This is a genomic window from Enterobacter vonholyi, from assembly GCF_008364555.1.
GTDB lineage: Bacteria > Pseudomonadota > Gammaproteobacteria > Enterobacterales > Enterobacteriaceae > Enterobacter > Enterobacter vonholyi.
The window spans coordinates 1-55,742 of sequence record NZ_VTUC01000006.1; the positions used below are offsets into that span (position 1 = coordinate 1).

The window sequence follows — 55,742 nt, forward strand, 5'->3', positions numbered from 1 at the left end:
AAATGTTTTATAACAGTAAGCGTCGGCATGGTTCGAGCGAGCAGATGCCACCGGCTGAATATGAAAACCTATATTATCAACGGCTCAGAAGTGTCTAGATTATCCGTGGCGATTCAGACAACAAAAAACCCGCTAATAGCGGGCTTTTACAAACAAAAATTGTTAACTAGAAAAATGTGCTACGAGAAGTGTAGCCAGCACCCCGGCAATGCCAACGGAAAGTGGAATAACTACAGTTCCCCACTTCCATCGGGCTTTCTCTTCAATGTCTTTAAAACGATCGTCTATCTTTTTAATGATCGCTTCTTGTGTTATCTGAAGGGCGTCTTTCAATTCGCCTTTTGCCGAAAGAAGGTTCTCTTTTGTAACGAACGATTCTGAGCGGGTAGACAGTTTTACAAGTTCCAATCTTGTTTCTGTCAAAGCACTTTCTAAGCGCTCAACTCTTTTAACTATATCTTCCATACGTCCTCCTCCGCCTCCTCCAGTACCATTAGGGTTAGCTTCATCCTTAGATGGTGCTTCTAAAGGGGTCTCGCGCTCAACAATTTTTAGCCTATTCATCTTCGCACTCATCCATAGGATCTGACTCAGATGAAAACTCTGCCTTTTCTTTTTGTTCCTTCCAGAGATTTATAACTGAAGCCCGGAATAGGTCTAAATGACCGCAAGTTCTGCAGTGAAGTGGGTAGTAAGCTTTTTTGTAGTCAACTTCTCCACTCATATCGGTCAAAAAAGTGTAGGTAACGAGCAGTCTTCTTGCTGCTTCTCTAGCTAACTTCTGTTCATCTTTAGTGAGTTCAGACATGTTGGCTGGAAGCTTACTTCTGTCCACAGTTGATGTAGTGGGTGTAGAGAATTTGCTGTTGCCGCATATGGAGCATCTTATCGGCGGATTTTGTTCGGAAAGATATTCATAAAATTCAGTTGGAGCGAGTTTCCTTAAGGTTTCATGAATTTCTTTATGTTCCTTAGCTTTCCGGGCAATCTCTTCTTCTGCTTGCACCTCTTCAAGGTACATTTTAAGCAAGAATTCTTTCAATTCATCGTCTGAAGGTTTTTTTGTATTCATTTCGCATATCCCTCTATAAGCGTGGCTCATTTTCGCATCAAAACAGGCAACAAGAAAGAAAAGTGATATTAGAGATATAAAAATCGTTGATTTACATGGACTAAATATAGATATCAATTAAAAAATCGACATAAATCAACTTGTTGTGGCGATAAGAGCATGCAGAAGGCGCTTTAGTTGAAATTGAACGCCGCGACAGGTCAACCGATGTATCGAGGTACACATCCCCACTTTTAAGGACATCTCTACAACAGATGGTGAGTATAGGTTATTTCTGCTGTTCAACTATTGCGGTAGGTTATGAAAGCTGATGGCGATTGAGGGCAAAATGTGGGCAGTAGCAGAGAAAAAAACAATAAAAACTATAAGTTAAATTAATAAAAAAGGCGACCGAAGTCGCCTTTTTGGATCAAGCACTCATCTCAACTTATTTGGAGATGTGAGCGATCAGGTCCAGTACTTTGTTAGAGTAGCCAGTTTCGTTGTCGTACCAGGAAACCAGTTTAACGAAGTTGTCGTTCAGTGCGATACCTGCTTTAGCATCGAACACGGAAGTGCATACTTCGCCGTTGAAGTCGGTAGAAACAACGTCGTCTTCGGTGTAGCCCAGAACGCCTTTCATTGCGCCTTCGGAAGCAGCTTTGATTGCTTTCTTAATTTCTTCATAAGAAGCAGCTTTTTCCAGACGAACGGTCAGGTCAACAACAGATACGTTTGGAGTTGGAACGCGGAACGCCATACCAGTCAGTTTGCCATTCAGTTCTGGCAGTACTTTACCTACAGCTTTAGCAGCACCGGTAGAGGATGGGATGATGTTCTGAGCCGCGCCACGGCCGCCGCGCCAGTCTTTGTGAGACGGGCCATCAACGGTTTTCTGAGTAGCGGTGGTCGCGTGAACGGTAGTCATCAGACCTTCGATGATGCCGAAGTTGTCGTTGATAACTTTAGCCAGCGGTGCCAGGCAGTTGGTGGTGCAGGATGCGTTAGAGACGATATCCTGGCCAGCGTAAGTTTCGAAGTTTGCACCACGAACGAACATTGGGGTGTTGTCTTTGGAAGGACCAGTCAGAACAACTTTCTTCGCACCAGCGGTGATGTGTTTACGCGCAGTTTCGTCGGTCAGGAAGATACCGGTTGCTTCAGCAACAACGTCAACACCGATTTCGTTCCATTTCAGGTTAGCTGGGTCTTTTTCAGCAGTAACGCGGATGGTTTTGCCATTAACAACCAGGTGGCCGTCTTTCACTTCAACGGTGCCGTCGAAACGACCGTGAGTTGAGTCGTACTTCAGCATGTACGCCATGTATTCAGCGTCCAGGAGATCGTTGATACCAACGATTTCGATGTCAGAACGTTTCTGAGCAGCACGGAAAACAATACGGCCGATACGGCCAAAACCGTTGATACCTACTTTGATAGTCATATATTCCACCAGCTATTTGTTAGTGAATAAAAGGTTGCCTGTAAAATTACAAAAACCTTACGCAGCGTCAAGCGGAATCGTGTCAATCATTGCGACAAATCAATCCTGTGACTAACGTTTGTGCGACTGACTCGCCTCACTTTCCCTTTGAGCTTGCACCCATATGGGGGCTGCGCCGGGATTTTAAAGTCCTCGCAGGATAAAAATGTGAACGTGATCACAATTGCCTGACCGCTTATTCGCGACACATAAGTTTAGATCAAAAGTGCACGCAAGGGTGTTAATGTTTTGTTAGAATCCGGGTTGAAAGATGTCTGTTTCTACAGCGAGATGTAAGCATATGTCGAACCAACGTAACCCTGACGATTTGAAAAAAAACCTCACAGAAATGCAGTTTTACGTGACGCAGAATCACGGAACGGAACCGCCGTTCACCGGGCGTTTACTGCACAACAAGCGGGACGGCGTCTACCACTGCCTGGTCTGTAATGCCCCGCTGTTTAATTCACAAACGAAATTTGATTCTGGCTGCGGCTGGCCGAGTTTCTATGAGCCGGTGAGCGATGAGGCAATCCGCTATCTGACCGACTCGTCGCACGGCATGGTGCGTACGGAAATTCGCTGCGGCAACTGCGATGCGCACCTTGGGCACGTTTTCCCGGATGGACCTCAGCCTACCGGCGAACGTTTCTGCGTAAATTCAGCCTCAATGAGCTTCACCGATGATGAAAACGGTGACCAGATTAAGGGTTGAAAAAACGATTCAGCAAATTATTCCTTTGAAAGGGCGCGAGTGTGAATATTGATGACATGATTAGCGGCATGACGCAGGAGATTTATCAGCGTCTGGTGACCGCCGTGGAGCTGGGAAAATGGCCCGACGGCGTTGCGCTGACGCCGGAGCAAAAAGAGAACAGTTTGCAGCTGGTGATGCTGTGGCAGGCGCGCAACAACACCGACGCACAGCACATGACGATCGACACCAAAGGCCAGATGGTGATGAAGAGCAAGCGCGAGCTGAAAGAGGACTTCGGTATCACGCCGAAGCCGATTGCGACGATTAAAATGCAATAACGGTGCGGGTTGATGCCCTCTCCCACAGGGAGAGGGCGTAAAAGACTATGCCTGCGTTTCCAGCCAGTCTTCGAGCGTATACAGGGTTGCGCCTTCCGCAGCCATATCCATAAACGCCTGAGCGCTGTCCTGTGGTTGAATGTTCACCCCGCGGCAGCCGTCGGTGATGACGCTGATGGTGTAGCCAAGCTGAAGCGCATCCAGCACGGTGAACTTCACGCAGTAGTCCGTCGCCAGGCCCAGTACGATCAGCTCCGTGATTTCGTGGTGACGCAACCAGGCGTCCAGCGCCGTTTTCTGGCGATGCCCGTTATCAAAAAACGCGCTATAGCTGTCGATAGCAGGGTTTTCACCTTTATGGAACACTGCGTCGACGGCTTTCTGGTTCAGGAGCGGATGTAACTCCGCGCCTTCCGTCTGCTGTACGCAGTGATCCGGCCAGAAAGTTTGCGCCAGCCCGTCGAGTTCACCCTGGGTGAAGGGCTCTACGTTGTGCTGGCTGGCAAAGCTGCCGTGATTCGCAGGGTGCCAGTCCTGGCTTGCGACAACCGCTTCACCACGGGCTTTGCACCAGTCAATCAGCGTGTTTGCCACGTCAACGGTGCTGTCACCTTCGGCGACGGCCAGCGCACCGCCCGCGCAGAAATCATTTTGCAAATCGACCAGTAGCAGGGCGCGTTGCTTCATGAGCACTCCTTATTCGTCCGGGGTCAGTTCGCCGCGCAGGTTTTGCATCATCGCGCTGCGAATGGACTGAATGTCCAGATCCTGACTCAGTAAATAGTGAAGTTTAGTCAGCGTTGCCTCAACGGTCATATCGAAGCCGCTGATCACACCAGCATGCGCCAGCGCGTTGCCGGTGGCATAGCCGCCCATATTCACTTTACCGGACATACACTGGGTCAGGTTCACGACCACAATTCCGCGCTCGCTGGCTTCCTGAAGCTCTTTCAGAAATTCGCCATTCTGCGGCGCATTGCCCACGCCGTAGGAGCGCAGGATTAGCGCCTTCACCGGCTGGCGCAGGAAGTTACGCACCACGTCCGCAGAGATACCCGGATAGATGGTGACCACGCCAATCGGTTGCGGAGTAATCGGATGCACAATCAGCTCGCCCGCTGTGTTCGGCGCAGGAGGGGTTCCCAGACGACGGATATGAATACCGGCCTCAAGCAGCGGCTGCAGGTTTGGGGAGGCGAAGGCGTCAAAGCCGTCGGCATGGGCTTTGGTGGTGCGGTTACCGCGATACAGACGGTTGTTAAAGAACAGCGACACTTCGTTAATCGGGTAATTCGCCGCCACGTACAGGGAGTTCAGCAGGTTGATCTGCCCGTCCGAGCGCAGCTCCGCCAGCGGAATTTGCGACCCGGTAACGATAACCGGCTTGCTCAGGTTCTCCAGCATGAAGGAGAGCGCCGAGGCGGTAAACGCCATGGTGTCGGTGCCGTGCAGGATCACGAAGCCGTCGTACTGGTCGTAATGGGCTTTAATGTCATCCGCGATATGCTGCCAGTCTTCCGGCGTCATGTCGGAGGAGTCCATCAGCGGCTCGTATTCATGGATCGTAAAGTCAGGCATTTCCGGACGGTGGAATTCTGGCATCAGCGCAAGCTGACGCTGCAGGTGCCCGGAGACGGGGATATAGCCGTTTTCGGAGCGCTGCATACCGATGGTACCGCCAGTGTAGGCTACATAAATCGATTTCTTCTGCATGGTAGTGAGTTCTTGTTCTTCAAAAGAAAAAAATCCCCTCTTCGCGAGAAGAGGGGACGGTTTTAACGGACGTTCGCGCAGGTCAGGCAAAACGCGTAACGACTCTGTGGATCGTTAAAGGCCGCAAGCTTATCGCTTTCCGCCTTCATCGCTTTTGCCGCCGTGGCGACAGGCGCAGGCAGGTAAGCCTGCAGCGCCTCCGGCAGCATGGCACGTAGCGAGCCGGACATGCTGTCCATGACCATATCGAAGAACGACGGTTCGTCCTGGTAATACTCGATATGCCACTGCTTAAGCTTCGCCAGTTCGGCGGCTTTCTTCACCGCGTCATCGAAGTCACCCAGGCTGTCCACCAGCCCGTTGCTCTTCGCATCCTGGCCGGTCCATACGTGGCCCTGTGCAATCTGGTCGATCTGCTCAGGCGTCTTTTTACGCGAGTCCGCGACCAGGGTGATAAAGCGTTTATAGCCGTTCTCAATGCTGAGCTGCATCATCTCAGAAACTTCCGGCGGCAGGGATTTGGTCACCGACACATCCGCCAGCGGAGAGGTTGCTACACCATCGGTATGCACGCCCAGAGAATCCAGGCTGTTTTCCACGGTGTTGATCACCCCGAAGATGCCAATCGAGCCGGTCAGCGTGCTTGGGTTAGCCACAATGTAGTTGGCTGGCGTGGAGATCCAGTAACCTCCGGAGGCGGCCATTCCGCCCATTGAGACGACGACCGGCTTGCCTGCGGCGCGGGCCGCGGCAAGTGCAGCGCGGATCACCTCAGAGGCGCTGACGCTGCCGCCAGGGCTGTTGACCCGCAGGACAATTGCCTTCACTTTCGGATCGAGGCGAGCATCGCGGATTTGCGACGCGGTAGTATCGCCGCCCACGTTCCCCGGGGTCTCCTGACCGTCCATGATCGCACCGTTGGCAAAGACCACCGCGACGCTGTCACCGTTCTCATCCGGTTTTTTCGTCGAGTAATCATACATGCTGATGGCGCTGTAATTTTTGTCCTCTTTGCTCCAGCCAAACTGTTTGCTCAGGGATTTTTCAATCTCGGCGCTGGTGCCCAGGGCATCAACCAGTTTGTTATCGAGCGCATATTTTGCGGTATCACCGTCAACCTTACGCAGGCCTTCGAGCACGCCCTGCGCGCCAGGGAACACCTGCTCAGGCGTAATCTGACGGTTAGCGGCAACGGTGCCGAGATAGTTCTGCCACAGCTCGCCAATCCAGCGGCTGTCCGCTTCGCGGGCGGCAGGGGACATATCGTCGCGGATAAACGGCTCCACTGCGGATTTATACGTGCCGACGCGGAAGACGTGGGTGGTGACCTTCAGCTTGTCGAGCAGCGATTTATAGTACAGGCCATTGGTGGCAAAGCCGTGCAGATCGACCGTGCCCTGCGGGGAGAGCCAGATCTTATTGGCAAAGCTCGCCAGATAATATTGCCCCTGGCTGTAGCTGTCGCCCACGGCAATCACCGGCTTGCCGCTGTCGCGGAACTCGCGCAGCGCTTTACCGATGTACTGCATAGACGGCTGATCGCCACCGGCAAAATCTTTCAGATCCAGCACGATGCCTGTGATGTTGCGGTCATCTTTGGCCTGACGGATGGTATCGACGATATCGAACAGGGAATTTTCCTGCAGGCGGTCTGATGTCGCGCCAAACAGCTGGCGGCTGATTACGCCCAGACGGCTGCTGGCGGAAGGTTTATCAACAATAACGCCGGTGATATCGAGTAACAGCGCCCCGCGGGTCGAATGCTGCGCCTGATTCGCGTTGCTGATGTGCATCCAGATTCCCGCGCAAACCAGAACCAGAAAAATGAAGAAGATGTTCATCACCAGGTTGCGGACGAAGTTGAGCAGTCGCCACGTCCATTTAAAGAAACCGGCAATGATTCGCCAAAGGGTTCGCATGTATTCTCCCTAACCAGAAAATGACTGTTTCCGTCGCCACTGGACGGTAATGTTGGGTTATCGTAATGACCCAACCGCCACTTGTCAGCAGGAATCGCCTGCCAGGCTGTAACAAAATCTGCCGTCGTGTTAATTTTGTGAGTAAATTTCAAGAAAGGAGTTAACCAATGGACGCACTCGAACTGCTTGTTAACCGCCGTAGCGCTTCCCGTCTGGCCGAACCTGCCCCGGCAGGCGAGCAGCTGGAGAACATTCTGCGTGCCGGCATGCGTGCCCCCGATCATGGCACACTGCAGCCGTGGCACTTCTTTGTAATTGAAGGCGAAGGCCGCGATCGTTTCAGTCAGCTGCTGGAGCAGGGCGCGGTTGCCGCCGGGCAGGATGAGAAGGGCATCGACAAGGCGCGCAATGCCCCGTTCCGTGCACCGATGATTATTGCTGTCGTGGCGAAATGCCAGGCCGACCATAAGGTGCCGGTCTGGGAGCAGGAAATGTCCGCGGGCTGTGCGGTAATGGCGATGCAAATGGCCGCCGTCGCGCAGGGCTTCAACGGCATCTGGCGCACCGGGCCGCTGACGGAGAGCGTAGCCGTACGGGAAGGATTCTCCTGTGGTGAGCATGACAAAATTGTCGGCTTCCTCTATCTCGGTACTCCGCAGCTTAAAGCCTCCAGCACCACCAGCGTGCCGGACACCACGCCTTTCGTCAGCCGTTTCTGATAACGCGCGCTAAACTGTCTGGATTCTGAGCATCTGCCGCAGAATTCAGACAGTCATACTTACCTCTTTATGGAATGAGCGCTACCATAGCGCGATTGAGATGACAGGAGACGTCCATGAGCGAGCAAACCATTCGTTTAACGCAGTACAGCCACGGAGCCGGTTGCGGTTGTAAAATTTCCCCGAAAGTGCTGGAGACCATCCTGCACAGCGAACAGGCGAAGTTTGTCGACCCGAACCTGCTTGTCGGCAACGAAACGCGTGACGATGCAGCGGTTTATGACTTAGGTAACGGCACCAGCATTATCAGTACCACCGACTTCTTTATGCCGATTGTCGACAACCCGTTCGACTTCGGACGCATTGCGGCCACCAACGCCATCAGCGATATCTTCGCAATGGGCGGCAAGCCGATTATGGCGATCGCCATTCTGGGCTGGCCGATCAACACCATCCCGCCGGAAGTGGCCCGTGAAGTGATTGATGGCGGCCGTTTTGCCTGCCAGCAGGCGGGAATTGCGCTGGCCGGCGGTCACTCTATTGATGCGCCGGAGCCAATCTTCGGCCTGGCCGTTACCGGCGTGGTGCCGACCGAACGCGTGAAGCGCAACAGCACCGCGCAGGCGGGCTGCAAGCTGTTCCTCACCAAGCCTCTGGGCATTGGCGTGCTGACCACCGCCGAGAAAAAGTCCCTGCTGAAACCGGAGCACAAAGGGCTGGCAACCGAAGTCATGTGCCAGATGAACCTCGCCGGTGCGGCGTTCGCCAATATCGACGGCGTGAAGGCGATGACCGACGTGACCGGTTTTGGCCTGCTGGGGCACCTCTCCGAAGTGTGTCAGGGCGCGGGCGTGCAGGCGCAGGTCTGGTATCAGGACGTGCCGAAGCTGCCGGGCGTGGAAGAGTATATTGCTCAGGGCGCGGTTCCGGGCGGTACCCAGCGTAACTTCGCCAGCTACGGTCACCTGATGGGCGAAATGCCTGAGGAGTGGCGCAACCTGCTGTGCGATCCGCAAACCTCCGGCGGCCTGCTGCTGGCGGTGACGCCGGAATCCGAAGCCGAGGTTCAGGCTACGGCCGCCGAGTTTGGTATTACCCTGACGGCAATCGGCGAGCTGGTGACCGCGCGCGGTGGCCGACCGATGATTGAGATCCGTTAATTCGATGCGGTTGTTTATTGCCGAAAAGCCGAGCCTGGCCCGTGCCATCGCCGACGTGCTGCCTAAGCCGCATCGCAAAGGCGACGGCTTTATCGAATGCGGTAACGGGCAGGTGGTTACATGGTGTATTGGTCACCTGCTTGAGCAGGCGCAGCCGGATGTCTATGACAGCCGCTACGCCCGCTGGAATTTGAACGATCTGCCCATCGTGCCTGAAAAATGGCGCCTGCAGCCCCGACCTTCGGTGACCAAACAGCTCAACGTGATCAAGCGCTTCCTGCATGAAGCCGATGAAATCGTGCACGCGGGTGACCCGGACAGGGAAGGACAGCTGCTGGTGGATGAGGTGCTGGACTATCTGGAGCTCGCGCCGGAAAAGCGTCAGCAGGTGCAGCGCTGCCTGATCAACGACCTCAACCCGCAGGCGGTGGAGCGTGCGATCTCGCGCCTGCGCGCCAACAGCGAATTTATCCCGCTGTGCGTCTCGGCATTAGCCCGCGCGCGCGCCGACTGGCTGTACGGCATCAATATGACCCGCGCCTACACCATTCTTGGGCGCAACGCGGGCTATCAGGGCGTGCTCTCCGTGGGGCGCGTGCAGACGCCGGTGCTGGGGCTGGTCGTGCGTCGCGATGAAGAGATTGAAAACTTCGTCGCCAAAGATTTCTTTGAGGTGAAAGCGCATATCGTCACGCCTGAAGACGAGCGTTTTACCGCCGTCTGGCAGCCGAGCGATGCCTGCGAATCGTATCAGGATGAAGAGGGGCGTCTGCTGCACCGTCCGCTGGCGGATCATGTGGTTAACCGCATTACCGGACAGCCCGCTATCGTCACCAGCTATAACGATAAACGGGAATCAGAACCCGCGCCGCTGCCGTTCTCGCTGTCGGCCCTGCAGATTGAGGCCGCGAAGCGCTTTGGCCTCAGCGCGCAGAACGTGCTGGACATCTGCCAGAAGCTCTATGAAACCCACAAGCTGATCACCTATCCGCGTTCGGACAGCCGCTACCTGCCTGAAGAGCATTTTGCCGGTCGTCATTCGGTGATGAACGCCATTAGCGTGCACGCGCCGGATCTGCTGCCGCAGCCGGCGGTTAATCCGGATACCCATAATCGCTGCTGGGACGATAAAAAAGTCGATGCCCACCACGCGATTATCCCGACGGCGCGCGCCAGCAGCGTCAACCTGACGGATAACGAAGCGAAGGTCTACAACCTGATCGCTCGTCAGTACCTGATGCAGTTCTGCCCGGACGCGGTGTTCCGCAAATGCGTGATCGAGCTGGAAATCGCAAAAGGGAAGTTTATCGCCAAAGCCCGTTTCCTCGCGGAAGCAGGCTGGCGCACGCTGCTCGGCAACAAAGAGCGTGACGAGGAGAACGACGGTACGCCGCTGCCAGTGGTGGCTAAAGACGACGAGCTGCTGTGCGAGAAAGGGGAAGTGGTGGAACGCCAGACCCAGCCGCCGCGCCATTTCACCGATGCGACGCTGCTGTCGGCGATGACCGGGATCGCCCGGTTCGTGCAGGATAAAGATCTGAAGAAGATCCTGCGCGCCACCGACGGTCTGGGTACGGAAGCGACGCGAGCGGGGATCATCGAGCTGCTCTTTAAGCGCGGTTTTCTTGAGAAGAAGGGGCGCTATATCCATTCGACCGAGCCGGGACGCGCGCTGATTCATTCCCTGCCGGAGCTGGCCGCCAGGCCGGACATGACCGCGCACTGGGAATCGGTGCTGACGCAGATCAGCGAGAAGCAGTGTCGCTATCAGGACTTTATGCAGCCGCTGGTCGGGACGCTTTACCAGCTGATCGATCAGGCGCGCAGCACGCCGGTGAAAACGTTCAGAGGGATGGTTGCACCCGGTGGTGGCGCGAAGAAACCGTTTAAAAAGAAAAAGAGCGCGGCCTGATACACCCGGTTTACCCCCTCTCTCTGTGGGAGAGGGCCGGGGTGAGGGCACCCGGCCGCACGCTATAAACCTTAAATCACACCCTGCCCAATCATCGCATCCGCCACCTTCACGAATCCGGCGATATTCGCCCCGCGCACGTAGTTGGTTTGCAATGCCTCGCCGCCGTACTCCACGCAGGCATGGTGAATATCCAGCATGATGTGATGCAGGCGGGCATCCACTTTTTCCGCCTTCCAGCCGAGACGCGCGGCGTTTTGCGCCATCTCCAGGCCGGACGTCGCCACGCCGCCCGCGTTGGCAGCCTTGCCCGGTGCAAACAGTACGCCCGCTTCCAGGAACAGATCCGTCGCTTCGATAGTGGTCGGCATATTCGCCCCTTCGGCTATCGCCTTCACGCCATTGCTAATCAGCGTACGCGCGGCGTCCACGTCCAGCTCATTCTGAGTGGCGCACGGCAAAGCGATATCCACCGGCACGCCCCACGGCTGTTTGCCTTCAAGATAGGTCAAGCCAAACTCCCGGGCATAATCTGCAAGACGGCCATCGCGGCTGGCTTTTATTTCACACAGGCGTGCCAGCTTCTCCTTCGTAAAGCCCGCTTCATCCACCACCGTTCCGCTGGAGTCAGAGGCGGTTACCACGCGAGCGCCAAACTGCATCGCTTTCTCAATCGCGTACTGCGCCACGTTACCGGAGCCGGACACCGCGACGCGCATGCCTTCAAAGCCTAAACCGTGGCGCTTGAGCATGGCCTCGGTGAAGTAAACCAGGCCGTACCCGGTCGCTTCCGGGCGGATCAGGCTCCCACCAAACGACAGCCCCTTACCGGTAAAGACGCAGGCGCTGTTGTTGGCGAGCTTTTTCATCATCCCGGCCATAAAGCCCACTTCACGTCCGCCGACGCCGATATCACCGGCAGGCACGTCGGTGTCAGGACCAAGATGGCGATAGAGTTCGGTCATCAGCGCCTGGCAGAAACGCATGATTTCACCTTCGCTTTTGCCTTTCGGGTCGAAATCGCTGCCGCCTTTCCCGCCGCCCATGGGCAGCGTGGTGAGGGCGTTTTTAAAGGTCTGCTCGAAGCCGAGGAATTTCAGAATCGACAGGTTCACGGACGGATGGAAACGCATGCCGCCCTTAAACGGGCCGATGGCCGAGTTGAACTGTACGCGCCACGCGCGGTTAACCTGCACCTGATTGCGATCGTCAACCCACGTCACGCGGAACTGGATCACGCGCTCTGGCTCGACCAGGCGTTCGAGCAAAGACATCTGGCGATAGCGCGGGTTTTGTTCAAGGAAGGGCCACAGGGTGGTCATCACCTCACGCACGGCCTGCGCGAACTCGCTTTGGTGCGGGTCGCGCTGCTGAACGTGGGCAAGGAAACTTTCCAGAGAGCGTGTCTGATCCATAGATATAAGAACCTCTTATAATAATGTTTGTATATGACTTATGCGATTTGTGTTGTTTTTTTGACTATAACACCCGTACTGCTTTGTCTGGCAAGCAGAAATTTAGGACGAAAGGGAAATTAATGAGCGCGCGGGCGTCATAACCAAAAGCGATGACGAGATAAATTAAAGGTTCCGCGCGGGTTTACCGTTATAGTCATTATCAAGGGAACAACAGGAAGATGTGTCTATGAAACGTTATCTATTAACCGCGTTATGTCTGATCTTCACCGCTGGCGCGCAGGCTGACCGCATTCGTCCGGACGTGGAAGTGAATGTGCCGCCGGAAGTGTTTAGCTCCAGCGGCCAGAATCAAACGGTGCAGCCCTGTAATCAGTGTTGCATCTATCAGAATCAGAACTACTCGGAAGGCGCCGTGGTGAAAGCGGACGGCATTCTGCTGCAGTGCCAGCGCGACGAGCGCGCCATCAGCACGAACCCGCTGGTCTGGCGTCGCGTAAAACAATAAACGCTTCCAGCAGGGGAATATCCGCGGGGGCTAAGGCGTAGCCGAACGCCTCTTCCGGCGTACACCACGCCAGCGCGCTGTGGTAGTGCGCCGTGAGCGCACCGCTAAACGCAGGAACGTGCCAGGCGTGCAGGTTGATTAACCGCTGCGAGACCTCGCGCTGGTGGCTTGCCACGTATTGCGCGGGCAGCGCTTCAATACCCAACTCTTCACGCAGCTCGCGGATAAGCGCCTCGGGCTGGGTTTCACCCGCCTCGACTTTGCCGCCTGCAAATTCCCACATGCCCGGCTGGTCGGCGTGGGCAGGGCGCTGTGCCAGTAAAATTTTGTCGTCTTTTTCGATGATGGCGGCAACGACATCGAGTGTTTTCAGCATGGTCGTCAATAATTGATGGCGAAAAAAGACATATTATCGTGCCCTTTCTCAGAGTCCAGCTATCAGGAGAATCAGGTGAAAGAGACTACCGCCTGGGTTGCCCCTATCGAATCCCTTCCCGCCAGCCTTAAACCGATTGCCGTCATGCAGAAAAGGCATTTTGGCGCGGTGCTGAATCCCACGCGCTGGTGGGGGCGCATGCCGCGTCTGTTCTGGCTGGTGGCGCTGTTCGTCGGTTTTCTGGAGCGTCGTCGCGCGCGCCTGACGCCCGTTCTTCGTTCGCTGCTCATGACGCGGGTATCCCAGCTCTGCCACTGCGCTTTCTGTATTGATGCCAACAGCCTGCGGCTGGCCGAGCGCAGCGGGGCGCTGGATAAGGTGCAGGCCGTGAGCGACTGGCAGGGTTCCGCCTTGTTCACGGAGCAGGAGCGCGCGGCGCTGGCCTACGCCGAGGCGGTGACCGCCACGCCGCCCCGGGCGGATGAGGCCATCAGAGCGGCGCTGAAGCGCCACTTTACGGATGACGCCATCACCGAGATGACGGCGCTCATTGCCTTTCAGAATCTCTCCGCCCGCTTTAACGCCGCGCTGGACATCCCGGCGCAGGGGCTGTGCGCCACATTTAACGAGACGCCTCATGCTTGATCGCCATCTTCACCCTCGGATAAAACCCGCTCTGAATTTTATGGTCTCCGTGCTGGACCGACCGGGCATTACGCCCGACGGATTGACTCTGACAGGGTTTGCCATCGGCGTGCTGGCGCTGCCGTTTCTGGCCCTCGGCTGGTATCCGGCGGCGCTGGTCGCCATCGTGCTTAACCGCCTGCTGGACGGGCTGGACGGGGCGCTGGCGCGCCGCAGAGGGCTGAGCGATGCGGGGGGATTTCTCGATATCGCGCTCGATTTTCTGTTCTACGCCCTGGTGCCGTTTGGCTTTGCGCTGGCTGCTCCGGCAGAGAATGCGCTGGCGGCCGCATGGCTGCTGTTTGCGTTTATCGGGACCGGCAGCAGTTTTCTGGCGTTTGCGGCGCTGGCCGCAAAGCACGACATCGACAACCCCGGCTATGCGCATAAGTCGTTTTATTACATCGGTGGGTTAACGGAAGGAACGGAGACCATCGCGCTGTTCGTGCTGTGCTGCCTCTTCCCGGCGCACTTTACGCTGTTCGCGTGGGTATTCGGCGCGCTGTGCTGGCTGACCACCACAACGCGCGTCTGGAGCGGCTATGTGACGCTGAAGTCACTCAACCCTTAGAGAGCGCTCTCTGGCCCACGCTCTCCGCTGGTGACCGGGGTCTGCGGGTGACTGCTCCATTCGTACCAGCCGCCGTCATAGACGGCGACATTCTTCCAGCCCATCGCCCGGGCGTACATAAAGGTTTCGGACGCCCGCCAGCCGGTGCCGCAGTAAAACGCGACGTGCTGTTCCGGCAGAATATTCCAGCGCTTCCACTGGGCGGCGATATCGTCCGCGCTGCGCATGGTGCCATCCGGGTTATGGAAATCCTCCATGTGGGTCGCATCGCTGCCCGCGTGGCCCCAGCGGGCACCGGCAATTTCACCTTTTGGTTTGATGTAGCTGTAGCCGCTGGTTTCGCCGATGAACTCCGGCCACGAGCGAATGCTGACCAGGGAGGCATCCTGACGGTGCAGCATGCCGCGCGCCTGTTCCATATCCACCATCAGCTGCGGCTGACCGGGGATCGGCGCGCCAAAATCGGGGGCGGGCGTCACTTTATCGGGCGTGCCGCGCTCAACCGGCAGGCCTGCATCTGACCACGCCTTCCAGCCGCCGTCGAGAATACGCACATCCTTCACGCCCGCATACAGCATAATCTGCGCCACCCGCGCGGCGGCGTAGACGTCGCGGCCATACAAAATGACGGTGGTATCGTGACGGATCCCGTGCTTCGCCAGCATCGCTTTGAGCTTGTCGTCGGAGACTTTATTCCACAGCGGCTCGCTTTCCACCTCGTTGGTGTCGATATAGCCCGCGCCGGGAATGTGGTTCAGCAGGTAAAACTTCGGTGCGCCCCAGGCGGCCTCAATCACTTTCCAGTCACCTGACGGCGCAGCGGTGATGGGTTTACCCTGCTGGAGGCGATGGATCCACTCCGGGTAAACCAGCTGTTCAAAGTGCGGCAGGCGCTGAAGGCGCTCGGGCGTCTGCAGAGCGTCGCTGAGCAGCGAAACGTGGCGATATCCTGCTTTCTCCAGACGGGCTTTCACCGCCTGGTTATCCCTATCGTCACCGTACAGGGCGATGGCCGTCGCAGGGGTCAACTGATGCTGTTTTGCCCAAAGCGCAAGCTGCTCGTCACTCATTGCGCTAAGCCAGGCGGCAGCAAGGTTGAGTGCGGCGGGTTCATGCCCGGAGGGGCCGCTGAGCGTCTGCGGCCAGCCGTTATAAAACGCGCTGGCGCGGGTGTCGACAGGCGTGCCGTGCTGCGCCTGAAGCTGAGACAGCGTGATGGCGTTGGGCATATCAGCCGCCAGAGAGGAAAAAGAAGCGAGGCCGCAGAGCAGAGCCAGCGCGGTCAGTTGAGAAACACGTTTCATCGAATAACCTGACGTCAATAAAAGAGGGGGGCATTGTCGTCTCTCCCGAAACGTAAAACATTGCGTTAGCACATTATTGCCAGCGAGAAATCTCAATCAGCTTGCCGCCGGGCGGAATATCGTCCTCATCGTGCGTGACCAGCACCACCGGGATATTGCGCGAGCGGACGGCGTCAAACACCCATGCCCGAAATGAGGCCCGCAACGCTTTATCGAGGCGGCTGAACGGTTCATCCAGCAGCAGCGCCTGCGGCTCCGCGAGCAGGGCCCGCAGCAGGCTGACCCGGGCTCGCTCCCCGCCGGAGAGGGTGGCTGGATCGCTGGCGTAATGGCCGCTTAGCCCGGCGGAATCCAGCGCCTGCGCGACCGCCTCCCGCCGCGCGCGTCCGGCGATGCGCTCGGGCAGCGCCAGCAGCAAATTCTGCCCGACGCTGAACTGTTCGAACAGCAGCGCGTCCTGAAAGAGAATACCCAGCCCGCGGGACTCCACGGGAAGACCGTCGCAGCGACGCGCGTCGAGCCACAGTTCGCCCCGCGCCTGGAAATCGTCTGACAGCGCGCCGACCATCCAGGCAAAAAGGGTCGATTTGCCGCTGCCGGACGGCCCCATCAGGGTGACGATCTCCCCGCGGGGCACGCAAAAACTGACCTCGCGGAAAAGCGGTTCGATGGTGAGATTGTTAACCTTCAGCATTAACGTAATCCTTGTCGGTAGCGGCCCACGAGCCGGGATAGCAGGGCAGCAAGACCAAACACCGTGCCCGTGACCAGCAGTAGTCCCAGCGCCCGGTTAGCGAGGATCGGGATGCTGCCCCCGCTGCTGAGCGCGACGGTTTCGGTCGTCAGCGTGGCGAAACGCCCCGCGCCCAGCCACAGCGTCGGCATGTATTGCGCCATGCTGACGGAAAAGCCGGTGGTAAAGGCCAGCAGCGCAGGGCGCACCAGCAGGGGACATTTCAGCAGCAAGAATATTTTTCCCCGTCGCCAGCCGAGCGTTCTGGCGGTGAGGATGAGCCGGGGATCGATCCGCCGCCAGGCGGGCTGCAGCACCAGCAGCGTCCACGGCAATACCCACAGGAGGTGGCTCCAGAGCACGGCGGCGTAGTGCCCGTCGATGCCCAGGTGCAACGCAATCGCATACTGGCCGGTGACGAGCGGGAGGGCCGGAAGGGCGAGCGGTAACCATACCCACAGCGTGCCGCGCTGCGGACCCCATTCCAGCCAGAGCAAGCCGACGACCAGGGCAATCAGGGCTGAAAGCAGACCGAAGGAAAGGCTGCTTCCCACCGGGCCAACGTAATTCCTTTGCGCCAGCATCAACAGCACCACGGCGCACATCACGCCGCACGCGGGGAGGAACCCGCTCAGTGCTCGCTCAGGCAGGAGGCGCTGAGACCGGGGACGCGTCCCCGCGAGTTCCGGAATTGTGCGACGCCATGCTTTCCAGAGGCCGTACCCGAGGGCGGCAAGCGCGGACAGCAGCAGAAGGAGAAGCAGGCACAGCAGCGTCCCTTTTGCCTGCTGATGCGCGTCGCCCTGGCTCAGCCACTGCCAGGCCAGCACGGCCAGGGTAGGCGGGTTGCCGGGCCCGAGAACGATCGCCACATCCACGACCGAGAGCGACCACGCCAGCACCGCCAGCATTACTGCCCCGAGGACAGGTGCGATAGCCGGAATGATCAGCCAGCTGAGCGTCTGAAAACGCCCGTAGCCAAAGGTTTGCAGGACGATCTTCTGCTGCGCGAGCCGCTTTTCCGGCAGCACGGCATAAATCGCCCACAGCACAAACGCGCTCTCTTTGACCGCGAGCGTCAGGCCCAGTCCGGCGCCGTATCGGTCAAACGGCGGCGAACAGACAGTGCAGATCTGATAAAACAGACCGCCCTCGGCAAACAGCAGTAGCGCGCCGGTGGCGAACGCCACATGGGGGATCGCCAGCAGCCACGGCAGACGGGTAATGAGACGGCGCCAGCGCTTACCGGGCCATAAAAGGCTGACGAGGAAAAGGGCAATCAGCAACGCCCCGAGCGTGGCGATGAGCGTTGAGACCAGCGTAGCGACGGCCGCCTGCGGGAGCTGCGGATCGTTCAGCAGCTGCTGCCAGTTTGTCACCGAAAACGCCGGTGCCAGCAGCATGGCGCCGGCGGGCAGGAGCGGTAGATAAATTACCGCCATCGCCAGCCAGACAAGCCCGCTTAGCGGGTGCCGTAACGACGCAGCCATTCCTGCTCCAGCGCGTTCACCCAGGCGGACTGCGGCTCTGCAAGCACCTTCGGCAGCCCCTGAGGCGTATGGGCCAGCAGCTGTTTGGCTTCACCTTCGGGCAGCGTTTTTGCATCCAGCACGCTCGGATCGCCCCAGATGGCCGGGTCGGCCTTGCGGATCTGCGCCTGCGGTGACAGCAGGAAATTAGCGACCATTTTCGCCCCCGCGCTCGCGCTGGCGTTGGCCGGAATCGCCACAAAATGGACGTTGCCGAGCATCCCGCCCTGAAAACCAAAGCTATAGCTGTCGGCGGGCAGTTCGCCGCTCGCCACTTTCTGCTGCGCATGGGCCGGGTTAAAGGTCAGCGACAGATTCAGGCTGCCGCTGGCAAGCAGGGCATCCATCCGAGCAGGAGAAGGGGGAAAATCTTTCCCTTCGCGCCACAGCAGCGGGTGGAGCGTGTCCAGATAATCCCAGAGCGGGGCCGTGACCTCGGCAAAGGTGCTATCGGGGGCCTTTTGCAGCGCCTCCGGGTGAGCGGTTAGCGTCATCAGCAGCTGCTCAAGAAATGCCGTGCCGGTAAAATCGGGCGGGCGAGGATAGCTGATCTTGCCGGGATGCTGCTGCGCGTACGCCAGCAGCGCCTGAGGATCCACAGGCGGCGTCGGCATGCTGGCTTTGCGGGCGATAAAGGTCAGCTGCGCGCCGCCCCACGGCGATTCCGCGCCGTCTGTGGGGATAGCAAAATCCTCCGTAACCGGTTTGCGGGTATCAACATAGCGCCAGTTGGGCAACGTCTGCGCCCATCCGGTCTCCAGCAGGTTTGCCTCTTTCAGCGTGCGGAAGTTCTCGCCGTTAACCCACAGCAGGTCAACCGAGCCGTTGGTCTTACGCCCCGAGGCGGCTTCGGTCTGAATACGTTTTACCGCGTCGGCAGCATCCGCCAGCGGGACGATTTTTAGGGTAATGGCATAGTGCGTTTGCATCTCGCCGCTGACCCATTCCAGATAGCGGTTGACCGCCGGATCGCCGCCCCAGGCGTTAAACCAGACGGTCTGGCCTTTAGCCTGTTGCTGAATGGCCTGCCAGCCGTCGGCGGCAAATAGGGGGGCTGCCAGCAGCAGACCGGTCAGAAACGTGCAAAAACGCACACGGCGCATAATGCCTCACTTTTTAGCAGACGGGAGAAAACGGGAAAACAGCCGGCGGGTGACCAGCGGTAATAACCCCAGTAGTGTAAAGGCGAATACCATGCCAGGCGACAAAATATCGCGCAGCGAGGTCACTTTCCCCAGCTCGCGCCCGGCGTTCAGAAAGATAATCGTGGCGGGCAGCATGGCTGTCTGGCTGACCCACCAGTAGCGGCAGACGCCAATGCGTGTCAGCCCCATCAGCAAATTCACCAGGAAAAACGGGAACAGCGGCATCAGGCGCAGGGCAAAAAGATAGCCCGCTCCGTCGCGCGCCATGCCAGCGTTTACCGTTTTCATCTGCTGAGCAAACCGCTGCTGAACCCAGTCGCGCAGCAGATAACGGCTTGCGAGCATCGCAAGCGTCGCCCCGAGGGTGGAGGCAAACGAGACCAGCACGGTGCCTTCCCACAGGCTAAACAACGCCCCGCCCAGCAGGGTAAGGATCGCCGCGCCGGGAATCGAGAGGGCGGAGACCGCGACATAGATCGCAAAAAAGGTCAGCGCGCTGCGCAGCGGCGCGTGGTCAACATGGGAGAGGAGTGCCTGCTGGTGGGTTTTAATCCCTTCCAGGGAGAGGGTTCCCGGGGAAAGCATGACAAACGTCAGAATAAATGCGCCCAGAAGGGCGCACAGGAAGAGTGTTTTTCGAATGTTCACGCGTCATTACAGCTTGAATTCAGCCCACACCGGCGCGTGGTCAGACGGTTTTTCCATGCTGCGGATGTCGTAGTCGATCCCGGTTTCGATGCAGCGCTCGGCCAGCGGTGTACTGGCGAGCAGAAGATCGATACGCAGGCCGCGGTTGTCGTCAAAGCCTTTAGAGCGGTAGTCAAACCAGGAGAAGCGATCCTGCGTTTCCGGGTTGGCATTGCGGAAGGTATCCACCAGGCCCCAGCCCAGCAGGCGCTCCATCCACTCACGCTCTTCCGGCAGGAAGGAGCATTTGCCGGTGCGCAGCCAGCGTTTGCGGTTCTCTTCGCCGATACCGATATCCAGATCCGTCGGGCTAATATTCATATCGCCCATGATCAGCACCGGATTCTCTTTTTTGAGTTCGGTGGTCAGGTAGTCCTGCAGATCCTGATAAAACTTGGCTTTTGCCGGGAATTTTGTTTCATGGTCACGGCTCTCACCCTGCGGGAAATAGCCGTTAATGACCGTGATATTTCCGAGCGCGGAAGGCACTTCCGCCATGATAATGCGACGCTGTGCTTCTTCACCGTCGCCCGGGAAGCCGCGACGCACGGAAACCGGCGGCGCTTTGGTCAGCAGCGCGACGCCATAGTGACCTTTCTGGCCGTGATAAAAGACGTTGTAGCCGAGTTTCGCCACCTCTTCGAGGGGGAACATGTCGTCGTGAACCTTTGTCTCCTGCAGGCCGATCACATCTGGCTGATGTTGCTCAACGATAGCTTCAAGCTGATGAGGGCGGGCACGCAGGCCGTTGATATTAAAAGAGACAAATTTCATAGTCGCTGCCAGTGCAAGGTGAATAGTGCAAGGATGGTAGCAGAATTTGCGTCAACTGTTACCGGCTTCGACCAATAACTGCAACAGATATTGCCGGTGGTGCAATATTTGCACCATTTTGACGCGCCTCGCCCTCAAACAGGGCGTAAATGACCGATAAATTTCGCGAGCGATCACAATTCCAGAATTATATTTGGCCTGTGCATACTCTTTCTGATTTTCATGCGGCAAAGCGCCGCTTGTCGTAAAAATATTCACTTTTTATGCACTAAAGATGAATAACTACATGTTGTAACTTATTGATATTGTGTTACCTCAACCCGTTTATGCAATTTTATCGCTGGCTGGCACGAAGGCTGCAATCTACATTCACAGTGCAAACACTCAATTATTTAACATTCAAATAACCTTTTATTTACCGGATGAGGTCGCTATGTCTCTGTCAATTACGCGTGAAAATTTCGATGAATGGATGATGCCGGTTTACGCTCCGGCGGCTTTTATTCCGGTTCGTGGGGAAGGCTCGCGCCTGTGGGATCAGCAGGGTAAAGAGTATATCGACTTTGCCGGTGGGATTGCGGTGAACGCGCTGGGTCATGCGCACCCGGCGCTGCGTCAGGCGCTCAATGATCAGGCGGCGAAGTTCTGGCATACCGGCAACGGCTTTACCAACGAGCCCGCGCTGCGCCTGGCCAAAAAACTGATCGACGCGACGTTTGCCGAAAAAGTCTTTTTCTGTAACTCGGGGGCGGAAGCCAACGAAGCGGCGCTGAAGCTGGCGCGCAAATATGCGCACGATAAATTTGGAACCCACAAGAGCGGTATCGTGGCGTTTAAAAATGCCTTCCACGGGCGCACGCTCTTTACCGTCAGCGCGGGCGGTCAGCCTTCCTACTCGCAGGATTTCGCCCCGCTGCCGCCGGATATCCGTCACGGTATTTATAACGATCTGCAGTCCGCCAGCGAGCTGATTAACGACACCACCTGCGCGGTGATCGTCGAGCCGATGCAGGGTGAGGGCGGCGTGCTTCCGGCGAAAAAGGAATTCCTGCAGGGGCTGCGCGAGCTGTGCGATCGTCATAACGCGGTGCTGATTTTCGACGAAGTGCAGACCGGCGTGGGCCGCACCGGCGAGCTGTATGCCTATATGCACTACGGCGTCACGCCGGACGTGCTTTCGACCGCCAAAGCGCTGGGCGGCGGCTTCCCGATTGGCGCGACGCTGACCACCGATAAATTCGCCAGCGTGATGACCGTCGGCACCCACGGCACCACCTACGGCGGCAACCCGCTGGCCACCGCCGTCGCCGGACAGGTGCTCGACATCATTAACACCCCTGAGGTGCTGAAGGGCGTTAAGCAGCGCCACGACTGGTTTGTTGAGCGCCTGAATGCCATCAACGGCACAACGGGGCTGTTTAAAGAGATCCGCGGCCTGGGGCTGTTAATCGGCTGCGAGCTCACAGCTGAGTTTGCCGGGAAAGCTAAACTTATTTCACAGGAAGCGGCAAAAGTGGGCGTGATGGTGCTGATTGCCGGTGCCAACGTAGTGCGTTTTGCTCCCGCGCTGATCGTCAGCGAGGAAGAGGTGCAAACCGGTCTGGACCGCTTTGCGCTGGCGTGTGAAAAGGTGAAATCCGGGGTGTCATCATGATGGTCATCCGTCCCGTTGAGCGCGGCGACCTCGCCGGGCTCATGCAGCTTGCCGGTAAGACGGGAGGCGGGCTGACCTCGCTTCCTGCCGATGAAAATACGCTGTCGGCGCGCATTGAGCGTGCCCTTCAAACCTGGCAGGGGACGTTGCCAAAAAGCGAACAGGGGTATGTGTTCGTGCTGGAAGACACCGACACGGGGACCGTGGCCGGGATCTGCGCCATTGAGGTGGCCGTCGGGCTTAACGACCCGTGGTACAACTACCGCGTCGGCACCATGGTTCACGCCTCGAAAGAGCTTAACGTCTATAACGCGCTGCCCACGCTGTTTCTCTGCAATGACCACACGGGCGCCAGCGAGCTTTGCACGCTGTTCCTCGATCCGGCGTGGCGAAAAGAGGGCAACGGTTATCTGCTCTCCAAGTCGCGCTTTATGTTTATGGCCGCCTTCCGCGATCGCTTTAACGAAAAAGTGGTTGCGGAGATGCGCGGCGTAATCGACGACACCGGCTACTCGCCGTTCTGGGAGAGCCTGGGCGAGCGCTTCTTCTCGATGGAGTTCAGCCGGGCGGACTATCTCTGCGGCACCGGCCAGAAAGCCTTTATTGCCGAACTGATGCCGAAGCATCCTATCTATACCCATTTCCTCAGCCCGGAAGCACAGGCGGTGATCGGCGAAGTGCACCCGCAAACCGCACCCGCCCGCGCGGTGCTGGAGAAAGAAGGCTTCCGCTACCGCAACTATGTCGACATTTTTGACGGTGGGCCTACGCTTGAGTGCGATATCGACCGCGTGCGCGCGATCCGTAAAAGCCGTCTGGTTGAGGTCTCTGAAGGCCAGCCCGCGCCGGGTGACTGGCCGGCATGCCTGGTGGCGAACGAAAATTATGCCAACTTCCGTGCGATGCTGGTGCGGACCAACCCGAAATGTGAACGTCTGGTGCTGACGGCTGCAGAACTGGATGCCCTGAAATGTAACGCCGGCGATAAGGTTCGCCTGGTGCGTCTCTGCCCTGAGGAGAAAACAGCATGACATTATGGATTAACGGTGACTGGGTCACGGGCGAAGGCGAACAGCGCGTAAAGACCAATCCGGTAGGAAAAGAGGTGCTCTGGAAGGGGAACGACGCCAGCGCCGCGCAGGTGGAACAAGCCTGCCATGCCGCCCGCCGCGCGTTTCCGGCGTGGGCAAAACAGCCTTTCGCCGTGCGCCAGGAAATTGTTGAAAAGTTTGCCGGGCTGCTGGAGGCAAACAAGGCCGAACTGACGCGCATCATCGCGTCTGAAACCAGTAAACCGCGCTGGGAAGCGACAACCGAAGTGACGGCGATGATCAACAAAATCGCCATTTCGGTGAAGGCGTACCACACCCGCACCGGCGAACAGCACACCGAGATGCCGGACGGCGCGGCCACGCTGCGCCACCGTCCGCACGGCGTGCTGGCGGTGTTTGGCCCGTACAACTTCCCGGGGCATCTGCCGAATGGGCACATTGTGCCCGCGCTGCTGGCGGGCAATACCGTCATCTTCAAACCGAGCGAGCTCACGCCACTAACCGGCGAAGCGGTGGTTAAGCTGTGGGAACAGGCAGGCCTGCCGCCGGGCGTGCTGAACCTGGTGCAGGGCGGACGGGAAACCGGTCAGGCGCTGAGCGCGCTGAGCGATATCGACGGCCTGCTGTTTACCGGCAGCGCCGGGACGGGCTATCAGCTGCACCGCCAGCTGGCGGGGCAGCCGGAGAAAATCCTGGCGCTGGAGATGGGCGGCAACAACCCGCTGATTGTGGAAGACCCTGACGATATCGACGCCGCGGTGCACCTGACGATTCAGTCCGCCTTTATAACCGCAGGACAGCGCTGCACCTGTGCCCGCCGTCTGCTGGTGAAAAGAGGCGCGCAGGGTGATGCTTTCCTGAAACGTCTGGTAGAGGTAAGCGCGCGCCTGGTCCCAGCCGCGTGGGATGCCGATCCGCAGCCGTTTATCGGCGGGCTGATTTCCGAACAGGCCGCGCTGAACGTGCTTAAGGCCTGGCAGGACCACGTCGCGCGCGGCGCGAAAACCCTGCTGGAGCCGAAGCCGGTTCAGCCGGGAACCTCGCTGCTGACGCCGGGCATCGTAGAGATGAGCGGCGCGAGCAACGTTCCGGATGAAGAGGTCTTTGGTCCGCTGCTGTGCGTCTGGCGTTACGACGATTTTGATGCGGCGATTGCGATGGCCAATGACACCCGCTACGGCCTGTCGAGCGGGCTGATTTCGCCGCATCGCGAGAAGTTTGATCGGCTGCTACTGGAAGCGCGCGCCGGGATCGTGAACTGGAATAAACCGCTGACCGGGGCCGCGAGCACCGCGCCGTTCGGCGGCGTGGGCGCGTCGGGTAACCATCGCGCCAGCGCGTGGTATGCCGCCGATTATTGTGCATGGCCGATGGCGAGCCTGGAAACCCCGGCGCTGACGCTGCCGGAGACGCTTAATCCGGGGCTGGACTTTACCGGAGGGGATCGCCATGAAAGCGCGTGAAGTCAACTTTGACGGGCTGGTGGGGCTGACGCACCACTACGCCGGTCTCTCTTTTGGTAATGAAGCCTCGACGAAGCACCGCTTTCAGGTTTCCAACCCGAAGCTGGCGGCAAAACAGGGGCTGCTGAAGATGAAAGCGCTGGCGGATGCCGGTTTCCCGCAGGCGGTGATCCCGCCGCAGGAGCGTCCGAACGTGGCGGTGCTGCGTCAGCTCGGCTTTAGCGGCACCGATGAGCAGGTGGTTGAAAAAGCGGGTACGCAGACGCCGCACCTGCTCTCGGCGGCAAGCTCGGCCTCTTCGATGTGGGTCGCCAACGCGGCAACCGTCGCGCCTTCAGCCGATACGCTGGATGGCAAAGTCCACCTGACGGTGGCGAACCTGAATAACAAGTTTCACCGCGCCACCGAAGCGGAAACTACCGAGCGCGTGCTGCGCGCCATTTTCAACCAGGACGCCCATTTTGCGGTGCATCAGGCCCTGCCGCAGGTGGCGATGTTTGGCGACGAAGGTGCGGCCAACCATAACCGCCTGGGGGGCGATTATGGTGACCCGGGCCTTCAGCTGTTTATCTACGGGCGAGAAGAGGGGGGCCACGCCGCGCCAACTCGTTACCCTGCTCGTCAGACGCTGGCGGCCAGCCAGGCGGTTGCCCGCCTGAACCAGGTGAATCCTTCCCAGGTGGTTTTTGCCCAGCAGAACCCGCATGTGATCGACCAGGGCGTGTTCCATAACGACGTGATTGCCGTTTCTAACCGCCAGGTGCTGTTCTGCCACGAGCAGGCGTTTGCCCATCAGGAGAAACTGCTCGCCACGCTGCATGAGCGCGTGCGTGGCTTCACGCCAATCCAGGTGCCAACGGAGGCGGTGAGCGTGCAGGATGCGGTAGAAACGTATCTGTTCAATAGCCAGCTGCTCAGCCGCGATGACGGCAGCATGATGCTGGTCCTGCCGCAGGAGTCCCGGGATCATCAGGGCGTATGGCGCTACCTGACCGAGCTGGTGAAGGCCGATAACCCCATTTCCGAACTGCGCGTGTTTGACCTGCGCGAAAGCATGGCCAACGGCGGTGGTCCCGCCTGTTTACGTCTGCGCGTGGTCTTGACCCAGGACGAAATGCAGGCGGTGAATCCGGCGGTCATGATGAACGATATGCTCTTTACGCGGCTGAATGACTGGGTCGATCGCTACTATCGCGATCGGTTAACGCAGGCGGATCTGGTTGACCCGCAGCTTCTGCGTGAAGGACGCGAGGCGCTGGACGCGTTATCGGCAATCCTGCAGCTGGGATCGGTTTACCCGTTCCAGCGCTGAAGGAGTGGATATGGAAAATTTACTGGCGCTGACCCTGGCCGATGAGACACCGGAACAGAAAGAGGGGGAGGGCCCCTCATTTCGCTGGCGGTGGCTGGGCCGCGGGGTGCTTGAGCTGACGCCGACAGCAAAAAGCGATCTCTCGCTGCTGCTTTCAACGGGTATCCACGGGAATGAAACGGCGCCCGTTGAGATTGTCGATCTGCTGCTGCGCGCGCTGTATCGCAATGAAATTGCCCTGACGTGCCGCGTGCTGGTGGTGCTCGGCAATCCCGCTGCGCTGGCGCAAAATAAACGGTATCTGGTGAGCGACATTAACCGCATGTTCGGCGGGCGCTGGTCGCAGTTTCCGCAGAGTGACGAAACGGCGCGGGCACAGTGGCTGGAGAACATCGTGACCACGTTTTTTGCCGCTGCGGGACCCGTGCGCTGGCATCTGGATCTGCATACGGCAATTCGCGCGTCCTACCACGTTCGCTTCGGCGTTCTGCCGCAGCGCAATCAGCCGTGGGAGGAAGATTTCCTGAGCTGGCTGGGAGACGCCGGGCTGGAGGCGCTGGTGTTTCACCAGTCGCCGGGCGGAACCTTTACGCACTTCACCTGTGAGCACTTTGGGGCGTTGTCCTGTACGCTGGAGCTGGGGAAAGCGCTGCCGTTTGGGCAAAACGATCTCACCCGCTTTGCGCCAACGCATCTCGCCCTTCGGGCGCTGCTGGGCGGAACGAGTCCCGAGCATACGCATCTGCCCGTCGAGCGGTATCGGGTCGTACAGCAGATCACGCGGCGCAGCGACGCCTTCCTGCTCCATATGGCCGCGCATACTCTAAACTTCACGCCGTTTCGCAAAGGGGCGCTGCTGGCCGAGGATGGCGAGGAGCGTTACGAGGTGCAGAAAACCACCGAGTATGTTTTATTCCCTAACCCGAGCGTGGCGTTTGGCCTGCGTGCCGGACTGATGCTGGAAAAAATATCCTGAACCTTTCCCCTCTCTTCATCCGGGAGGGGAAGTAAAATACCTTTTCTTAACAATTAAAGCGCCTGTGCGTGTTTTGCAGAATATTCCTGGTGAATTGCTTTATTATTCATCTTCACTCCGTTATACTTCTTCTAAATCGCTTTTAAATCATCGTATTAAATATTTTTCGTTGCAACTCTCCACGCTTTATCCTTATTTCCTCCACATTTGGCGAAAATTTGTTTTTTACACTTTCATTGTTTTACCGTTGCTCTGACTAATTGACGATAAACCCCGTAAAGTTAATCTCGTCAACACGGCATAGCGCCGAAGAATAACTGAAAGAAAGGAAATAAATTATGCGTAAGTTTACTGCACTGTTTGTTGCTTCTACCCTGGCTCTGGGCGCTACCAGCATGGCGTTCGCCGCAGATACTGCGACCACTGCACCTGCCGCGCCTGCTGAAGGCAAAATGATGATGCATCATAAAGGTCCGGGTATGCACAACGAGATGATGATGTTCAAGGATCTCAACCTGACGGATGCGCAGAAGCAGCAGATCCGCGATATCAGAAAAGGCGAACGCGACCAGATGAAACGTCCACCGCTTGAAGAGCGTCGCGCGATGCATGACATCATCGCCAGCGACAGCTTCGATAAGGCGAAAGCCGAAGCGCAGATCGACAAAATGGCCGAGCAGCACAAAGCCCGCATGCTGGCTCACATGGAAACCCAGAACAAGATCTACAACATTCTGACCCCGGAACAGAAAAAACAATTTAATGCGAATTTTGAGAAGCGTCTGACAGAACGTCCGGCGATGGAAGGTAAAATGCCAGCACCAACCGAATAATCGGTTCACTCTCTTAAGACCGCCGGGATCCTGTCCACAAAAGCGCAATCGCTGTGGACAGGACCGGCGGTTTTTCTTTCCTGCCCTCTTGTCTGCCGCCGCCAGCGCGGTATGCTCCTGTAGTCGCATCAGAGAATGTTTGTAGAGTCATGGCGTTAGAATTTTTATTAACGTTCCGCTAAGGCCTGCCCGCTCTGCTGCCGATACTGTTTCTGTGAATACCCAACGATAACAAACAAGACAGCAACGATAGCAATATCCTTGCCCTGGCACGGGTTGTGCCATTCAGGAGTGGTGATGGAGTTCTTTGATATCCGTAAGATGCCGGTCAGCCTCTGGCGAAATGGTGCGGGTGAAACGCGTGAAATTTGTTGTTTCCCTCCCGCGACGCGGGATTTTCAATGGCGTGCCAGTATCGCGACTATTGCCAGCAACGGCGAATTTTCCTCGTTTCCCGGCGTCGACCGGGTGATCACGTTACTGGAAGGAGGGGAGGTGACGCTGGATGCCGGTCAGGCATTCTTCCATACCCTCAAGCACCATCAGCCCTACAGCTTTGCCGGCGATCTGCCGGTGAAAGCGCTGCTGTCCGATGGGCGGATGGCGATGGACTTCAACATCATGACCCGGCGCGACTGCTGCCGGGCGAAGGTGCGCGTGGCTGACCGTACCTTTACCACCTTTGGCTCACGCGGGGGCGTGGTATTTGTGTTAACCGGGGCGTGGCAGCTGGGTGATAAATTGCTGACGGCCGATCAGGGCGCCAGCTGGGAGGAGGGTACCCATACGCTGCGTCTGCTGGAGGCTCAGGGCACCTTATTGTTCAGCGAAATCACGTGGCTGCCAGGTCATTGAGCACAATGATCTCAAATTTACCGGCTAATACCGGCTTACAGAGAATTTTATAGCCATCGTGGTCAAATCCGGCGGGCGTGCGCAGCAGGGTTGCCGCGTCGTTGATGTCGTCGACAGCGCCCAGCCAGAGCCAGTTGTTGACGATGTGATACTGGGTCATCGCCTCACCCACTTCTTTTAGCGCAACGGCGCTTTCCCAGGGCCAGCAGTTCACGCTGATGGCCGCCAGACCGGAGAGGAGCCGGGCGTGGTGCGCCTCAATGCTCTCTTTCCCACAGCAGGCACCGGCGCAGCGCTTCAGCGCGGATCGGAAACAGGCGCGTCCGCGGGTGGTTGCCTCCAGACCTAAAAGGCTGTAGCAAAGCTGCAGCTCGTCCGCCAGCGTCTGCAGCGCCTGGAGCGCGGCTCGTTTATTGGCGAACAGCCCATAGAGATTGGGGGCATGTGAGAAATCGACGTCGCGCGCGTAGACGACCTGCGGCTTGCCATCGTTGATCTGCAGGGAGCAGAGCTGACGGTTGCGGCGCAGGCGCTTGTTGAACAGCGGCTGCTGCTCTTTAATCAAACGCGCTTCCAGCAACAGCGCGCCCATTTCTCCGGCCGTCTGGAACCAGGTAATGCGTCGCGACTGGCGCAGCATGGCGGCCTCGTCCGGGGTACGCAGATGGGATAACACCCGACTGCGAATGTTAACGCTCTTGCCGATGTAGAGCGGCAGCGTGTCGCTTTCACCGTGAAAGATGTACACGCCCGGTTGTTTAGGCAATGCTTCAAGCCAGGGGCGAAGGTGCTCGGGATATTCGTAGATAGCCGCCGCTTCAAACTCAAGACGCGGGGCGGATTGACGCCTGCTCACATACTGCTCCATATACTGTTCAGGTATACAGTGTAGCAGGAGTGTGGTGGTTAAAAAAGAGCCGGGTGGCGGCGACGCCTTACCCGGCCAGGACGCGCGGCCTGATGCCCTCACCCCAACCCTCTCCCACGGGAGAGGGCGCAAACACAAAAAACGGTAACCCGGGTTACCGTTTTGCGTTTATTTCCAGAAGTCGTCAAACACCGTAATGGGCGTGTGGCGCTTGTGCTCGGTTTTCAGATACCAGCCTTCGATGATTTTCGCGGTACGTTCATCCAGCTTTTTGCCTTCCAGATAATCATCAATGTTGTCATAGGTGACGCCAAGTGCTGCTTCATCCGGCAGGGAAGGGCGATCGTCCTCCAGATCGGCTGTCGGCGCTTTCTTATACAAATGCTCAGGACAGCCCAGCGCGGCAAGCAGCTGCTTACCCTGACGCTTGTTGAGACGGAAGATAGGGTTAATGTCGGTGCCGCCGTCGCCGTATTTGGTGAAGAAACCGGTGATCGCTTCTGCCGCATGGTCGGTGCCGACCACGACGCCTTTGGTCATCCCTGCGATGCTGTACTGTGCTTTCATACGTTCGCGGGCTTTCTCGTTGCCGCGAACAAAATCGCTCAGCTCAATGCCCGCTTCGCGAAGCGCCTGCTCGCTTGCCAGCACCGAGCCCTTAATATTCACGGTGAGCACGCGGTCAGGCTGAATGAAGGCAATGGCATCCTGGCAATCCTGCTCGTCCGCCTGTACGCCGTAAGGAAGGCGCACAGCGATAAACTGCAGCGTCTCATCGCCCGTCTCTTCGCGAAGCTCTGAAATTGCCATCTGGCAGAGTTTACCGGTCAGGGTAGAATCCTGGCCGCCGCTGATGCCCAGCACCAGGGATTTCAGGAAAGCGTTCTTTTTTAAGTACGATTTTAAAAAATCCACGCTGCGGCGGATCTCTTCATGTGCATCTACCGTAGGCTTCGCGCCCAGTGCCTGAATAATCTCTTGTTGCAGAGCCATCACGCCCTCCATATGCAGTACATAAACAGAATGTGTTAACTGTTAAAACTAACCCTTTGGACGAGAAACGACAAGGATCACAGTTTCGAGTGCGCTAATTTGCGCCGATTTAGCAGCTTATCGTTGTTTTATTAGAATTTTCCGAAATTCGTCTGGCGTAACTCACAAAGTTGAACAATAGTACTTTTTATCCCATGCTTAGATAACACGCTGATAAACAAGAGGACGGAATATGAACAAGAACGTAGCAGGAATTCTTAGCGCAGCGGCGGTACTGACTATGCTGGCAGGGTGTACGGCTTACGATCGCACTAAGGATCAGTTTACGCAGCCCGTAGTAAAAGACGTTAAAAAAGGGATGACCCGTTCGCAGGTGGCTGCGATTGCCGGTAAACCTTCTTCTGAAGTGACCATGATTCATGCGAAAGGGACCTGCCAGACCTATATCCTGGGTCAACGTGATGGTAAGGCAGAAACCTACTTTGTCGCCCTGGATGATACCGGCCATGTGATTAACTCCGGCTATCAGACCTGTGCTGAATACGATACCGATCCGCAGGCACCTAAGGCGCAGTAACCCTGCTTGCCTGAGGATGTAAAAAACCGGCCCTGGGGGCCGGTTTTTTTATGCATCAGAAAATCTTATTTCTTTGCGCGAATTATTTGCCCGAAATGTGAAGGGAGTCAACAAGCCAGGTCAATGAGAGACAATTTGAGTCTATCCAGAATTATCCCCTGTCTGTACCATTGCGTATACTCACTCCAACGATAAACAACAGTACGCAAGCTACCTGTCTGCTGGGACAGCGAGTCGAGTGATAGCGCGATGGCAGGTAGTCATACAAGAGGGAAATCACGATGGAAAAGAAACATATCTACCTGTTCTGCTCAGCGGGCATGTCAACCTCGCTTCTGGTTTCAAAAATGCGTGCGCAGGCTGAAAAGTATGAAGTCCCTGTGGTGATTGAAGCGTTCCCCGAGACGCTGGCGGGCGAAAAAGGTCAGACAGCCGATGTCGTTTTACTGGGACCGCAAATCGCCTATATGTTGCCCGAAATTCAACGACTGTTACCGAATAAACCGGTCGAAGTGATCGACTCGGGGCTGTACGGCAAAATTGATGGTTTAGGTGTTCTTAAAGCTGCTGTGGCAGCCATTAAAAAAGCTGCTAATTAATTTTTATTTTTCCCGTCAAAGAGTTATTTCACACACAATACGCCGTAACATGCGTTACGGCATTTAAGGGTATTTTCCTATGAGTAAAGTCATCGCTTCACTTGAAAAGGTACTCCTTCCTTTTGCTGTTAAAATAGGAAAGCAGCCTCACGTTAATGCCATCAAAAACGGCTTTATTAAATTAATGCCGTTGACGCTGGCCGGGGCCATGTTCGTTTTAATTAACAACGTTTTTCTGAGCTTTGGTGAAGGTTCCTTCTTTTATTCATTAGGAATTCGGTTAGACGCTTCTACTATTGAAACCCTTAATGGTTTTAAAGCCATCGGCGGCAACGTCTATAACGGTACGTTGGGGATTATGTCGCTGATGGCGCCTTTCTTTATTGGGATGGCACTGGCAGAAGAGCGTAAGGTGGATCCGCTGGCCGCCGGGTTATTATCCGTCGCCGCCTTTATGACCGTAACGCCATACAGCGTGGGTGAAGCCTATGCCGTTGGCGCCAACTGGCTGGGCGGGGCCAACATCATCTCCGGTATTGTTATCGGCCTGGTGGTGGCAGAGATGTTCACCTTTATTATCCGCCGCAACTGGGTTATCCGCCTGCCGGATAGCGTACCGGCTTCTGTTTCTCGTTCATTTTCCGCGTTGATTCCGGGCTTCATTATTCTCTCCATCATGGGGATTATCGCCTGGGCGCTCTCCCACTGGGGCACAAACTTCCACCAGATCATCATGGACTCTATCTCTACGCCGCTGGCGTCGATGGGTGGCGTGGTCGGTTGGGCGTATGTGATTTTCACCTCTCTGCTGTGGTTCTTTGGCGTGCATGGTTCACTGGCACTGGCCGCGCTGGACAGCGGAATTATGACCCCATGGGCACTGGAAAACGTTGCGCTTTACCAACAGTACGGCTCCGTTGACGCGGCGCTGGCAGCGGGTAAAACCTTCCATGTGTGGGCGAAGCCGATGCTTGACTCCTATATCTTCCTGGGCGGTACCGGGGCGACCTTGGGTCTGATCATCGCGGTCTTTATTGTCTCTCGCCGTGCTGACTACCGTCAGGTCGCGAAGCTGGCGCTGCCATCAGGCATCTTCCAGATTAACGAACCGATTCTGTTCGGTCTGCCAATCATCATGAACCCGGTAATGTTCATTCCGTTCATCCTGATTCAGCCGCTGCTGGCCGCTATCACCCTGACGGCGTATTACATGGGCATCATTCCACCGGTCACCAACATTGCGCCGTGGACCATGCCGGCGGGTCTGGGCGCCTTCTTCAACACCAACGGCAGCGTCGCGGCCTTCCTGCTGGCGATATTCAACCTCGGGGTTGCCACCCTGCTGTACATGCCGTTCGTGGCGATTGCGAACAAAGCCGCCACCATCATTGATGAAGAAGAGAGCGAAGAGGATATTGCCCTCTCACTGAAATTCTAAGATTGACCGGCGCGGGGAAACCCGCGCCAGCCACAAGGAGCTTAAACATGTTAGATTTGGATAGTATTGTCGCAGACGAAGCCGTTGAGAACGATCTCGAAGAAGTGGTGATGGGGCTTATCATCAACTCCGGGCAGGCCCGCAGCCTGGCCTATGGCGCACTGAAGCAGGCCAAGCAGGGGGATTTCGCCGCGGCAAAAACCATGATGGAACAGTCCCGCACGGCGCTTAACGAAGCGCATCTGGTGCAAACAAAGCTGATTGAAAGCGATCAGGGCGAAGGAAAGATGAAGGTCAGCCTGGTGCTGGTTCACGCGCAGGATCACCTGATGACCTCGATGCTGGCGCGTGAGCTGGTGTCGGAGCTCATTGAGCTTCACGAAAAGATGCAGTAAGTCAGACTGAGTAGCAGGAGGTCAGCACGATGGAAATCAAAACCGCGCTTGAACAGCAGCTGTTTAACGGCAAAAATTTTCACGTGGTTATCTACAACAAAACGGAGAGCGCCAGCGGTCTGCACCAGCATGACTACTACGAGTTCACGATTGTTCTGACCGGTCGCTACTACCAGGAGATCAACGGTAAGCGTGTCCTGCTTGAACGAGGGGATTTTGTCTTCCTGCCGATGGGGTCTTATCACCAGAGCTTTTACGAATTTGGTGCCACCCGTATTCTGAACGTGGGCGTCAGCAGACGATTCTTCGAGAAGCACTATCTGCCGCTGGTACCGTTCTGCTTTGTGGCCTCTCAGGTCTATCGGGTCAAAAACGAGTTCATGACCTGGATTGAAACGGTTATCGCCTCGCTTAACTTCCGCGACAATGAATTTGATGAGTTTATTGAAACGGTGACCTTCTACGTGATGAACCGGCTGCGCCACCATCGGGAAGAGCAGCAGGTAACGGATGATATTCCACAGTGGCTGCGCAGCACCGTTGAGCTGATGCACGATAAAGGCCAGTTCAGCGAAAATGCGCTGGAAAATATGGTCTCCCTGTCGGGGAAATCCCAGGAATATCTGACCCGCGCGACGCAGCGCTATTATCGTAAAACGCCCGTGCAAATTATTAATGAAATCCGCATTAATTTTGCTAAAAAACAGCTGGAAATTACCAACTATTCTGTCACCGATATTGCATACGAGTCAGGATACAGCAGCCCCAGCCTGTTTATTAAAACCTTTAAGAAATTGACGTCATTCACACCGAACAGTTACCGGAAAAATTTAACGGTAATTAATTAACTGTCGGCGGATTACCCGCCACGAATATTGCTTTAATGGCTTGCCCAAATAGCGGGAAGAGCACGCTATACCTTGCAGGCGATTAACCTGATACGCTAAGGGAGATATTATGCAGAAGAAATTAAAAGTCGTAACCATTGGTGGCGGCAGCAGCTATACCCCGGAATTACTGGAAGGCTTTCTGAAACGTTATCATGAATTACCGGTCAGCGAATTATGGCTGGTGGACGTTGAGGAAGGTCAGGAAAAACTGAATATTATTTTCGACCTGTGCAAGCGCATGGTGGAAAAAGCCGGCGTGCCTCTGGCCGTGCATAAAACCCTGGACCGTCGTCTGGCGCTGAAAGATGCGGATTTCGTGACTACCCAGCTGCGCGTCGGCCAGCTGAAAGCGCGTGAGCTGGACGAACGTATTCCCCTGAGCCACGGCTATCTCGGGCAGGAGACCAACGGCGCGGGCGGCCTTTTTAAAGGCCTGCGTACCATCCCGGTCATTTTCGACATCGTCAATGACGTGCAGGAGATCTGCCCGAACGCGTGGGTGATTAACTTCACCAACCCGGCCGGGATGGTGACCGAGGCGGTCTATCGGCATACGAACTTCAAACGTTTTATCGGCGTCTGTAATATTCCGATCGGCATGAAGATGTTCATCCGCGACGTGCTGGAGCTGACCGACAGCGACGACCTCTCCATCGATTTGTTCGGCCTGAACCACATGGTGTTCATTAAAGACGTTATCGTGAACGGTAAATCACGGTTTGCCGAACTGCTGGACGGCGTGGCTTCCGGTCGCCTGACGGCGGCATCGGTGAAAAACATCTTTGACCTGCCGTTTAGCGAAGGGTTGATCCGCTCGCTGAATCTGCTGCCTTGCTCGTATTTGCTTTACTACTTCAAGCAGAAAGAGATGCTGGCCATCGAAATGGGCGAGTACTATAAGGGCGGCGCGCGTGCGCAGATCGTTCAGAAGGTCGAGAAGCAGCTGTTCGATTTGTATAAAGATCCGAACCTGAACGTCAAACCGAAAGAGCTGGAGCAGCGCGGCGGGGCCTACTACTCCGATGCGGCGTGCGAAGTGATCAACGCCATCTACAACGACAAGCAGGCGGAGCACTATGTGAATGTGCCGCATCATGGACATATCGACAATATTCCGGCTGACTGGGCGGTTGAGATGACCTGCATCCTGGGGCGCGAGGGTGCTAAACCGCATCCCCGTATCACCCGCTTCGATGACAAGGTCATGGGCCTGATTCATACCATCAAAGGCTTTGAAGTGGCGGCAAGCAATGCGGCGCTAAGCGGCGAACTCAATGACGTGCTGCTGGCGTTGAACCTTAGCCCGCTGGTGCATTCCGACCGCGACGCGGAGCAGCTGGCCAGCGAGATGATCCTGGCGCATGAGAAATGGTTGCCAAACTTTGCCGCTACGATCGAGAAGCTGAAGTTCAAACAGCAAAAGAGGACGCACAATGGAAAACCTGCTGATCGTTAATGCTGATGATTTTGGCCTCTCGAAAGGCCAGAACTACGGCATTATTGAAGCCTGTCGCCGGGGTGTGGTGACCTCTACCACGGCGCTGGTTAATGGTGAGGCGGTTGAACACGCGGCGCAGCTGAGCCGCGAGGTGCCTGAGCTGGGCGTCGGCATGCATTTTGTACTGACGCTCGGGATGCCGCTTTCTCCAATGCCGGGCCTGACGCGCGACGGCCAGCTGGGCAAATGGATTTGGGAACTGGCGGAGCAGGGTGCTCTGCCGCTCGAAGAGATTGCCCGCGAGCTGGAGAGTCAGTTCAACCGCTTTGTTGATGTGTTTGGTAGGGCGCCGACGCACATCGATAGCCATCACCACGTGCATATGATCCCGGCGATTTTCCCGATTGTCGCTGATTTCGCAAAGCGCAACGGCGTCGCGATGCGCGTGGATCGGGAGGTGCGCGGATTGCCGGACTGCGCTGTCACCACCACTGAGGGATTCAGCAGCGCATTTTACGGAGAAGAGATCAGCGACGCGCTGTTCCTGACGGTGCTGGATGATTCCGCCGCGCGAGGGGAACGGTCGCTGGAGGTCATGGCGCATCCTGCCTTTGTCGATAACACCGTGCATAAAAGCGCCTACTGCTGGCCGCGCTTGGCGGAGCTGGATGTCCTGACGTCGCCGTTGTTGAAATACGCGATTGCCGAGCGAGGGTATCGTTTGGGGACGTTCGGGGATCTTTGAAATAAAGCCCGGTGGCGGCTTTGCCTTACCGGGCCTACAAAACCAATCGAATGTAGGCCGGGTAAGCGCAAGCGCCACCCGGCTTTTTTACGCCGGTATCTGGTCAATCTTGCTGCTTCGCGACCAGACTCGGTGCGCGGCGAGCAAATCAAACAGCTTCGTCATAAAGGCATCGTCAACGTTATCTCCCTCGACAATGCCGTCCTCACCCTGATCGGCTACCTTCAGCTGCGCCTTAAACTGTCGCGCGTCGCCGGACAGCGCGATCGGCTTCAGGTGCTTATAGGCTTCCAGCAGATAATAGACGGCGTCGCCATTGGTCAGCAGGCTGGCAATATCCCCGCCCGGCACAATTACCGCATCGACGGTCAGCGATGGCGCACCGGCAAAGGTCGCCGCGACCGGCAGCACAGAACCATCGTCGGCCGTCACTTCACCCATGCGGGAATAGAGCAGTTTGGCATGCACGCCCTGGGTTTTAAGCGCCTGCATAATTCCCAGCACGTCGCTGGCGCGGGTTTTGTCGTTCAGCAGAACGGCGACCACGCGGCCTTTAATCGAGCCGCCCGGCACCGCATACAGGCTCAGAGACGGATCTTTCTTCACCCCGTTAACCTCTTTCGGCGGGGCAAGATTGCGCTGCTCGTCGGTCAGCGTAATGCCCAGGTTATCCGCAACGCTCTGGGCTAGCTGAATATCAATATGCGCCAGCTGATCGACTACCCGCTCGCGGATGTAGGTGCGCACCACTTTGCTCAGCTCAAAGCTGAAGCCGCCGATGATGTGCTGTTGCTCAATCGGCGTCTGGCTGTTCCAGAACAGGCGAGGGTGGGCGTAATATTCGCCGAACGAGGGGCTACGCTCGCGAATTTTGTTGCCATCGATACGCTCCTGGTAGGATTCGAAGCCACCGCGTTTCGGCCCGGGAGGGGTTTCACGCGGCCAGTTATCGTTGATGGAGTTCGGCTCATAGTTAGCCGGATTGGTATCAATATCCTGACGGTGCATACCGTCGCGCTGGAAGTTGTGGTACGGGCATGTTGGGCGGTTAATCGGAATTTCGTGGAAGTTCGGCCCGCCAAGACGGCTGATCTGCGTATCGGTGTACGAGAACAAACGACCCTGCAAAAGCGGATCGTTGGTGAAGTCCAGTCCCGGCACGATATGCCCCGGGTGGAACGCGGCCTGCTCGTTTTCGGCAAAGAAGTTATCCGGGTTGCGGTTGAGCACCATTTTACCTACCAGCTGCACCGGTACCAGCTCTTCAGGGATCAGCTTCGTCGGGTCCAGAAGATCGAAATCGAACTTAAATTCGTCCTCTTCCGGAATGAGCTGCAGACCCAGCTCGTACTCCGGGAAGTCGCCCGCTTCAATGGACTCCCACAGCTCGCGGCGATGGAAGTCTGGATCGCGCCCGGTCAGCTTCTGCGCCTCGTCCCATACCAGCGAGGCTTTACCCGCCACCGGCTTCCAGTGGAAACGGACAAACGTGGCTTTCCCCTCGGCGTTGATCATCCGGAAGGTGTGGATGCCAAACCCTTCCATAGTGCGGTAGCTGCGGGGGATGCCTCGGTCTGACATCGCCCACATCACGTTGTGTAAGGTTTCAGGCTGCAGGGAGACATAGTCCCAGAAGGTGTCGTGCGCGCTTTGTCCCTGCGGTATGGCCCAGTGGGGCTCCGGTTTTACCGCATGGACAAAGTCAGGAAATTTATGCGCATCCTGAATGAAGAACACCGGGGTGTTGTTGCCGACCAGATCGAAAATCCCCTCTTCGGTATAAAACTTGGTGGCAAAGCCGCGGATATCCCGGACGGTATCTGCCGACCCCGCACCGCCCTGCACGGTGGAGAAACGCACAAACACCGGGGTGATTTTATCCGGGTCGGAGAGGAAATCCGCTTTAGTGATCGCTTTCAGACTCTTATAGGGCTGGAAGTAGCCGTGCGCAGCGGAACCGCGCGCGTGGACAATACGTTCCGGTATCCGCTCGTGGTCGAAGTGGGTAATTTTTTCCCGCAGGATAAAGTCTTCCAGCAGGGTAGGCCCGCGCGCGCCTGCGCGAAGGGAGTTCTGATCGTCAGCAATGCGTACGCCCTGATTGGTGGTGAGCGCAAAACCTTCGCCGCCTTTACGGTGTGGCTCAAGAGATTTCAGCTTCTCGTTTCCCGTATCCGGCGATTTCATGCTTCCCGGTGCGGTAGGCTGTTCTCCCGGCGCGGAAGGGCCAGGCGAGGGGCGGTGAGAGCCGTCAGCAGGGGCGAGAGAGTCCATACCCGGTTGAGATTCTTCAGTGCCATGAATCGGTGATTGATGTGTTTTATCTTTGTTCGACATTGCACGCTTCTCCTTTATCCATTGCTAAAAACCCTATTAAGGATAGAACAATGTCGCGACATGGTTCGCTAACTAAGAGTTTTCACATGACGTGATTAACGAAAGGAGCCCTCTCACCCACTCGGAGCGCGACGGAAGGCAGCAGGATCGGCTATCATAGAGTTTTCCTGCTTCAAGAATTTGCTTTAGTGAACCAGTCGCTTATGAAACCTCTTCGTCAACAAAACCGCCAGGTTATTAGCTATGTGCCCCGCGTTGAGCCCGCGCCGCCTGACCATGCCCTGAAAGTGGAGGGTTTTCGCGATGTCTGGCTGCTGCGGGGGAAATACGTGGCCTTTGTGCTGATCGGCGAACATTTCCGTCGCTCACCCACCTTTACGGTGCCAGAGTCAGCGCAGCGGTGGGCGATGCAGATCCGCCAGGATGAAGAGGTTGAGGAATAGCAGCCATAAAAAAAACCGCCATCAGGCGGTTTTTTTATTTCAGACGGCGATTAACGGTGCGCCAGCTCGGCGTCGTCTTCACTTTCCAGAATCGCCTTGTCTGTCTGCTTCAGCCACTGGCTGGTCAGCGTGCCGGCGGTCATGGAGCCGCTCACGTTCAGCGCGGTACGACCCATGTCGATCAACGGTTCAACGGAGATCAGCAGGGCGACCAGCGTCACGGGCAGACCCAGCGCAGGCAGCACAATCAGCGCGGCGAAGGTTGCGCCACCGCCAACACCCGCAACGCCTGCGGAGCTTACGGTAACAATCCCGACCAGCGTGGCGATCCAGACCGGATCAAGTGGGTTGATGCCGACTGTAGGAGCAACCATCACCGCCAGCATCGCCGGGTAAAGACCCGCACATCCGTTCTGACCAATGGTAGCACCAAAGGAGGCAGAGAAGCTGGCGATGGATTCAGGCACGCCCAGACGACGGGTCTGCGCTTCCACGTTCAGCGGGATAGACGCGGCGCTGGAGCGGCTGGTGAAGGCAAAGGTCAGTACCGGCCAGACTTTACGGAAGTACTTCAGCGGGCTGACGCCGTTCACGCCCAGCAGGATGCCGTGCACCACGAACATAATGCCCAGGCCCAGATAAGAGGCGACAACGAAGCTGCCCAGCTTAATGATGTCCTGCAGGTTAGAGCCGGCAACCACTTTGGTCATCAGCGCCAGCACGCCGTAGGGGGTGAGCTGCATGACCAGACGAACCAGCTTCATCACCCAGCTTTGCAGGGTGTCAATCGCGGTCAGCACGCGTTCGCCTTTTGGCGCGTCGTCTTTCAGCAGCTTCAGCGCCGCTACGCCCAGGAACGCGGCGAAAATAACCACGCTGATGATCGAGGTTGGGCTCGCACCGGTCAGGTCTGCAAACGGGTTCTTCGGAATGAAGGAGAGCACCATCTGCGGCACGGTCAGGTCAGCCACTTTTCCAACGTAGTTGGTCTGAATCGCGGTCAGACGCGCCGTTTCAGCGGTACCCTGAACCAGACCTTCTGCGGTCAGGCCAAACAGGTTAGTGACCAGCACACCCACCAGCGCGGCAATCAGCGTGGTGAACAGCAGCGTGCCGATGGTCAGGAAACTGATTTTTCCCAACTGGGTCGCGTTATGCAGGCGGGCAACGGCGCTCAGAATAGAGGCGAACACCAGCGGCATAACGATCATCTGCAGCAGCTGGACATAGCCGTTACCGACGATGTTGAACCACTGAATGGAATCTTTAAGAACTGGATTATCGGAGCCATAAATTGCCTGTAATGCCAGACCAAATACGACACCCATGGCCAGACCAACCAGCACCTTTTTCGCCAGGCTCCACTGTTTGTGGCGCGCCTGCGCGAGAAGCAATAGCAATACAACGAACACAACGACGTTCGCGATGAGTGGAAAATTCATCCCCGTTCTCCTGATTTATTATCGGGTCGGTTTATACCGATCCTGTTGGCGGAAGGTTAGCAGAAGTGTGATGTAGCGCTTATATCCAAATGGAATGGGTTATGACAAATGGGATAATTTTGTTGGTTTACTGTTCAATCTGGTGATGAATAAAGCGATTGAACTGAAATTGCAGCGAATTAATCATCTGGGATGACCAGCGGACTGCACTGTTTTCGGGCAACGTTTGCGGCATCCAGACGGCGTAAGCAAACAGCGCCATGCACAATACCCGCTCAAGCTGGTTACCTTTTTGCGGCGCCAGGATGGGAAAACGGAAACGCCAGCGGCAGGGCCAAAGTAGCGGCACGCCCGCAGGCGTGAGCATATCGGCAAGGATATGGCTTAAATAGCCCAGCACCATCCCCTGAATGGCATCAGCGGGGACTATCCAGCTTTCGGGCACTTTTAAATAGAAAAGCGTCAGCAGGCCAAACACGGCCAGCAGGCTGTGCGTAAACCCCCGGTGGCCGAACGCGCGGGCGATGGGTTTAGATACCCACTTCAGGCGCTGTCCGAGGAAGGACTTGGGGTGGTCGATGTCGGGCAGCAGACAGGTCAATACGGCGGAAGGAACAATATGCCACCAGTCCCCCTGTGCCAGCACGGGGGTGAGCTCAGCGTTTTTGGCAAATACCGCGCACGCGATTGAAAAAAGCAGGTGGCCTTCCGCCGTCATGATAAAACCCACAAAACTGTCAATTCATACAGTATAGGGTTTTTATACAGTAGGCGGAAGAGGTGACGGTGTAACTGTTTGTCACAAACCGGAGGAGGGCGTTAACCGCCCTGCAGATGATGCGCCGTGAGTTCTGCCAGTGAATTTAGCTTCACATCGGCGAGGGCAAACCGGGGATCGTGGCGGCCTTCTTCCGCAGGCACCACAATGGAGCGCATCCGCGCGGCTTTAGAGGCGACCATGCCGTTAACGGAGTCTTCCAGCGCAACGCAGTTGAGGGGATCCAGGCCGAGCTTAGCGGCGCAGTCCAGATAGACCTGCGGGTGCGGCTTGCTGTAAGGCAATTTTTCAGCGGACGCCAGCGCGTCGAAACTGTCGCGCAGTTCAAACATCGTGAGCACTTTTTCCAGCATATGCAGCGGTGAAGCCGAGGCCAGTCCGACCTTCAGCCCCTGGGCTTTACACAGCGCGACGGCCTCACGTACGCCGGGCAGCAGTGGTCTGTTCTCTTCCACCAGCGAAATGGCGCGGCTGATAATGCGCGCGGTCACTTCATCACGACTTGGACCCACCCACGGCTGTTGGGCAAACCACAGGTCAACCACCATATCGATGCGCAGGCCAAGCGTATCGGGTAGTTCATTACGGCGGCTGATATCCACGCCCAGGCTGGCCATAACGTCCAGTTCGGCGCGATCCCACAGCGGTTCGGAATCGATCAGTAATCCATCCATGTCAAAAATTGCGGCAAGAATTTGGCGCGGTGTCGACATCACAACGTCTCCTTATCCAGGGTGTACGACAGACGATAAGTGCTAAGCACAATCTGCAATTTAGCATATTGCTTTTAAAGAGCGGGCGAAATTGATGACCAGCAGGTAGACTTAGGCACAAATAACGCGTCTTTATGAAGAGGAACTGATGACGTATCAACAAGCTGGACGCATTGCGGTCTTAAAACGTATTGCAGGCTGGGTGATTTTTATTCCTGCCGTCATTTCTACGCTGATTTCTGTACTTAAATTTATGTACGACCACAGCGAAAAACAGCCGGGTATCAATGCGGTAATGCTTGATTTTGCGCATGTTATGATTGAGATGATGCGTTTCAATACGCCATTTTTGAATGTCTTCTGGTTTAACTCACCCACCCCGGATTTTCATCAACAGCTGAATATCGGCTTTTGGGTGATATACGCCCTGATCTTTGTCGCGCTGGCACTGCAGGCCTCTGGGGCGCGAATGAGCCGTCAGACGCGCTTTTTACGCGAAGGCGTTGAGGATCAGTTGATTCTGGAGCAGGCCAAAGGCCCGGAAGGCATGAGTCGGGAGCAGATTGAATCCCGCATTGTTGTGCCGCGTCACACCATTTTCCTGCAAATTTTCCCGCTCTATATTCTTCCCGTGATTATCATTGTGGCGGGATATTTCTTCTTCTCACTGCTCGGTTTTCTGTAAGCGATAAGGGTGGCGGCAAGGCCACCCTTTCTCTTCTCAGGCGGCAAGCATACGCTCAAGTGCCCGCTGCGCGTTAACAAGGTGTTCTCCGCCAAAAAGAATGGCTCGGTTCATCAGGGTATAAAGCTGATACACCGACTGGCGGTCGAGGAAACCGGGCGGCAGGGGGGAAACAGACTGGTATCCGTCGTATATCTGCGGCGGCTGCTCCGGATGAAGCGGCAGCATGGCAAGATCGCACTCTCTGTCACCCCAGTAGCAGGCCGGGTCGAAGATGTAGGGGCCGTTTGGACCCAGCGCGCAGTTATCGGACCATAAGTCGCCGTGAAGCAGAGACGCCTGAGGCTGGTGGGATGCCAGACGCTGCTGAACATGCTCGACGATGGCGTCTATATTGCCAAATTCCAGCCCTTTCTCGGCGGCAAGTTCAAGCTGCCAGCCAATGCGCTGCTCGGCAAAAAAAGTCGACCAGCGACGCTGCCAGGCATTGGGCTGTGGCGTGGTGGAGAGGTCGTTGTCAAAATCGAGCCCAAACTGCGGCTGGTCGCTCCACTGATGGAGGCGCGCTAGCTGCTGGCCAAGAATGAATGCATTATGCGCATCCAGAGGACGGGCGGGGAGATACTCCATCACCAGGAAACTGTAATCGCGGTCGCTACCTACGGCCAGAACCTGTGGGACCGTCACCGTTTTACTGCGCGACAACAGCTCCAGCTGATCGGCTTCGGCGGTAAATATCGGAAGCAGCTCTCGTTCATCGCATTTAACGAAAAGATCGCGCCCTGCGTAGCGTACATGCCACGCGGCGTGGATCTCACCGCCTGGCAGTTCGTTACGCAGTTCAATTTCACCTTCACCCAGTTGCTCACGTAAAAGATGACTGATAGCCTGCCACATGTTCACTCTCCCATGTTGTCTGCCAGATCATAAAGTTAGCGCATAATTGCGGTAAAAAAATACGAACAAACGCACACCTGAGCGGTTTAAATTCATGCAGCGCACTTATTGTTCTTTTTTTCGCCAGTTTTCCCAGGTATCCACGTTAATTTCGCCAGGCTTGTCGGTCACGATCTCCACCAGACTGGCGGCCAGCGCTTGAACCTCTTCCTGGCTCAGGGCGCCGATCAGACCAAATGTCAGGGTGCCTAAATCATGAATATTGCCTTCGTCATCCGTCAGCGTGAGGAGAAAATTAGCCCGGGTAAACGCATTGTTGAGCTCATTCAGCTCGGTCAGCGATGCCTCATGAAGGTTGATGGTCACGACGTAGCGTGTGATGTCACCACTGCTCATAATTCACCTCATTGTTATCATGGAAGTTTTCTTAGCATAGTCGATAGTTTGCGTTTGGCGACTCGGTGATGACATTCCCCTCCGTAAAGACGAAGGGGAACAGGCGTTAATTTCGGGACAGGTAATCGACTATTTTTTGCGTATCGGCAAGTGAACAGAGACGTGTGCCCTGGTTGATGGTGGCGGCGCTACCCGCCGCTACGCCGTAGCGTGTCATTTCGAGCAGAGACGCGCCCTGCGCCAGTTTGAGCGTCATCGCGCCCACCATGCTGTCACCCGCGCCAACCGTGCTCTGACTCTTCATCGGCGGCGGAACAACCTGAACGGATGACGATTCATCAACTGCAAGCGCCCCCTGAGGGCCAAGGGAAACCACCACGCGCCGCGCTTTGCCGCTGCGCACCAGCTCCTGCGCGGCGGTGCGAACATCGTCAGGCTGCGTCAGTTCGCGGTTGACCAGCGCGCTTAACTCTTTCTGGTTGGGTTTGACCAGTTCAAGATTGCCCGGCACCAGTGCCGCCTGCAGGGCCTCGCCGCTGCTGTCAACGATGCAGCGGATACCGCGTTGCTGTGCAGCCTGAATCAGCGCCGTCAATTTTTCCGTGCTGACGCCAGGCGGCAGGCTGCCGCTTACCACCAGCAGCGCGCCGCTTTCTATCGTCAGCACTTTCTCTTCAAGCTGACGAAACTCGTCATCGGTAAGTTTCGCGCCCGGCATGACAAAACGGTACTGTTCGCCGCTGGATCCCACGTGGACATGCAGGTTTTGCCGCGTCCAGTCTTTCGCCTCGACGGTGTCTACGGCCACCTGTTCATCGGCCAGCAGAGAGACCAGGTGTTCACCGGTAGCACCACCTGCGGGAAAAATGGCCGTGGCTTTGCCGCCGAGATGGGTAATGGCGCGTGCCACGTTGATCCCGCCGCCGCCAGGCTCAAAGACCGGGGCGCTACAGCGCAATTTACCTTCCGGGTAAATCTGCGGCGTCAGGGTGGCGGAATCAAGGGAAGGGGAGAGCGTCAGGGTGTAGATAGAAACCATCATTACCTCCTTTTAGCATGGGTTCCTTTTAGTCTGGCACCATTTGTCAGGAAGGCAATGTAAATAACAGTATGATTTTAAATATGAATACTGAATAAAAGTCAGGCCGGAGATATATAAAATAAAACGCTTTTTGAGATCGTTCTTATTCAAAAAATGAAATAAGAAAACATTGCTATGTTATTTGCGGCTTTTTATAATTTGTTACCTTTCTCTGGACGCCTTGTCATTGATCCTCAAGAAAGATTCCGGGACCGTGTGGTCTCTTTTTTTGTTGTACGGACTCCTTAATAAAATGAAGCTTTTAAAGACAGTGCCCGCTGCACTGATGCTGGCGGGTGGCGTGTTTGCGGCTATGAACGCGACCGCCGATGATTCCGTTTTTACTGTCATGGACGATCCATCCACCGCGAAAAAACCGTTTGAAGGTAACCTGAATGCTGGGTACCTGGCACAATCCGGTAACACGAAAAGCTCTTCTCTGACGGCGGACAGTACGCTCACATGGTACGGTAATACTACCGCCTGGTCTCTGTGGGGTAATGCCAGCAACACTTCCGCTAACGACGAACGCTCTTCCGAGAAATATGCGGTAGGCGGACGTAGCCGTTACAACATGACCGACTATGACTATCTGTTTGGTCAGGGGAGCTGGTTAACTGACCGTTACAACGGTTATCGCCAGCGCGATGTCTTCACCGCCGGTTATGGTCGTCAGTTCCTGAACGGACCGGTACACAGCTTCCGTTTTGAATTCGGTCCGGGTGTGCGTTATGACGAATACACCAATGGCGATACCAAAACTCAACCGCTCGGTTACGCTTCCGGTACCTATGCCTGGCAGATGACTGACAACACCAAATTTACCCAGGGTGTTTCTGTATTTGGTGCCGACGATACGACGTTGAACTCTGAGACGGCGCTTAACGTGGCTATCAACGAACACTTTGGTCTGAAACTCGCCTACAACGTGACCTGGAACTCTTCACCACCAGAATCTGCGCCGGATCATACCGACCGCAGAACCACGGTTTCACTGGGTTATAGAATGTAATAAAAGCGGGCCGATGATGATGTCGGCCCGTTTATTGTCTGTGACTTTTTGATGTCCCTTCTGATGACCTGCATTCGCCCCTAGCCCCAAATCATTGCCGCCCAACGGAGTAGCAGCATTGCGCCGCAGATGGCAATCAGCACCAGCACCATTTTCCAGTGTTTTACGGCAAATCGTTTTGTTGGCATAACCTAATCCTTGTTCGTTAATATCCACAGTCTACCAAACAGGGCCGAAATATGCCCCTTTTCAGGATCGATTGGGTTATGCCAGCGTAGGGTTTGGTTCAGAACCAGTGGAATCGTTCGGCGAGAATCAACAATAAACCTGTGGCGGAAAGGATGTTCAATATCACAACCGTTCTACTGGATACGTTCATGGTATGCACCTTTGGGTTTAAGGACCTGTTCAAGAGTAGCCCAGCATCATCGAAATGCGAGCGCAGGGGAGAAGCAACCTGCAAATTCGTGCGAAAGTGCCAGCCCATCAATCTGGCCGCAGAGGGTGCAATCTCCTTTCCGTTAGTGTTAACATTACGTCGCTTGCCGTAAATCCGAATTAATCTGAATTCGGCAGGTGAATGATGACGAACCAATTTGACGATTGTTGGTCAGATGGTTTCGTAATCTATTGTCAAATCACGATTATTTTCTTTGTATATGCTCTTATGTGTGGGGCATCACTGCAAATAAGGATATAAAATGCCTGTAATTACTCTTCCTGATGGCAGCCAACGCCATTTCGACCGTTCTGTTAGCCCAATGGATGTTGCCCTGGACATTGGTCCTGGTCTCGCGAAAGCGACTATTGCTGGCCGTGTTAACGGTGAGCTGGTGGATGCCTCCGATCTGATTGAAAACGATGCGACGCTTGCCATCATCACCGCGAAAGACGAAGAAGGTCTGGAGATCATTCGTCACTCCTGCGCGCATCTGTTAGGTCATGCCATCAAACAGCTGTGGCCAAACACCAAAATGGCGATCGGTCCGGTTATCGACAATGGTTTCTACTACGACGTTGACCTTGACCATACTCTGACTCAGGAAGATATCGACGCGCTCGAAAAACGTATGCACGAGCTCGCCGAAACGAACTATGACGTCATCAAGAAGAAAGTCAGCTGGCACGAAGCGCGTGAAACCTTCGTGAAGCGCGGCGAGAGCTATAAAGTCTCTATTCTTGACGAAAATATTTCCCATGATGACAAGCCTGGCTTGTACCATCACGAAGAATACGTCGACATGTGCCGTGGACCGCACGTGCCGAACATGCGCTTCTGTCATCACTTTAAGCTGATGAAGATCGCCGGCGCCTACTGGCGCGGTGACAGCAACAACAAGATGTTGCAGCGTATTTATGGTACCGCGTGGGCCGATAAAAAAGCCCTGAACGCGTATCTGCTGCGCCTGGAAGAGGCGGCGAAGCGTGACCATCGTAAAATCGGCAAGCAGCTTGACCTGTACCACATGCAGGAAGAAGCGCCGGGTATGGTGTTCTGGCATAACGACGGCTGGACCATTTTCCGTGAACTGGAAACTTTCGTACGCTCCAAGCTGAAAGAGTACCAGTATCAGGAAGTAAAAGGCCCGTTCATGATGGACCGTGTGCTGTGGGAAAAAACCGGCCACTGGGACAACTACAAAGATGCGATGTTCACCACCTCGTCTGAGAACCGTGAATACTGCATCAAGCCAATGAACTGCCCGGGTCACGTTCAGATCTTTAACCAGGGTCTGAAATCCTACCGCGACCTGCCGCTGCGTATGGCGGAGTTCGGTAGCTGCCACCGTAACGAACCATCAGGTGCGCTGCACGGTCTGATGCGTGTTCGTGGCTTTACTCAGGATGATGCGCATATCTTCTGTACTGAAGATCAGGTCCGTGACGAAGTTAACGCCTGTATTCGTATGGTCTACGATATGTACAGCACCTTTGGCTTCGAGAAGATCGTGGTCAAACTCTCAACGCGTCCGGAAAAACGTATCGGCAGCGATGAGACCTGGGATCGCGCTGAAGCGGATCTCGCCGTGGCGCTGGAAGAGAACGGCATTCCGTTCGAATACCAGCTGGGTGAGGGCGCATTCTACGGTCCGAAAATTGAATTTACCCTGTATGACTGCCTCGATCGCGCATGGCAGTGCGGTACTGTACAGCTGGACTTCTCCCTGCCGCAGCGTTTAAGCGCCTCTTATGTTGGCGAAGACAACGAACGTCAGGTACCAGTAATGATTCACCGTGCTATTCTCGGTTCTCTGGAGCGCTTCATCGGCATCCTGACCGAAGAGTTCGCTGGCTTCTTCCCAACCTGGCTTGCGCCAGTGCAGGTCGTGGTGATGAACATTACCGATTCTCAGGCGGATTACGTTAAAGAATTGACGCAGAAACTACAAAATGCGGGCATTCGCGTAAAAGCAGACTTGAGAAATGAGAAGATTGGCTTTAAAATCCGCGAGCACACTTTACGTCGTGTCCCGTATATGTTGGTCTGTGGTGATAAAGAGGTGGAAGCAGGCAAAGTTGCCGTTCGCACCCGCCGTGGTAAAGACCTGGGCAGCCTGGACGTAAGTGAAGTGATTGAGAAGCTGCAACAAGAGATTCGCAGCCGCAGTCTTCAACAACTGGAGGAATAAGGTATTAAAGGCGGAAAACGAGTTCAAACGGCACGTCCGAATCGTATCAATGGCGAGATTCGCGCCCAGGAAGTTCGCTTAACAGATCTTGAAGGTGAACCACTGGGGATTGTGAGTCTGAGAGAAGCGATCGAAAAAGCTGAAGAAGCTGGAGTAGATTTAGTTGAAATCAGCCCTAACGCCGAACCGCCAGTTTGTCGTATCATGGACTACGGCAAGTTCCTTTATGAAAAGAGTAAGTCTTCTAAGGAACAGAAGAAGAAGCAAAAAGTTATCCAGGTTAAGGAAATCAAATTCCGTCCTGGTACCGACGATGGCGATTATCAGGTAAAACTCCGCAGCCTGATTCGCTTTCTGGAAGATGGCGATAAGGCCAAGATCACACTGCGTTTCCGCGGTCGTGAGATGGCCCACCAACAGATTGGTATGGAAGTGCTTAACCGCGTCCGTGACGATCTGAGTGAACTGGCAGTAGTCGAATCCTTCCCTACGAAGATCGAAGGCCGCCAGATGATCATGGTGCTCGCTCCTAAGAAGAAACAGTAAGGCCTTCAAGCAGCAAAATCTGTGGAGCCTTCGGGTTTCATAGGTTTTGTTCGCCTATGTTTCGTTTATTTAACAATGCGAAGTGGAAGTTATTAAGATGCCAAAAATTAAGACCGTACGCGGTGCTGCTAAGCGCTTCAAAAAAACCGGTGGTGGTGGATTTAAGCGTAAGCACGCAAACCTGCGTCATATTCTGACCAAAAAATCTACTAAGCGTAAACGTCACCTGCGTCCAAAAGGCCTCGTTTCTAAAGGCGATCTGGGTCTGGTTATCGCGTGCCTGCCGTACGCATAAGCCGTTAACGTTTAATTTTTTACTAAGAATATAGATACAGGAGAGCACATATGGCTCGCGTAAAACGTGGTGTAATTGCACGTGCACGTCACAAGAAAATTTTGAAACAAGCTAAAGGCTACTACGGTGCGCGTTCACGCGTTTACCGCGTTGCCTTCCAGGCTGTTATCAAAGCAGGTCAGTACGCTTACCGTGACCGTCGTCAGCGTAAGCGTCAGTTCCGTCAACTGTGGATTGCGCGTATCAACGCAGCAGCACGTCAGAACGGTATTTCTTACAGCAAATTCATCAACGGCCTGAAAAAAGCCTCTGTTGAAATCGACCGTAAGATCCTGGCTGACATCGCAGTATTCGACAAAGTAGCGTTCACCGCTCTGGTCGAAAAAGCGAAAGCAGCACTGGCATAAGCCAGTTGAGAGAGGGGGCCTGGCTCCCTCTTTTCATATAACCCTGTAAGAAGATTGACATTTACCCGTGCAGGCTTTTCAATAAGGTCTTAACAGTTTTTACCAGACAAGGTAACGCAAGCATGAATGCTGCTATTTTCCGCTTCTTCTTTTACTTTAGCACCTGATTTCAGGAGGCTAGCGCGTGAAAGATGAAACGAAAAACAGCGCCAGATAAGCCTCCCGATGGAGGCTTTTTTTGTGCCTGAATTTGAGAGAATAACTCCACCAAATCGGTGTCTGCACCGACATAATGAGGAAAATCATGTCACATCTCGCAGAGCTGGTTGCCAGTGCAACAGCCGCCATTAATCAGGCCTCAGATGTTGCCGCGTTAGACAATGTCCGCGTCGAATATCTTGGGAAGAAAGGGCACCTGACCCTTCAGATGACAACCCTGCGTGAGCTGCCGCCAGAAGAACGTCCGGCAGCGGGAGCGGTGATTAACGAAGCCAAGGAGCAGGTACAGCAGGCGCTTAACGCACGTAAAGCCGAGCTGGAAAGCGCTGTGCTGAATGCGCGTCTGGCTGCCGAGACGATCGACGTCTCTCTGCCGGGTCGCCGCATCGAGAACGGCGGTCTGCACCCGGTTACCCGCACCATCGATCGCATTGAAAGTTTCTTCGGTGAGCTCGGCTTTACCGTGGCGACTGGCCCGGAAATCGAAGATGATTACCACAACTTCGACGCCCTGAACATTCCTGGCCATCATCCGGCACGCGCTGACCACGACACTTTCTGGTTCGACGCAACGCGTCTGCTGCGTACTCAGACCTCCGGCGTTCAGATCCGTACCATGAAGGAGCAAGAGCCACCAATCCGTATTATCGCGCCGGGCCGCGTCTATCGTAACGACTACGATCAGACCCACACCCCAATGTTCCACCAGATGGAAGGCCTGATTGTTGATAAAAACATCAGCTTCACCAACCTGAAGGGCACGCTGCACGATTTCCTGAACAACTTCTTTGAGGAAGATCTGCAGGTTCGTTTCCGTCCGTCCTACTTCCCGTTCACCGAACCGTCTGCGGAAGTTGACGTGATGGGCAAAAACGGCAAGTGGCTGGAAGTGCTGGGCTGCGGCATGGTGCATCCAAACGTGCTGCGCAACGTAGGTATCGATCCGGAAGTCTACTCCGGCTTTGCCTTCGGTATGGGCATGGAGCGTCTGACCATGCTGCGCTACGGTGTGACCGATTTACGGGCATTCTTCGAAAACGATCTGCGTTTCCTCAAACAGTTTAAATAAGGGCAGGACAGAACAATGAAATTCAGTGAACTGTGGTTACGCGAGTGGGTGAACACCACGCTGGACAGCGACGCGCTTTCTAACCAGATCACCATGGCGGGTCTGGAAGTAGACGGCGTTGAGCCGGTTTCCGGTGCCTTCAACGGCGTGGTCGTCGGCGAAGTGGTAGAGTGCGGCCAGCACCCTAACGCTGACAAACTGCGCGTGACAAAAGTGAACGTGGGCGGTGACCGTCTGCTGGATATCGTCTGCGGTGCGCCAAACTGCCGTCAGGGCCTGAAGGTGGCCGTGGCGACCGTCGGGGCGGTACTGCCGGGCGATTTCAAAATTAAAGCGGCTAAGCTGCGCGGCGAGCCGTCTGAAGGCATGCTGTGCTCCTTCTCCGAGCTGGGTATTTCCGACGATCACAACGGCATCATCGAGCTGCCGCTGGATGCGCCAATCGGCACCGATATCCGTGAATACCTGAAGCTTGATGACAATACCATTGAAATCAGCGTCACGCCAAACCGTGCCGACTGCTTAGGTATCATCGGCGTGGCGCGCGACGTGGCCGTGCTGAACCAGACCGAATTGAACGCGCCGGAGATCGCGCCGGTTGAAGCGACCATCAGTGACGTGCTGCCTATTCAGGTTGACGCTGCGGATGCCTGCCCGCGCTACCTCGGTCGCGTGGTGAAAGGCATCAACGTGAAAGCGCCAACTCCGCTGTGGATGAAAGAGAAGCTGCGCCGCTGCGGTATTCGCTCTATCGACGCCGTGGTCGACGTGACCAACTACGTCCTGCTGGAGCTGGGCCAGCCAATGCACGCGTTCGATAAAGATCGTATCGACGGCGGCATCGTTGTGCGCATGGCGAAAGAGGGCGAAACCCTGGTTCTGCTGGACGGCAGCGAAGCGAAACTGAACGCCGACACTTTGGTGATTGCTGACCACAGCAAGGCGCTGGCAATGGGCGGTATTTTCGGAGGCGAGCATTCAGGCGTCAACGACGAGACGCAAAACGTGCTGCTGGAATGTGCGTTCTTCAGCCCGCTCTCCATCACCGGTCGCGCACGCCGTCACGGCCTGCATACCGATGCCTCTCACCGCTACGAGCGCGGCGTTGACCCGGCGCTGCAGTATAAAGCGATGGAACGTGCGACCCGCCTTCTGATCGACATCTGCGGCGGTGAAGCGGGCCCGGTTATCGACGTCACCAACGAGGCGACGCTGCCGAAGCGTGCGACCATCACCCTGCGCCGCAGCAAGCTGGATCGTCTGATTGGTCACCACGTTGCCGATGCGCAGGTGACCGATATCCTGAAGCGTCTGGGCTGTGAAGTAACCGAAGGCCAGGACGAATGGAAAGCCGTTGCGCCGTCATGGCGTTTCGACATGGAAATTGAAGAAGATCTGGTGGAAGAAGTGGCCCGTGCTTATGGCTACAACAACATCCCTGACGAGCCTGTGCAGGCAGGTCTGGTGATGGGCACCCACCGTGAAGCCGACCTGTCCCTGAAGCGTGTGAAAACCATGCTGAACGACAAAGGCTACCAGGAAGTGATCACCTACAGCTTTGTTGATCCAAAACTGCAGCAGCTGATCCATCCGGGCCAGGAAGCGCTGATCCTGCCAAGCCCAATCTCCAGCGAAATGTCCGCGATGCGTCTGTCCCTGTGGGCGGGCCTGCTGGGTACTATCGTTTATAACCAGAATCGTCAGCAAAACCGCGTGCGCATTTTCGAAAGCGGTTTGCGCTTTGTACCGGATAATCAGGCAAATTTAGGCATCCGTCAGGATCTCATGCTGGCTGGCGCCATCAGCGGTAACCGCTATGAAGAGCACTGGGACCTGGCAAAAGGGACGGTTGATTTCTACGATATGAAGGGCGATCTGGAAGCGATTCTGGATCTGACCGGTAAATTATCTGAAATTGAATTCCGCGCAGAAGCCATCCCGGCCCTGCATCCGGGCCAGAGCGCAGCCATCTATTTAGACGGCAAACGCGTTGGTTTTATTGGGGTTGTTCACCCTGAGCTGGAGCGTAAACTGGACCTGAACGGCCGTACCATCGTGTTCGAGCTGGAATGGAACCCGGTGGCTGACCGCGTAATTCCTCAGGCTCAGGACGTCTCCCGCTTCCCGGCGAACCGCCGTGATATCGCGGTTGTGGTCGCGGAAAATGTGCCTGCAGCAGATATTTTGGCCGAATGTAAGAAAGTTGGCGTAAATCAGGTAGTTGGCGTAAACTTATTTGACGTGTACCGCGGCAAGGGCGTAGCAGAAGGTTTCAAGAGCCTCGCTATTAGCCTTATCCTTCAGGATACCAGCCGTACACTCGAAGAAGAGGAGATTGCCGCTACCGTCGCCAAATGTGTAGAGGCATTAAAAGAGCGATTCCAGGCATCATTGAGGGATTGAACCTATGGCGCTTACAAAAGCTGAAATGTCAGAATATCTGTTTGATAAGCTTGGGCTTAGCAAACGGGATGCCAAAGAGCTGGTAGAGCTGTTTTTCGAAGAGATCCGTCGTGCTCTGGAAAATGGTGAGCAGGTAAAACTCTCCGGTTTTGGCAATTTTGATTTGCGAGACAAAAACCAACGTCCGGGCCGCAACCCGAAGACGGGGGAAGATATTCCCATTACAGCCCGCCGCGTGGTGACCTTCAGACCCGGCCAGAAGTTAAAAAGCCGTGTCGAAAACGCAACGCCTAAAGCAGAGTAATATGAACTAACTAAAAAGGCCGCCCATGCGGCCTTTTTTCTTTGCGCTCTTCGGCAAACCCGCCGTAAAATCAATTACATCTCACGCTACTAAAACCGTACACATGCTTGATTATGCCCATCACCAGCACCGTTCCGATCGGCGTCACCTGCTTTTGCTGGTGCTGCTGCTCATTGCCTCCGCGGGCGTGAGCCTCTGCGCGGGCGACAGATGGATTGGGCCTGAAAGCTGGTGGGGGCCTGACGGGCAGCTCTTCGTCTGGCAAATTCGCCTGCCGCGCACCGTCGCGGTGGTTCTGGTCGGTGCCGCGCTGGCGCTATGCGGCACCATAATGCAGGCGTTGTTTGATAACCCTCTGGCGGAGCCGGGGCTGCTCGGCGTGTCGAACGGAGCGGGCGTAGGCCTGATTGCGGCGGTAATGCTGGGAGGAGGAGAACTCTCGGGATGGCGTATTAGCCTGAGCGCTATTCTCGGTGCACTGCTGATCACAGCGATACTTCTTCGTTTCGCCAGACGGCACTTATCGACCAGCCGTCTGCTGCTTGCCGGCGTGGCGCTGGGGATCATCTGTAGCGCGTTGATGACCTGGGCGGTCTACTTCTCAACATCCTTTGACCTGCGACAGCTCATGTACTGGATGATGGGCGGTTTTGGCGGCGTTGACTGGCACCAGGGCTGGCTGATGGCGCTGCTGGTACCGGTCATCGTGTGGGCTGCCCTGCAGGCGCAGCCGCTGAATATGCTCGCGCTAGGTGAAACCTCTGCCCGCCAGCTCGGTATGCCGATTGGATTCTGGCGCAATGTGCTGGTAATAGCCATTGGCTGGCTGGTCGGCGTCAGCGTGGCTCTGGCGGGCGCGATCGGTTTTATCGGGCTGGTGATCCCGCACATGCTGCGTCTGTGTGGCCTCACGGACCACAGAACCCTGCTTCCGGCCTCGGCGGTTGCCGGGGCCGTTACGCTGCTGGTGGCCGACGTCATCGCCCGGCTTGCCCTGACGGCCGCAGAGCTGCCCATTGGTGTGGTGACCGCCACGCTGGGCGCGCCGGTATTTATCTGGCTACTATTAAAAGCTGGACGTTAAATCGACAACCTGAGGAAATGCTATGCAGTCAGATATCCTGAATACTGAAGTGACCACCATTGATGGCGATAAAACCACGCTGGAACGCTACAAAGGCAACGTGCTGCTTGTCGTCAACGTGGCATCCAAATGTGGCCTGACGCCGCAGTACGAGCAGCTGGAAAATATTCAGAAGGCCTGGGAGAAAGACGGTTT

At 56.0% G+C, this 55,742-nt stretch carries 60 protein-coding genes and 1 other annotated feature (1 of these 61 running past the window's edge); of the genes, 35 read left to right on the forward strand and 25 right to left on the reverse strand.

The window, feature by feature from the left end; translation table 11 throughout:
• Positions 1–162: 162 nt before the first annotated feature.
• The 3 genes from F0319_RS08700 to gapA all read right to left on the reverse strand — a co-directional run bounded on the left by F0319_RS08700 (position 163) and on the right by gapA (position 2,495).
• Positions 163–564, reverse strand: coding sequence for a hypothetical protein (locus F0319_RS08700; RefSeq protein WP_149366692.1), 402 nt, complete (start codon positions 562–564; stop codon positions 163–165).
• Positions 557–1,072 carry a hypothetical protein gene (locus F0319_RS08705; RefSeq protein ID WP_149366693.1) on the reverse strand — a complete coding sequence of 172 codons (516 nt, stop codon included), beginning with the start codon at positions 1,070–1,072 and terminating at the stop codon, positions 557–559. Before F0319_RS08705 ends, F0319_RS08700 begins: the two co-directional genes overlap by 8 nt.
• A gap of 427 nt (positions 1,073–1,499) precedes the next feature.
• On the reverse strand, positions 1,500–2,495 hold the full coding sequence (gene gapA / locus F0319_RS08710) for a glyceraldehyde-3-phosphate dehydrogenase (RefSeq protein ID WP_014831506.1): 996 nt from the start codon (positions 2,493–2,495) through the stop codon (positions 1,500–1,502).
• Positions 2,496–2,835: 340 nt separating this feature from the next.
• On the opposite strand from gapA, the gene msrB reads away from it, so the two are divergent.
• Complete coding sequence (msrB, locus tag F0319_RS08715; RefSeq protein WP_049121674.1) at positions 2,836–3,249, forward strand: peptide-methionine (R)-S-oxide reductase MsrB; 414 nt, start codon at positions 2,836–2,838, stop codon at positions 3,247–3,249.
• A gap of 56 nt (positions 3,250–3,305) precedes the next feature.
• Complete coding sequence (locus F0319_RS08720) at positions 3,306–3,569, forward strand: YeaC family protein (protein WP_420889905.1); 264 nt, start codon at positions 3,306–3,308, stop codon at positions 3,567–3,569.
• Between the two features lie 45 nt (positions 3,570–3,614).
• On the opposite strand, the gene pncA is transcribed toward F0319_RS08720, so the two are convergent.
• The 3 genes from pncA to sppA all read right to left on the reverse strand — a co-directional run bounded on the left by pncA (position 3,615) and on the right by sppA (position 7,201).
• Positions 3,615–4,256 carry a bifunctional nicotinamidase/pyrazinamidase gene (gene pncA, locus F0319_RS08725; protein WP_149366695.1) on the reverse strand — a complete coding sequence of 214 codons (642 nt, stop codon included), beginning with the start codon at positions 4,254–4,256 and terminating at the stop codon, positions 3,615–3,617.
• 9 nt (positions 4,257–4,265) lie between these two features.
• Positions 4,266–5,282, reverse strand: a complete 1,017-nt coding sequence (gene ansA / locus F0319_RS08730) for an asparaginase (protein WP_008500705.1) — start codon at positions 5,280–5,282, stop codon at positions 4,266–4,268.
• Positions 5,283–5,344: 62 nt separating this feature from the next.
• A complete protein-coding gene (gene sppA, locus F0319_RS08735) occupies positions 5,345–7,201 on the reverse strand; it encodes a signal peptide peptidase SppA (RefSeq protein WP_149366696.1) in 1,857 nt (618 codons plus the stop codon).
• 167 nt (positions 7,202–7,368) lie between these two features.
• On the opposite strand from sppA, the gene F0319_RS08740 reads away from it, so the two are divergent.
• The 3 genes from F0319_RS08740 (at position 7,369) to F0319_RS08750 (ending at position 10,992) form a co-directional block, all read left to right on the forward strand.
• Entirely contained in the window at positions 7,369–7,920 is a 552-nt protein-coding gene (locus tag F0319_RS08740; protein ID WP_149366697.1) for an NAD(P)H nitroreductase, read from the forward strand.
• Positions 7,921–8,036: 116 nt separating this feature from the next.
• Positions 8,037–9,080 carry a selenide, water dikinase SelD gene (gene selD / locus F0319_RS08745; protein WP_008500702.1) on the forward strand — a complete coding sequence of 348 codons (1,044 nt, stop codon included), beginning with the start codon at positions 8,037–8,039 and terminating at the stop codon, positions 9,078–9,080.
• A gap of 4 nt (positions 9,081–9,084) precedes the next feature.
• Positions 9,085–10,992 (forward strand): DNA topoisomerase III, encoded by a 1,908-nt coding sequence (locus F0319_RS08750; protein WP_149366698.1) that lies wholly within the window; start codon positions 9,085–9,087, stop codon positions 10,990–10,992.
• 71 nt (positions 10,993–11,063) lie between these two features.
• Here the strand turns inward: F0319_RS08750 and gdhA are convergent, their stop codons facing one another.
• Positions 11,064–12,407 (reverse strand): NADP-specific glutamate dehydrogenase, encoded by a 1,344-nt coding sequence (gene gdhA / locus F0319_RS08755; protein ID WP_149366699.1) that lies wholly within the window; start codon positions 12,405–12,407, stop codon positions 11,064–11,066.
• 229 nt (positions 12,408–12,636) lie between these two features.
• On the opposite strand from gdhA, the gene F0319_RS08760 reads away from it, so the two are divergent.
• Entirely contained in the window at positions 12,637–12,915 is a 279-nt protein-coding gene (locus F0319_RS08760; protein ID WP_115874800.1) for a DUF1496 domain-containing protein, read from the forward strand.
• On the opposite strand, the gene F0319_RS08765 is transcribed toward F0319_RS08760, so the two are convergent.
• Positions 12,875–13,291 (reverse strand): pyrimidine (deoxy)nucleoside triphosphate diphosphatase, encoded by a 417-nt coding sequence (locus F0319_RS08765; protein WP_115874801.1) that lies wholly within the window; start codon positions 13,289–13,291, stop codon positions 12,875–12,877. The genes F0319_RS08760 and F0319_RS08765 overlap by 41 nt on opposite strands.
• A 75-nt stretch (positions 13,292–13,366) precedes the next feature.
• Between F0319_RS08765 and F0319_RS08770 the strand changes: the two genes are divergently transcribed.
• Both F0319_RS08770 and F0319_RS08775 read left to right on the forward strand, forming a co-directional pair.
• Positions 13,367–13,936, forward strand: a complete 570-nt coding sequence (locus tag F0319_RS08770) for a carboxymuconolactone decarboxylase family protein (RefSeq protein WP_149366700.1) — start codon at positions 13,367–13,369, stop codon at positions 13,934–13,936.
• Positions 13,929–14,546 carry a CDP-alcohol phosphatidyltransferase family protein gene (locus tag F0319_RS08775; protein ID WP_149366701.1) on the forward strand — a complete coding sequence of 206 codons (618 nt, stop codon included), beginning with the start codon at positions 13,929–13,931 and terminating at the stop codon, positions 14,544–14,546. Before F0319_RS08770 ends, F0319_RS08775 begins: the two co-directional genes overlap by 8 nt.
• Here F0319_RS08775 and F0319_RS08780 read toward each other — a convergent pair.
• The 6 genes from F0319_RS08780 to xthA form a co-directional block, all read right to left on the reverse strand.
• Positions 14,543–15,850, reverse strand: a complete 1,308-nt coding sequence (locus F0319_RS08780) for a sulfurtransferase (protein ID WP_149366702.1) — start codon at positions 15,848–15,850, stop codon at positions 14,543–14,545. The genes F0319_RS08775 and F0319_RS08780 overlap by 4 nt on opposite strands.
• A 73-nt stretch (positions 15,851–15,923) precedes the next feature.
• A complete protein-coding gene (locus F0319_RS08785; protein ID WP_149366703.1) occupies positions 15,924–16,544 on the reverse strand; it encodes an ATP-binding cassette domain-containing protein in 621 nt (206 codons plus the stop codon).
• Positions 16,544–18,073: an ABC transporter permease family protein gene (locus F0319_RS08790; RefSeq protein ID WP_149366704.1), complete on the reverse strand. Its 1,530-nt coding sequence runs from the start codon at positions 18,071–18,073 to the stop codon at positions 16,544–16,546. The genes F0319_RS08785 and F0319_RS08790 overlap by 1 nt, the downstream gene beginning before the upstream one ends.
• Positions 18,046–19,206: an ABC transporter substrate-binding protein gene (locus tag F0319_RS08795; protein ID WP_420889906.1), complete on the reverse strand. Its 1,161-nt coding sequence runs from the start codon at positions 19,204–19,206 to the stop codon at positions 18,046–18,048. Before F0319_RS08795 ends, F0319_RS08790 begins: the two co-directional genes overlap by 28 nt.
• A 15-nt stretch (positions 19,207–19,221) precedes the next feature.
• Entirely contained in the window at positions 19,222–19,905 is a 684-nt protein-coding gene (locus F0319_RS08800; protein ID WP_149366706.1) for a TVP38/TMEM64 family protein, read from the reverse strand.
• A 6-nt stretch (positions 19,906–19,911) separates the two neighbouring features.
• Positions 19,912–20,718, reverse strand: coding sequence for an exodeoxyribonuclease III (gene xthA, locus F0319_RS08805; protein WP_149366707.1), 807 nt, complete (start codon positions 20,716–20,718; stop codon positions 19,912–19,914).
• A gap of 433 nt (positions 20,719–21,151) precedes the next feature.
• Between xthA and astC the strand changes: the two genes are divergently transcribed.
• From astC to ves, 7 genes are all read left to right on the forward strand, one after another.
• Positions 21,152–22,372: a succinylornithine/acetylornithine transaminase gene (gene astC, locus F0319_RS08810; RefSeq protein ID WP_149366708.1), complete on the forward strand. Its 1,221-nt coding sequence runs from the start codon at positions 21,152–21,154 to the stop codon at positions 22,370–22,372.
• The gene (astA, locus tag F0319_RS08815) at positions 22,369–23,403 is read left to right on the forward strand and encodes an arginine N-succinyltransferase (RefSeq protein ID WP_111965597.1); all 1,035 of its coding nucleotides are present in this window, start codon (positions 22,369–22,371) and stop codon (positions 23,401–23,403) included. The genes astC and astA overlap by 4 nt, the downstream gene beginning before the upstream one ends.
• On the forward strand, positions 23,400–24,887 hold the full coding sequence (gene astD, locus F0319_RS08820) for a succinylglutamate-semialdehyde dehydrogenase (protein ID WP_149366709.1): 1,488 nt from the start codon (positions 23,400–23,402) through the stop codon (positions 24,885–24,887). The genes astA and astD overlap by 4 nt, the downstream gene beginning before the upstream one ends.
• Positions 24,874–26,199: an N-succinylarginine dihydrolase gene (astB, locus tag F0319_RS08825; RefSeq protein ID WP_149366710.1), complete on the forward strand. Its 1,326-nt coding sequence runs from the start codon at positions 24,874–24,876 to the stop codon at positions 26,197–26,199. The genes astD and astB overlap by 14 nt, the downstream gene beginning before the upstream one ends.
• Positions 26,200–26,209: 10 nt before the next feature.
• Entirely contained in the window at positions 26,210–27,175 is a 966-nt protein-coding gene (astE, locus tag F0319_RS08830; RefSeq protein WP_149366711.1) for a succinylglutamate desuccinylase, read from the forward strand.
• A gap of 338 nt (positions 27,176–27,513) precedes the next feature.
• Complete coding sequence (gene spy, locus F0319_RS08835; RefSeq protein WP_047651943.1) at positions 27,514–28,008, forward strand: ATP-independent periplasmic protein-refolding chaperone Spy; 495 nt, start codon at positions 27,514–27,516, stop codon at positions 28,006–28,008.
• A 297-nt stretch (positions 28,009–28,305) separates the two neighbouring features.
• Positions 28,306–28,863: an environmental stress-induced protein Ves gene (ves, locus tag F0319_RS08840; RefSeq protein WP_133294206.1), complete on the forward strand. Its 558-nt coding sequence runs from the start codon at positions 28,306–28,308 to the stop codon at positions 28,861–28,863.
• Here the strand turns inward: ves and cho are convergent.
• Positions 28,841–29,719: an excinuclease Cho gene (gene cho / locus F0319_RS08845; protein ID WP_149366712.1), complete on the reverse strand. Its 879-nt coding sequence runs from the start codon at positions 29,717–29,719 to the stop codon at positions 28,841–28,843. The genes ves and cho overlap by 23 nt on opposite strands.
• A gap of 180 nt (positions 29,720–29,899) precedes the next feature.
• Positions 29,900–30,724, reverse strand: a complete 825-nt coding sequence (gene nadE / locus F0319_RS08850; RefSeq protein ID WP_149366713.1) for an ammonia-dependent NAD(+) synthetase — start codon at positions 30,722–30,724, stop codon at positions 29,900–29,902.
• A 232-nt stretch (positions 30,725–30,956) separates the two neighbouring features.
• On the opposite strand from nadE, the gene osmE reads away from it, so the two are divergent.
• From osmE to chbG, 7 genes are all read left to right on the forward strand, one after another.
• Entirely contained in the window at positions 30,957–31,301 is a 345-nt protein-coding gene (gene osmE / locus F0319_RS08855) for an osmotically-inducible lipoprotein OsmE (protein ID WP_010430142.1), read from the forward strand.
• Between the two features lie 281 nt (positions 31,302–31,582).
• Positions 31,583–31,900 (forward strand): PTS N,N'-diacetylchitobiose transporter subunit IIB, encoded by a 318-nt coding sequence (chbB, locus tag F0319_RS08860; RefSeq protein ID WP_008500676.1) that lies wholly within the window; start codon positions 31,583–31,585, stop codon positions 31,898–31,900.
• Between the two features lie 79 nt (positions 31,901–31,979).
• The gene (chbC, locus tag F0319_RS08865; protein WP_032657878.1) at positions 31,980–33,338 is read left to right on the forward strand and encodes a PTS N,N'-diacetylchitobiose transporter subunit IIC; all 1,359 of its coding nucleotides are present in this window, start codon (positions 31,980–31,982) and stop codon (positions 33,336–33,338) included.
• A 47-nt stretch (positions 33,339–33,385) separates the two neighbouring features.
• Positions 33,386–33,733 carry a PTS N,N'-diacetylchitobiose transporter subunit IIA gene (chbA, locus tag F0319_RS08870; protein WP_149366714.1) on the forward strand — a complete coding sequence of 116 codons (348 nt, stop codon included), beginning with the start codon at positions 33,386–33,388 and terminating at the stop codon, positions 33,731–33,733.
• Positions 33,734–33,762: 29 nt separating this feature from the next.
• Positions 33,763–34,581, forward strand: a complete 819-nt coding sequence (gene chbR / locus F0319_RS08875; protein WP_029740446.1) for a transcriptional regulator ChbR — start codon at positions 33,763–33,765, stop codon at positions 34,579–34,581.
• A gap of 109 nt (positions 34,582–34,690) precedes the next feature.
• Positions 34,691–36,079 (forward strand): 6-phospho-beta-glucosidase, encoded by a 1,389-nt coding sequence (locus F0319_RS08880; RefSeq protein WP_149366715.1) that lies wholly within the window; start codon positions 34,691–34,693, stop codon positions 36,077–36,079.
• A complete protein-coding gene (chbG, locus tag F0319_RS08885; RefSeq protein WP_149366716.1) occupies positions 36,057–36,806 on the forward strand; it encodes a chitin disaccharide deacetylase in 750 nt (249 codons plus the stop codon). Before F0319_RS08880 ends, chbG begins: the two co-directional genes overlap by 23 nt.
• A gap of 87 nt (positions 36,807–36,893) precedes the next feature.
• On the opposite strand, the gene katE is transcribed toward chbG, so the two are convergent.
• Positions 36,894–39,143 carry a catalase HPII gene (gene katE, locus F0319_RS08890; protein ID WP_149366717.1) on the reverse strand — a complete coding sequence of 750 codons (2,250 nt, stop codon included), beginning with the start codon at positions 39,141–39,143 and terminating at the stop codon, positions 36,894–36,896.
• Positions 39,144–39,331: 188 nt separating this feature from the next.
• Between katE and cedA the strand changes: the two genes are divergently transcribed.
• Positions 39,332–39,586, forward strand: coding sequence for a cell division activator CedA (gene cedA, locus F0319_RS08895; protein ID WP_072032690.1), 255 nt, complete (start codon positions 39,332–39,334; stop codon positions 39,584–39,586).
• 50 nt (positions 39,587–39,636) lie between these two features.
• Here cedA and tcyP read toward each other — a convergent pair whose 3' ends face one another.
• The 3 genes from tcyP to hxpB form a co-directional block, all read right to left on the reverse strand.
• Complete coding sequence (gene tcyP, locus F0319_RS08900; protein ID WP_008500667.1) at positions 39,637–41,028, reverse strand: cystine/sulfocysteine:cation symporter; 1,392 nt, start codon at positions 41,026–41,028, stop codon at positions 39,637–39,639.
• Between the two features lie 127 nt (positions 41,029–41,155).
• Positions 41,156–41,746, reverse strand: a complete 591-nt coding sequence (locus tag F0319_RS08905) for a metal-dependent hydrolase (protein WP_014883483.1) — start codon at positions 41,744–41,746, stop codon at positions 41,156–41,158.
• A 101-nt stretch (positions 41,747–41,847) separates the two neighbouring features.
• Complete coding sequence (gene hxpB, locus F0319_RS08910) at positions 41,848–42,519, reverse strand: hexitol phosphatase HxpB (RefSeq protein ID WP_045353704.1); 672 nt, start codon at positions 42,517–42,519, stop codon at positions 41,848–41,850.
• 148 nt (positions 42,520–42,667) lie between these two features.
• On the opposite strand from hxpB, the gene F0319_RS08915 reads away from it, so the two are divergent.
• Entirely contained in the window at positions 42,668–43,204 is a 537-nt protein-coding gene (locus F0319_RS08915) for a YniB family protein (RefSeq protein WP_023311291.1), read from the forward strand.
• Positions 43,205–43,240: 36 nt separating this feature from the next.
• Here F0319_RS08915 and F0319_RS08920 read toward each other — a convergent pair whose 3' ends face one another.
• The 3 genes from F0319_RS08920 to pfkB form a co-directional block, all read right to left on the reverse strand.
• Entirely contained in the window at positions 43,241–44,101 is an 861-nt protein-coding gene (locus F0319_RS08920) for a fructosamine kinase family protein (protein WP_149366718.1), read from the reverse strand.
• A gap of 105 nt (positions 44,102–44,206) precedes the next feature.
• A complete protein-coding gene (ghoS, locus tag F0319_RS08925; RefSeq protein WP_149366719.1) occupies positions 44,207–44,497 on the reverse strand; it encodes a type V toxin-antitoxin system endoribonuclease antitoxin GhoS in 291 nt (96 codons plus the stop codon).
• 106 nt (positions 44,498–44,603) lie between these two features.
• Complete coding sequence (pfkB, locus tag F0319_RS08930) at positions 44,604–45,536, reverse strand: 6-phosphofructokinase II (protein ID WP_127732767.1); 933 nt, start codon at positions 45,534–45,536, stop codon at positions 44,604–44,606.
• 295 nt (positions 45,537–45,831) lie between these two features.
• Here pfkB and F0319_RS08935 point away from each other — a divergent pair, with 295 nt between their 5' ends.
• Positions 45,832–46,590 carry a DUF481 domain-containing protein gene (locus F0319_RS08935; protein ID WP_111965612.1) on the forward strand — a complete coding sequence of 253 codons (759 nt, stop codon included), beginning with the start codon at positions 45,832–45,834 and terminating at the stop codon, positions 46,588–46,590.
• A gap of 80 nt (positions 46,591–46,670) precedes the next feature.
• On the opposite strand, the gene yniD is transcribed toward F0319_RS08935, so the two are convergent.
• Positions 46,671–46,778, reverse strand: coding sequence for a small membrane protein YniD (yniD, locus tag F0319_RS08940; RefSeq protein ID WP_008500658.1), 108 nt, complete (start codon positions 46,776–46,778; stop codon positions 46,671–46,673).
• A gap of 98 nt (positions 46,779–46,876) precedes the next feature.
• Complete coding sequence (gene yncL, locus F0319_RS22490) at positions 46,877–47,077, reverse strand: stress response membrane protein YncL (RefSeq protein ID WP_320717749.1); 201 nt, start codon at positions 47,075–47,077, stop codon at positions 46,877–46,879.
• Positions 47,078–47,291: 214 nt separating this feature from the next.
• On the opposite strand from yncL, the gene thrS reads away from it, so the two are divergent.
• The 10 genes from thrS to F0319_RS08995 all read left to right on the forward strand — a co-directional run.
• Entirely contained in the window at positions 47,292–49,220 is a 1,929-nt protein-coding gene (thrS, locus tag F0319_RS08950) for a threonine--tRNA ligase (RefSeq protein ID WP_149366720.1), read from the forward strand.
• Positions 49,221–49,223: 3 nt separating this feature from the next.
• Entirely contained in the window at positions 49,224–49,766 is a 543-nt protein-coding gene (infC, locus tag F0319_RS08955) for a translation initiation factor IF-3 (RefSeq protein WP_014069901.1), read from the forward strand.
• Positions 49,767–49,863: 97 nt separating this feature from the next.
• On the forward strand, positions 49,864–50,061 hold the full coding sequence (rpmI, locus tag F0319_RS08960; protein ID WP_003030583.1) for a 50S ribosomal protein L35: 198 nt from the start codon (positions 49,864–49,866) through the stop codon (positions 50,059–50,061).
• A 50-nt stretch (positions 50,062–50,111) separates the two neighbouring features.
• Complete coding sequence (gene rplT, locus F0319_RS08965; protein ID WP_000124850.1) at positions 50,112–50,468, forward strand: 50S ribosomal protein L20; 357 nt, start codon at positions 50,112–50,114, stop codon at positions 50,466–50,468.
• 117 nt (positions 50,469–50,585) lie between these two features.
• Positions 50,586–50,710: a sequence feature (Phe leader region), on the forward strand.
• A complete protein-coding gene (pheM, locus tag F0319_RS22250) occupies positions 50,591–50,635 on the forward strand; it encodes a pheST operon leader peptide PheM (protein ID WP_001386830.1) in 45 nt (14 codons plus the stop codon). Its footprint overlaps the feature before it by 45 nt.
• Positions 50,711–50,772: 62 nt before the next feature.
• On the forward strand, positions 50,773–51,756 hold the full coding sequence (gene pheS, locus F0319_RS08975; RefSeq protein WP_020884406.1) for a phenylalanine--tRNA ligase subunit alpha: 984 nt from the start codon (positions 50,773–50,775) through the stop codon (positions 51,754–51,756).
• Between the two features lie 15 nt (positions 51,757–51,771).
• Positions 51,772–54,159 carry a phenylalanine--tRNA ligase subunit beta gene (gene pheT / locus F0319_RS08980; RefSeq protein ID WP_149366721.1) on the forward strand — a complete coding sequence of 796 codons (2,388 nt, stop codon included), beginning with the start codon at positions 51,772–51,774 and terminating at the stop codon, positions 54,157–54,159.
• Positions 54,160–54,163: 4 nt separating this feature from the next.
• Positions 54,164–54,463: an integration host factor subunit alpha gene (ihfA, locus tag F0319_RS08985; protein ID WP_003857805.1), complete on the forward strand. Its 300-nt coding sequence runs from the start codon at positions 54,164–54,166 to the stop codon at positions 54,461–54,463.
• 103 nt (positions 54,464–54,566) lie between these two features.
• On the forward strand, positions 54,567–55,547 hold the full coding sequence (gene btuC / locus F0319_RS08990; RefSeq protein WP_111965766.1) for a vitamin B12 ABC transporter permease BtuC: 981 nt from the start codon (positions 54,567–54,569) through the stop codon (positions 55,545–55,547).
• Positions 55,548–55,569: 22 nt separating this feature from the next.
• On the forward strand, positions 55,570–55,742 hold the beginning of the coding sequence (locus F0319_RS08995) for a glutathione peroxidase (protein WP_149366722.1). 379 nt of this gene lie beyond the right edge of the window; the window shows 173 of its 552 coding nt (coding positions 1–173); the start codon lies at positions 55,570–55,572; the stop codon falls past the right edge of the window.

Coding starts and splice junctions, on each gene's coding strand:
- pheS (WP_020884406.1), top strand. CDS start 50,773: ATGTCACATCTCGCAGAGCTGGTTGCCAGTGCAACAGCCGCCATTAAT.
- yniD (WP_008500658.1), bottom strand. CDS start 46,778: ATGCCAACAAAACGATTTGCCGTAAAACACTGGAAAATGGTGCTGGTG.
- F0319_RS08720 (WP_420889905.1), top strand. CDS start 3,306: ATGATTAGCGGCATGACGCAGGAGATTTATCAGCGTCTGGTGACCGCC.
- msrB (WP_049121674.1), top strand. CDS start 2,836: ATGTCGAACCAACGTAACCCTGACGATTTGAAAAAAAACCTCACAGAA.
- chbA (WP_149366714.1), top strand. CDS start 33,386: ATGTTAGATTTGGATAGTATTGTCGCAGACGAAGCCGTTGAGAACGAT.
- btuC (WP_111965766.1), top strand. CDS start 54,567: ATGCTTGATTATGCCCATCACCAGCACCGTTCCGATCGGCGTCACCTG.
- osmE (WP_010430142.1), top strand. CDS start 30,957: ATGAACAAGAACGTAGCAGGAATTCTTAGCGCAGCGGCGGTACTGACT.
- selD (WP_008500702.1), top strand. CDS start 8,037: ATGAGCGAGCAAACCATTCGTTTAACGCAGTACAGCCACGGAGCCGGT.
- F0319_RS08740 (WP_149366697.1), top strand. CDS start 7,369: ATGGACGCACTCGAACTGCTTGTTAACCGCCGTAGCGCTTCCCGTCTG.
- F0319_RS08880 (WP_149366715.1), top strand. CDS start 34,691: ATGCAGAAGAAATTAAAAGTCGTAACCATTGGTGGCGGCAGCAGCTAT.
- ves (WP_133294206.1), top strand. CDS start 28,306: ATGGAGTTCTTTGATATCCGTAAGATGCCGGTCAGCCTCTGGCGAAAT.
- F0319_RS08705 (WP_149366693.1), bottom strand. CDS start 1,072: ATGAATACAAAAAAACCTTCAGACGATGAATTGAAAGAATTCTTGCTT.
- ghoS (WP_149366719.1), bottom strand. CDS start 44,497: ATGAGCAGTGGTGACATCACACGCTACGTCGTGACCATCAACCTTCAT.
- F0319_RS08775 (WP_149366701.1), top strand. CDS start 13,929: ATGCTTGATCGCCATCTTCACCCTCGGATAAAACCCGCTCTGAATTTT.
- astB (WP_149366710.1), top strand. CDS start 24,874: ATGAAAGCGCGTGAAGTCAACTTTGACGGGCTGGTGGGGCTGACGCAC.
- F0319_RS08760 (WP_115874800.1), top strand. CDS start 12,637: ATGAAACGTTATCTATTAACCGCGTTATGTCTGATCTTCACCGCTGGC.
- astA (WP_111965597.1), top strand. CDS start 22,369: ATGATGGTCATCCGTCCCGTTGAGCGCGGCGACCTCGCCGGGCTCATG.
- pncA (WP_149366695.1), bottom strand. CDS start 4,256: ATGAAGCAACGCGCCCTGCTACTGGTCGATTTGCAAAATGATTTCTGC.
- F0319_RS08790 (WP_149366704.1), bottom strand. CDS start 18,073: ATGGCTGCGTCGTTACGGCACCCGCTAAGCGGGCTTGTCTGGCTGGCG.
- sppA (WP_149366696.1), bottom strand. CDS start 7,201: ATGCGAACCCTTTGGCGAATCATTGCCGGTTTCTTTAAATGGACGTGG.
- F0319_RS08920 (WP_149366718.1), bottom strand. CDS start 44,101: ATGTGGCAGGCTATCAGTCATCTTTTACGTGAGCAACTGGGTGAAGGT.
- hxpB (WP_045353704.1), bottom strand. CDS start 42,519: ATGTCGACACCGCGCCAAATTCTTGCCGCAATTTTTGACATGGATGGA.
- astE (WP_149366711.1), top strand. CDS start 26,210: ATGGAAAATTTACTGGCGCTGACCCTGGCCGATGAGACACCGGAACAG.
- spy (WP_047651943.1), top strand. CDS start 27,514: ATGCGTAAGTTTACTGCACTGTTTGTTGCTTCTACCCTGGCTCTGGGC.
- F0319_RS08700 (WP_149366692.1), bottom strand. CDS start 564: ATGAATAGGCTAAAAATTGTTGAGCGCGAGACCCCTTTAGAAGCACCA.
- yncL (WP_320717749.1), bottom strand. CDS start 47,077: ATGGGCTGGCACTTTCGCACGAATTTGCAGGTTGCTTCTCCCCTGCGC.
- chbG (WP_149366716.1), top strand. CDS start 36,057: ATGGAAAACCTGCTGATCGTTAATGCTGATGATTTTGGCCTCTCGAAA.
- astC (WP_149366708.1), top strand. CDS start 21,152: ATGTCTCTGTCAATTACGCGTGAAAATTTCGATGAATGGATGATGCCG.
- ansA (WP_008500705.1), bottom strand. CDS start 5,282: ATGCAGAAGAAATCGATTTATGTAGCCTACACTGGCGGTACCATCGGT.
- katE (WP_149366717.1), bottom strand. CDS start 39,143: ATGTCGAACAAAGATAAAACACATCAATCACCGATTCATGGCACTGAA.
- ihfA (WP_003857805.1), top strand. CDS start 54,164: ATGGCGCTTACAAAAGCTGAAATGTCAGAATATCTGTTTGATAAGCTT.
- rpmI (WP_003030583.1), top strand. CDS start 49,864: ATGCCAAAAATTAAGACCGTACGCGGTGCTGCTAAGCGCTTCAAAAAA.
- F0319_RS08750 (WP_149366698.1), top strand. CDS start 9,085: ATGCGGTTGTTTATTGCCGAAAAGCCGAGCCTGGCCCGTGCCATCGCC.
- F0319_RS08785 (WP_149366703.1), bottom strand. CDS start 16,544: ATGCTGAAGGTTAACAATCTCACCATCGAACCGCTTTTCCGCGAGGTC.
- F0319_RS08915 (WP_023311291.1), top strand. CDS start 42,668: ATGACGTATCAACAAGCTGGACGCATTGCGGTCTTAAAACGTATTGCA.
- F0319_RS08780 (WP_149366702.1), bottom strand. CDS start 15,850: ATGAAACGTGTTTCTCAACTGACCGCGCTGGCTCTGCTCTGCGGCCTC.
- pheT (WP_149366721.1), top strand. CDS start 51,772: ATGAAATTCAGTGAACTGTGGTTACGCGAGTGGGTGAACACCACGCTG.
- gdhA (WP_149366699.1), bottom strand. CDS start 12,407: ATGGATCAGACACGCTCTCTGGAAAGTTTCCTTGCCCACGTTCAGCAG.
- pfkB (WP_127732767.1), bottom strand. CDS start 45,536: ATGGTTTCTATCTACACCCTGACGCTCTCCCCTTCCCTTGATTCCGCC.
- chbB (WP_008500676.1), top strand. CDS start 31,583: ATGGAAAAGAAACATATCTACCTGTTCTGCTCAGCGGGCATGTCAACC.
- nadE (WP_149366713.1), bottom strand. CDS start 30,724: ATGGCTCTGCAACAAGAGATTATTCAGGCACTGGGCGCGAAGCCTACG.
- F0319_RS08935 (WP_111965612.1), top strand. CDS start 45,832: ATGAAGCTTTTAAAGACAGTGCCCGCTGCACTGATGCTGGCGGGTGGC.
- thrS (WP_149366720.1), top strand. CDS start 47,292: ATGCCTGTAATTACTCTTCCTGATGGCAGCCAACGCCATTTCGACCGT.
- gapA (WP_014831506.1), bottom strand. CDS start 2,495: ATGACTATCAAAGTAGGTATCAACGGTTTTGGCCGTATCGGCCGTATT.
- F0319_RS08765 (WP_115874801.1), bottom strand. CDS start 13,291: ATGCTGAAAACACTCGATGTCGTTGCCGCCATCATCGAAAAAGACGAC.
- chbR (WP_029740446.1), top strand. CDS start 33,763: ATGGAAATCAAAACCGCGCTTGAACAGCAGCTGTTTAACGGCAAAAAT.
- F0319_RS08905 (WP_014883483.1), bottom strand. CDS start 41,746: ATGACGGCGGAAGGCCACCTGCTTTTTTCAATCGCGTGCGCGGTATTT.
- tcyP (WP_008500667.1), bottom strand. CDS start 41,028: ATGAATTTTCCACTCATCGCGAACGTCGTTGTGTTCGTTGTATTGCTA.
- chbC (WP_032657878.1), top strand. CDS start 31,980: ATGAGTAAAGTCATCGCTTCACTTGAAAAGGTACTCCTTCCTTTTGCT.
- rplT (WP_000124850.1), top strand. CDS start 50,112: ATGGCTCGCGTAAAACGTGGTGTAATTGCACGTGCACGTCACAAGAAA.
- xthA (WP_149366707.1), bottom strand. CDS start 20,718: ATGAAATTTGTCTCTTTTAATATCAACGGCCTGCGTGCCCGCCCTCAT.
- astD (WP_149366709.1), top strand. CDS start 23,400: ATGACATTATGGATTAACGGTGACTGGGTCACGGGCGAAGGCGAACAG.